Source organism: Pyrinomonas methylaliphatogenes (assembly GCF_000820845.2).
Taxonomy (GTDB): domain Bacteria; phylum Acidobacteriota; class Blastocatellia; order Pyrinomonadales; family Pyrinomonadaceae; genus Pyrinomonas; species Pyrinomonas methylaliphatogenes.
Genome location: NZ_CBXV010000004.1, coordinates 111,986 through 169,656 on the forward strand (window position 1 = coordinate 111,986; position 57,671 = coordinate 169,656).

The window sequence follows — 57,671 nt, forward strand, 5'->3', positions numbered from 1 at the left end:
TTGACCGCGGATGACGGTCCCATCTTTGAGTCGAATGGTATCGGCAAAGGTCATCGAAGCGGCGACGAGCGCGATGACGATCGCCGGAATGAACATCTGCCTTCGATCCATGATCCTCACCTCTTTACAGAATCGCACTTTGCTGCTCGGTCGAGAGCGCGCGGAGCGAATGGAGAGCCTCTTTGGCTTGATGGCGCAAGGAGGCTTTCAGGTTGCTCGCGCTCTCAATGAAGGGCGCGGTTGGCGATCCCCAATCGCCGCCAAAGCTCATCCTCGTCGGGGTAACGGATCGTATCTGCGCCGCATAATGATCTGGCGGTCTCTACGATCAGGATGAGATCGTGAAAGACGTCGGCGCAGGGCGAGCAGACCTGCAGATGCGCCCTGATTTCGAGCATTTCGACATCTTCAAGCGTGCCCGCGTGATATTCGCTGAGCAACTCCAAGCTTCTCTCACAATCCATCGTTGCCCTCCCGAGAGTTGGATGCCGTTTGTTGTCGAATCAGATTGCGCAGCTTCAGTCGCGCCTTGTGCAACTGCGATTTCGAGGTGCCTTCGCTGAATCCAAGCATGCGCGCGATCTCATCATGATCATAACCTTCGATGTCATGGAGCACGAAGACCGCGCGATAGCCGGGCGGCAGTTGCGCGATCGCTTTCTCGAGCGCGATGCGATCGATGATCGGCATGCGACTGGGATCTTCTGTCCCCTGAACGATCTGAAGCGGCGTTTCCCCTTCCTCAGTCGTCTGTTCGCTGCGCGTGCTTTTGCGTCGCAGATGCATCAACACTTGATTGACCGTCATGCGGTGGAGCCACGTCGAGAAAGCGGAATCGCCGCGAAAACTGCCGATCTTGTTGTAAAGGTTTAGGAAGACTTCCTGCGTCAGATCCTCCGCTTCGGTCGGATTGCCGAGCATGCGCAGGCAAAGGGCATAGACGCGCTTGAAGTGACGACGGTAGATCTCCTCGAAAGCGCTCGTATCGCCAGCCGCCGCTTTTTGCGCCAGCTCGAAATCGGTCGGTCTCTTTTGCGCTTCTGCCGCGTTCACGCTCACAGTTCGCTGTCTTTCTCGCCGATCTTGCCGTAAGGTGGGCGAATCACGCCAGCAATACTATAATGCTTCGACTCCGTCTACAAGGACGCGGCTATTTGGCGAAGATCTGCTTTCGATCGGCGAACGCTTTGAATTCGAGCGCGTTGCCGCTCGGATCGAGAAAGAACATCGTCGCTTGTTCGCCCGGTTGACCGCGGAAACGTATGTGGGGCTCGATGATGAACTCGATCCCGGCCCGCCGCACGCGCTCGGCCAGCTCCTGCCACTGTTCCATCGTCAGGATCACTCCGAAATGGGGAACGGGAACGTCGTGCCCATCGACCGGATTGAAGCCGCGGATGCCGGTATGTCCTGGGACGAGATGAGCGACGATCTGGTGCCCATAGAGGTTGAAGTCGATCCATGTATCGCTGCTGCGCCCTTCGTCACACCCTAAAACGCCGCCGTAGAACTGGCGCGCGGCCTCGAGATCGTGGACGGGAAAAGCGAGGTGAAAAGGGTTCTCCATCAGCCTCCTCCTGTGCTGAAGCTCTTCGCTATTTTAACGCGCGTTTGCGCGGATCCGCGAACGCGAAATCAAGATCGCAACTCAGCGGTCCATTCGAAGATGATCGAATCTATGCGGGACGAGGCGCATCGAGCGTTTCGCGCACCTTGCGCACGAGCGCGTCCGGCGCGAAAGGCTTTTCGAGAAATGGTTTATCTTCGCTGAGCAAATCTCGGCGCAGGTTCTCATCATCCATGTAACCTGAAGTGAAAAGGATGCGCATGCGCGGGCGAAGAGCTTTCGCCTGCAGGCTCAGTTCATGGCCGCTCATCTGCGGCATGACGATGTCGGTGAGCATCAGGTCGATCGTCCCGCGATGCTCGCGGCAGATGCGCAGCGCTTGGCGCGGATTAGATGCTTCGAGGACGACGTAGCCGAACTCTTCCAACGTCGCGCGCGCCATGCGTCGCACGCTCTCCTCGTCTTCGACGAGAAGGATCGTCTCATTACCGTAACCTTGCGGGGCGGGCGTGGAGGATTGCCGTTTCCGGTGCGAGGCGGCTTCGGCGATCACTTGCGGCAGATAGATTCTGAAGATCGCCCCTTCGCCCGGACGGCTATGGACCGTGACGTATCCCCCGCTCTGTTTAACGATGCCGTAGACGGTCGATAATCCTAGGCCGGTCCCTTTGCCGGGCTCTTTGGTCGTGAAGAACGGTTCGAAGATGTGACGCTGGACCTCTTCATCCATCCCGCAGCCGGTATCGGCAACTTCCAGCAGGACGTATTTGCCCGGGGCGATGAAAGGATGATGGCGCAACAGACTCTCTTCCGTCTCGATATTGGCGGTGCGGATCGTGAGGAGGCCGCCGTTGGGCATCGCATCGCGCGCGTTCACCGCGAGGTTGACGATCACCTGTTCGATCTGGCTGGGATCGACTTTGGTTGGCCAAAGATCTGGGTATAGCTCGAGGCGGAGTTCGATGTTTTCGGTGAGCAAGCGTTGCAACATCTTGCCCATGTCTTCGACGACTTCGTTGAGATTGAGCGGCTTCGGTTGGATGATCTGTTTGCGGCTAAAGGCGAGAAGCTGGCGCGTCAAGTTGGCCGCGCGTTCAGCCGATTTTTTGATTTCGGCGATTTGACGGCGCAGCGATTCATCTTCGCGCACGCGCCGCAGAGCGAGATCGGCATAGCCGATGATCGCCGTGAGCAGATTGTTGAAGTCATGTGCGACTCCGCCCGCGAGCCTGCCGACCGCTTCCATCTTCTGTGCTTGTCGCAACTGATCTTCGAGCTGTTTGCGCGGCGTGATGTCACGGTTGACGCCGACGATCGAGAGCGGATTGCCCTGCCCGTCGCGCTGAAGGACGAAGATCGAGTCGGCTGTGCCGGTCGTGCCGTCCTTGCGTTTGAAGGCGATCTCGCCTTCCCATCGCCCTTCAGTAAGGACGGTCTCGCGGATTTCGGCGTCGATCTGTTCGCTGATCTCTGCGGAATAAAGGAGCGAGGAATCTTGGCCCAGCACCTCGGCCTTCGCATAGCCGAAGATGCGTTCTGCGGCTGGGTTCCAATCGGTGATGCGCCCTTGCAGGTCGGTCACGATGACGCCATCGTAAATCGTGTCGAAAACCAGGGCTTGGCGTCGGAGTGCCTCTTCGGCGCGACGTTTCTCGGTGACGTCATTGGCCAACACGAGCTTGGAGCGCCTGCCGTTCAGTTCCAGGATGTGAGAGATGATCTCGACTTCGATGATCGTCCCGTCCTTTTTGCGGTGACGCCAGACGCCGGAGCGGTGATACCGCTGATCGGAATCGGCGATATGCTTGACGCGATTCATTAAGGTCGAGAGGTCTTCGCGCGGTCGTATGTCTTGAATCGTCATCGAAAGGAACTCTTCGCGCGAATAACCATAATGCCGAATCGCAGCCTCATTGACGTCGAGAAAAGCGAGCGTCTCGAGATCATAAACCCACATCGGGAGCGGATTGCTCTCGAATAACAGACGGTAGCGCGCTTCCGATTCGCGCAGAGCCCTTTGGACGCGCTTCTGTTCGGTCAAGTCTTTGGCGATGCCGAAGACGCCGACGATCTGACCATCGACGATGATCGGCATATTGGTGACGTTCAGTTCGATGCGTCGGCCATCTTTGTGGTAGATGGCCGTTTCGTAATTTTGCGGCTCGCCTTCGGCGGCTTGCCGAAAGCGCTGGACAGTTTGTGGGAGCTCTTCTGGAACGATGAGCGTGGTGAAGGAGCTACCGATCAGCTCCTCTCTCGTATAGCCGGATAGTTTATGACAGGCCGGATTGACTTCGACGAAGCGCCCTTCGAGATCGAACGAATAGACCGCATCGGGATTGTATTCGAAGAGCGATTTGTAACGCTCCCTGCTCGCTTGAAGCGCTTTCTCGGCGCGATTCTTCTCGACGAGGAGCCGCACCTTGGCGAGCAAGAAACGCGGATCATATGGCGCTTCGACGTAATCATCGGCTCCGACCTGCAGGGCTTCGACCATGCTCGGCACATCTTTGCGGATGGCGCTCAGCAGGATGATCGGCGTCGGCGCTAGGTGCGAAGTCGCGCGAATGCGGCGGCAAAGCTCGATCCCGTCCATCACGGGCATGGCGACGTCGCTGACGATGAGATCTGGAGGATCGAATTGAGCCAAATGAAACGCTTCCTCTCCGTTCAGCGCGCCGATGACCCGATATCCCTCTCGCTTGAGGAGGAAAGCGGTGACTTCAAGCTGATCGGGAAGATCATTAACGAGGAGGATGGTGGGCGAACCTTTATCATCTGACATGGAAACTCACCTTGATCTACGAGAGTCCAACCGCTGCGATTATCACACGGAAAAGGGCAGCGGACGTTTGAGGGGGCGCTGCCGCTTGGAGAAAAGTTACGTTACTTGAACGAAGAAGTCAACAGCCATTAATTGCGCAGTTTACGCGCCCGTTGGGCTTTACAAGCGGTGAACGCGCGCTAAATGCGCCGCGTGCTCCTAAGCCCTCTTGCCGCGAGAGGTTGAGCGTTTCGCGGCCTACTGCGCGCGCTAAATGCGCCGCGTGCTCCTAAGCCCTCTGATTTAAGAGCGTTTTCGCTCCCGAAGGGATCTTCTCCAGTCGGCGTGCAAATCGTTCATCCATTCCATTAAAATCGATCGGAGTAGATTAGGCGGAATGAGGATCGTGGGCGCAATTGCCGACTCGTTTATGATAAAAGAAACGAGATTTCGAATCGGGCATCCCGCGACAAGGTTATGCTGATCTCCGGCATTCTCGAAACCTGTCTTTATGCGGCGGATCTCGTTGCGGCGGAGCGGTTTTACGCACACGTCCTCGGGCTCGACGTCGTCGGGCGCGAAGATGGGCGTCATGTTTTCTTCCGTTGCGGCAACGGCATGCTTTTGATCTTCAATCCTAATCGAACCAGCATGGAGTTGAGCTTCATCGGCGGAGCGAAGATCCCTTCTCACGGCGCGCGTGGACCCGGGCACGTCGCTTTCGCCATCATGGAACGAGATCTCGACGCTTGGCGAGAGAAGTTAGCGCAAGCCGGTATCGAGATCGAATCCGAAGTGGCGTGGCCGCAGGGCGGAAGATCGCTCTACTTGCGCGATCCGGCGGGCAACAGCGTCGAGTTGGCTACGCCGCAAATCTGGGGCAGTGCGTTTCGGGCGAGCTAGCGCGTTTATGGTTATGATGAGGATGGAAGTCGAAGCGGATCGCGTCAGAAGGGTGGAATCAACGTTGCAGTTCGAGGTCGGCCCGGAGTCCGCAAGGCAGCGATTAGACGACTTCCTCGCCGCGCATATCGGTTGGTTGAGCCGTTTGCGCATCGCGAAACTGATCGCCGAAGGGAAGTGTTTCGTGAACGACGAGCCGGGAAATGCGGGCCGTCGTCTGCGCGTCGGCGATCGCGTTTGGGTCGAGCCAGGCGAATTCGTTCCTAACGCGATGACGCCGGAGCCGATCCCGTTGGAGATCGTTTATGAGGATAGCGATCTGCTCGTCGTCAACAAACCATCGGGGATGCTCGTGCATCCGACGCGCAACGTGAAGAGGGGAACGCTCGCCAACGCGCTCACCTACTATCTGAACCGCGATCTGTTCGCGACGGCGGGGCAAAGCGAGGCATCGCGCTCAGCGGGCGACGAATCGCCCGCGCTCATCAGGCCGGGGATCGTCCACCGACTCGATCGCGCCACATCAGGTTTGATGGTCGTCGCTAAAAACCAGCGCGCGCTGAGTGTGCTATCGCGCCAGTTTCAACGCCGGCTCGTCGAGAAGAGCTATCTGGCGATCGTCCATGGTCGCGTCGCGGAAGATGAACTGGCGATTCGCGCCCCGATCGGGCGCGATCCGGAGGCCAGACCGAAATGGCGGGTGATGGAGGGCGGCAAGGAATCGGAAACGCGCTTGCGCGTTCTCGAGCGAAGAGAGAGGCGCACATTGGTCGAGCTTCAACCGTTGACCGGTCGGACAAATCAATTGCGCATCCATTGCGCGCACATCGGCCATCCGATTGTCGGCGATGATTGGCACGGCGCGGAAGATCATTCGACTCGCCTCTGCCTACATGCCGCTCGACTCTCTTTTCGCCATCCTAGTTCTGGAGAGATGATGCGGTTCTCTACGGCTTTGCCCGCAGAGATGGCCCGATCATTGGATGACTGAGGTGTGGGCATGGGATTGGAGAAGATCATCGAAGAGCGGATCAAAGAGGCTATAGAGAGCGGAGCCTTCGATAACCTCTCGGGCAAGGGAAAGCCCCTCGATCTCGCGCCGTATTTTCAAACGCCGGAAGATCTACGTCTCGGCTATTCGATACTCAAGAGCGCTGGCTTTCTGCCGGAAGAAGCGCAGATATTGAAAGAGGTAGAGGCGTTGCGCGAGCAACTGGCGACTGCCGATGCGCAACGTCGGACAAGGATCGAAAAGGCTATCGGCGAGAAGCTGGCGCATTACCACATGTTGATGGAAAGGCGGAGAAGGGGGAAATCCTAGGAGCGCGCAAAAGATGTTCGGGAGACTTTCGAATCCGATCCTCATGCTGATTCTAAGGCTGCGATCGAAAAGATGGCTGCGGCCCATCGGTCCGCGTCGGGCGGTGGCGATCTTTGTGCTCCTTCTCGCGTCGAGCGCGGGCGGACGCGGCGGGGATGATCTGCGCGGTCAAATATCCGCGTTGATTCGCGCGAGCGGCGCGGAGAAGGTGGCCGTCGCTTTTCACGATCTGGAGACCGAGCGCGAGCTTCTGATCGATGCTGACGAGAGCTTCCACGCGGCGAGCACCATGAAGGTTCCCGTGATGATGGAAGTCTTCCGGCAAGCGCAGGCCGGGCGGTTAGCGCTCGATGAGCGGCTGAAGGTCAAAAACGAATTCCAGAGCATCGCCGACGGTAGCCCGTATTCGCTTTCTCCGCAAGATGATTCCGAACGGACGCTCTACCGCAGAGTTGGAAGCGAGGCGACGGTGCGCGAGTTGGTCCGCTTGATGATCACCGAGAGCAGTAATTTGGCGACGAACCTTCTGATCGAAAGGGTCACGCCAAAGAGCGTGATGGAATTGGTTCATAATTTAGGCGCCGACGGGATGCGCGTGTTGCGTGGTGTCGAGGATGGCAAGGCTTATGCTCGCGGGCTGAACAACACGACGACGGCTCGCGCGCTGATGATCTTGCTCAAAGCCATCGCCGAAGAGCGCGCCATCTCGCCGCAGGCATCGGCGGAGATGCGCGAGATCCTGCTCGCTCAGAAGTTCAACGAGGGGATACCGGCGGGATTGCCGCCGGGCGTGAGAGTGGCGCACAAAACCGGATCCATCACGCGCATCTATCACGATGCCGGAATCATCTATGTGCCGGGCCGCAAACCCTATGTGTTGGTCGTCCTGACGCGGGGGATCGCCGATGAAGGGCGCGCGCATCAACTCGTCGCCGATATCTCTCGCGCGATCTACCAAGATGTCGTTCGCGGGATCAACTCGCTTCCAACGGAGGCGAGATCGCTTCGCCCCTACGTCGCTTGTAGATCTAATGAGGTCCGGTATCTGCGACCTTCAAAATAGCGGCGCGTTTCGCCGACGGGGCGTTCGGAGGGAATTCGACCCAATCTGCAGCAGACATCCGAGATTCGAGTCGGTCCCTCGCGATGAGGTTCGAAGAGAATTCGACCCAATCCGCAGCCCCATTCCCGCCGGATCGTAGTCGGTTTTAGCTCCAACGTTAAAGTTCGACTTCCGCCCATACGGGCCAGTGATCGGAGATTTTGCCAATTGAGCGAGCCACACCCCAGCGCACGACGCGCAACCCGCGCACGAATATCCAATCGGTGTGCAATCGTATGGGGCCGGAGCGCCACGTCGCCGTCCCGGTCGGCTGTGGCGAAAAATAACCGCGGCTCTCTAGAAAATCGCGCGTCTCTTCGCACGCGCGGCGCGATAGCGTGTTGAAATCGCCCATGATGATGATCGGGCGAGATCCGGCCCTCTCTTCGGCTTCGGCCAAGATCTTCTCGTGCTGGACCAGTCGATTCTCGATCGCGGCGTGTGGGTCTATGTGCACGCAGAAGATGAACGCTGGCGTTCCTTCCATGAGGATTTGGGCGGCTAGCGCGACGCGCGGGCGCCACGCGCATTCGAACCAGGGGAGTTCGATGCGTTCGACCTCGAGCAGAGGGAGGCGACTGAGAAGGGCGACGCCCGTGTCGCCATCATCGTCCACCGCGATCGACTCTTCAAAATCCAGATACCACTGTTTCGGGCGAGGCGCGGTCTCGCGTGGCAATCCTTGCGCCGCATGAACGTAGCACATGCCGAGCATCTGGGCCAGTTCATAAGCGATATGATGCCCACCGGCGCGCTTCGTCCCTCGATCGGCCTCCTGCAAGGCGATGACTTCAGGGCACGGGAGATGGCGTCCGGCGGAGAAGGCTTGTGCCGCCAAGCAGATGTTGCGCGCGACGAGCGAGCTTCTACGACGCGGACGCCGCAGACCCAATCGGCGAAGTAGACCGCCAGAGATGAGCCGCTGTCCGACGGCATATCGGATGTTGAATGTCGCGACGATGAGCCTTTGCGGTGACTGGGCGCACTCTCTCTGCCTGAAGTCGCCCCGTTCGACATCCGTTTCGATCATCAAGCTCATTTCGATCTGAAGCGATCGGCGCCCGTTCTCTCACTCGCGCCGGTAATCTCCGGATTTCCCGCCGGTTTTCAATTCCAGTCTGATATCCGTGATGCGCATCGTGCGGTCGAGAGCTTTGCACATGTCATAGACGGTGAGCGCCGCAACGCTCGCTGCCACTAGCGCTTCCATTTCGACGCCAGTCTGCGCGCGCGCGCGCGCTTCAGCTTCGAGCCTTATCCCATCAGCATCGAATGCGACTCGGATGTCTATGTGTGTGAGCGGGATCGGATGGCACATCGGGATCAAGTCCGCCGTTCGCTTGGCGGCCATAATGCCGGCGATCCGCGCCACTTCGACGATGCCGCCTTTGGGCCCGTGCCCTTGACGGATCGCTTCAACGGTCTCGCGGGCCATCACCACGCGCGCCGAGGCGATGGCCCGGCGCAGGGTTTCAGGCTTCGCGCTCGTGTCGATCATGCGCGCGCGTCCTTCCTCATCGATGTGCGATAATCCGGACACGTCTTGAGTAAACCGCAAAAAGAGTTTAAGTGCAAATCCGCGAGGCGGGCGTTTACGGTGTAGGGAAAAGTCGAGGTGTTTGGTAAATTCTATATCGAGCCAAAGCGTTGAGCGGCTCTGCGCTGGAAGGCGAACTTTCGCGAGCGATTGTCTATGCCGACGACCCTTGCTGATATCGCTGCCGCGTTGGGCGTGTCGAAGATGACGGTTTCGCGCGCCATCAGGAATCATCCATCGGTCAATCCGGAGACGCGCGAGCGCGTGCTGGAGATGGCGCGGCGCATGAACTACCGGCCCAACCAGCACGCGCGCGCTTTGGCGACTAACCGTTCGTACTTGATCGGTTTCATCGCGCCCGACCTGATGCATTCTTACTTTGCCGAGATCGCCAAGGCGGTCGAGGCGGTCGTCCGCCCCGCTGGTTACGAGATCCTGATTTGCAATACCGAAGAGGATGCCGAAAAGGAGATCGCTGAGGTCGAAGCTTTGCGCCATCGCACGGATGGTCTCATCATCGCTTCGGCGCTTCCGCCGCAGCGCGTCAAAGAATATCGCCGGTGGATACGCGAAGGAACGAAGATCGTTCTGATCGATCGCCGTTTCCAAAACTTGAAGTGCACGGCAGTGATCACCGATGATGTGCGCGTCGGTTCGATGGCGACCGAACACTTGATCGCGCTCGGACATCGGCGCATCGGTCATCTGCGTGGGCCAGCCGTTTCGACCGCCGAGGAGCGTTTTCTGGGCTATCGGCAAGCGTTGGCGAAACATCGGATCCGCTTCGACGAGAAGCTCGTGCGCGCGTGCGGCTTCTTCGAGGATCAGGGATACGAGGCGATGCGCGCCTGGATCGAGGAAGGCGATCTGCCGTCAGCCATCTTCGCGACTAATGATCCAGTCGCGATCGGCGCGATGCGCGCATTGGAAGAGGCCGGCATCAGGGTGCCGGACGATATCTCGCTCGTCGGCGCGGGCGATATACGCTACGCCGATCTGCTGCGCGTGCCGCTGACGACTGTCTCATGGGCGCGGACTGAGATGGGCAGACAGGCGGCCCAGTTGCTCATCGAGATGTTTGAGGATGGGGTCGGCCTCAAACAACGTGAAGTGCGAGTCGAGCCGCGTCTGATCGTGCGCCAGTCTTGCGCTCCGTTCGACCCAAAGAGAAGCCGCGTCGCGCTGAGATCAGCGGATTGAGCGCTCTCGACAGATGCTCGCGACCCGTTCCTTGATTTGGCGGAGCGCTTCGTCGATCGTCAGGTACCCGATCGTCGCGCGTTGGACGGTTTGCCACAAGACCTCTTCGATCTCCGGGTAGTGGGCGAACTTCGGTGGGATCAACGTCCGATGCGCGATCACTTCTTGCAATAGTTGCAAGCGCGCGCGGTCGATCGCATCCGCTTCGCGTTGCATCTGGTCCATTATGGAGTGGCGAACTGGAACGCAGCCTTGTCGCGCCTCGATGATCTGTCGCTCGGCTGAGGTCAGATAGAGCAGTAGCTCGAGCGCTTCCGGTTTGCGCGCCCCGCGCTTGGTCAGAGCGAACGTGTGGCTGCCGCCGTAGGCCAAAGATTTGCCCGCCGGGCCAATCGGGTAGATGCTCAGCGCGAAGCGATCGTGAACGCATGAGATTGCCGGGTCGCGATGGAATCGGTAGTAACCGGGCCATTCGCCGACCATCGCGGCGCGTCCTGAACGGAAACAGTCATGGACCTCATCGTAATGCCACATCGGTAGCTCGGGTGGCACGAGCCCTTCGAGATAGAAGGTGCGCAATAAGCTGAGCGCCCAACGCCCAGCATCGTTTTCGATATCGGGCGCGAGATCTTCCGGGAAGAGTCTTCCCCCGGCCATCTCGACCAATTCGAAAAAAGTGCCGAAAAGTCCGGATTCGCGGCCCGGAAAGGCGAACCCGTAACGATCCGGCGGACGATTGACGGCGCGCGCCAGCTCGAGCAGTTCGTCCCAAGTGGCTGGCGGCGAGGTGATGAGATCGGTGCGGTAGTGGAGCAGGCGAACATCGAAATTGCGTGGCAACCCGTAAAGCGATCCGTCGATGCGCGCTAGCTCGATCAACGGTGATGCGAAATCGTCGAGCGTCGCTCCATCGATGAGATCGTCCAACGGAGCGAGAAAATCGAGTTGCGACGGCGCGTACTTCGTGTGCGTCGAGATCAGATCGTAGGGCACTTCGGCGAGCGAGGCCAGATGACGGTTGAGCGTTGGATGATCGCCGCGAAATGCGATCTCGACTTTGATCCCGGTCGTCGCCGTAAATTCTGGCAAGGATTCATAAAGTCGGTCGTAAGCTGGCCCGCTGATCAGCGCAACCCGTAACTCGTCGCCCATCAATTCTCCCCTCGTAGATTCGGATCAAGAAGGCGGTTCATCGCGTTTCACCTGACGAGCTTCGCATCGGCCCAGTCGGCAGGGACGCGACCGCCATCGCCGCCGACGCGCCGCACGCGAAGCGAAAGGCGCCGCACGCCGCTTATGTTGACTTTGACCGGCAGCGGGCGATCGCCCTTCTTTACGACGCCTTGCCAGAGCTCTTTGCCATCTCCGCTGACCGTGAATTCGACGCTTCGGGGATCGTTCGATCGATAACTATCGTCTATCCCGACGAGCGCCGAGAAGGTCGTGTATGGCCCAGCGATTCCGAATTCGATTTCGGAATCGGTCGGCATGCCGATCCCGGTCGCATGGCTCTGACCGTCGAGCGATAATCTGGTCCCGAGGAAAGTTCGGTCGCGTTCCGGCTGTTGCCAGCCCGACGTGAGGCGCAAAGGCGTGAGCGCGGAGAGAGGCAGCTCTTGCGGGAGAAGTTGTCGCAGCGAGAACTCCACGCGCGCTCCCTTTTCGCTCAGCGTGCCATCGTACCAGACGGCGCGTATCTCCGCTGTGTAAGCGGCATCTGGATCGAGGTTGCGTAGGGTGAAAACGTTCGTCGGAGTGAAACCGAGCGGGCGCCCATTGAGCGCCACCACGTAGCCAGCGACGCCCTGATAAGGCGGGTTCCAGCGCAGATCGACGCCGTCGAGACTGACGCGCTCGATCCACGGATTCGACGGCTCGCGGACCGGATAGCGATAAAACTCCGCCGGTTCGAAAGCGACTTCCCACCGCACTTCGGTCGTCCGCGGCGCGGCGAACTCGATGGTCGCCCAGCCTTGATGGTTGTCGATCTTCACCGGCAGTTCGCCCGCCTCGGTACGTGCGATTGCCTTCTTGATGGCGAAATTCTTCCCGCGCGGAAAGACGAAGCGCAGTTCGTAAGGGTCATCTTTGATAACTCTGCTTCGCCCTGAATAGGAATGGGTCGCCGGATCGTAGCGCTGGTCCAGTAGATCGACCCAGCCTTGGGTGATATGTCGACTGGTCGAAATCAGTTGGATGCGATCTTCATCGGGCAGAAGCGTAAGCACGCGGCAGCTCGCCGGGTTGAGTTCGATCGTCATCCCGTGTTCCCACGCTCCCAGATATTCGCGGTTCCAGAAGTCGAAGATGTGGACCGGGCGATTAGCCGGAAGCCCCAGCTCCTGCCAATTCAAATAGACGAGCGATGGACGATCCTCGTCGTAATTGAAGATGCCGACGACATCGTACTGCCGATCGAGATGTTTGATCTTCAGATCGAAGATCCGTTTATCTCGCTCAGCCGGGAAGAGGTCGAGCGGTCTGATGTCGACGGCGGGATAGATGCGGCGCAAAAGTTCGACCCGCTCTTCCGGCAGATCCATCAACCGGTCGCTCGTCAAGAGGGCTTGACCCGTCAATCCTTGCAGCGTCGCCCAGGCGCGCGCTTGCTCTAAGGGAAGCGGCGGGCGCACGACGAAGACATCGGGGTCCGTGTACCAAGCGATGTTGTGCAGAAAGTAGTATTGCATCGTGGCGCGAAGCGCGTACTTGAAGCCGTTCCATGCGGCGACGATGTCCGTGCCGGTGCGCGAGCCGTTCATGATCCCGATGCCTTCGAGCGGGATGCCCCAACAGCCAAGCAGATAGCTATCCGGGCCGATCGCCGAACGGATGCTCGCCAGCGTCTTACGATAGAGCGCAACCGGATCCTCGGTCTGATCCTTCATGAAGGCGCGCTTCGTCCGATACTCGCGAACGACGATCGGTTGGCCATCTATCTTGAAATACTCATATCCCCAACGTTTGAGCGTGCGGAAGAGATCCTTCAGATACTCGCGAGCTTCTGGAGTCGAGGGATCGACAAGATAACGTCCCTCCCATGTGCTCGAGGCCGACGATCCATCCTCTTTGAGCAGGAAGACGCGCGGATGGCTCTTGACGACTTGCTCGTTGCTCTGTCCGTGCGGCGCGAGCCAGATGCCCGGCTTCAGTCCGAGTTCTTTGATATAAGCGGCGAGCCCATCCAGCCCGCTCGGGAAGCGCGCCGCATTGACTTTGGTCCAGTCGCGGTTGTCGCTTTGACCGCGCCCGGCGCCTTGCCATCCGTCGTCGATCTGCACGTATTGCGCGCCATAATCCTTGAGGTTACGCGCGATCCACTCCGCGTTACGTCTGACTTCGGTTTCGTTGATCTCTTGGTAGTAGTAATACCACGAACACCAGCCCGCTGGCGGGAGAGGGAAGTGCGATTTATCTATCGGCGCGAAGTATCTTACGCGAAGTCTATCTTTGTAGTAACCTTTGATAACCGTCCCGTCTTTCAACCGCAGTTCGTCTGCCGCGGGATCGAAGACTCCATCGGCCAGCGGCGTGTCGACATCGCCGAGCGTCATCACGAAGAGGTCCTTGTTCGTCCCGTCTTTGATCCTCGCCTGAATGGGGTGGGGCCACGCCCGTGCCGGAGAGGTCTGCGCGACGAGCGGCGCGCAGATCATCGCGTGCGCGACCAAACAGCAGGCGAGCAGTTTAACTTTTTGCGAAACGATGCGCATGGTTTACCTCCTCATCGCTTGGACTTCGAGCTTGCCGATGAAACCGCCTCCCGCGCGAAGCGCGATCGTCAAATCATCACGGCGCGTTAGGATGGCGCGTTCTATGACTACAGCTGCCGCTTCGTCCGGCTGATCGCGGACGAGCAGAGCTGCGTATCTCGCCGCATCGAGGAATGAGAGCGGAAGGCGCACGGTCCGCGCCGCCGGACCGTTCATGATCGCCAGAAACCACGTCTCGCCGCGCCGCCGCGCGAACGCCGCGATCTCGCCTATTCTAGAGAGCGGCAGCGCGATCGTCTCATCCCACACGCTGGGGAGGCTCCGAATCATCTCGACCGCCGGATGGTCGAGGATCTTCTGCGGATGGGCCGCGAAAGTGAGAAGCGGAGAGGTGAAGACTGCGGCGCTGGCGATCTGATGCGCCCAACTCGTCTCGGCGCGCCGCGCGCCGAAATGCATGGGAGTGTAATCGGCTGGTCCAGCTAGGAAACGCGTGAACGGCAACGTCGTATCGTGTTGAGCGCGCGTCGCCATCCGACTGTACTCCATGCCGCGAACGGCTTCGCGCGTCAATTCGTTGGGCCACGTGCGCATTTCGCCCGTCGGTTTATTGGCGCCGTGAAAGTTGATCATGATCTGAAATTCGGCGGCTTCGCGAAGTAGAGCCTGATAGAGATCTATTATCTCTTTGGCTTCGTGGTCGAAAAAGTCTATCTTCGCGCCGACCGCCCCCACGTCGCGACATAGCTCGAAGAATTGGCGCCGCGCTTCCGGCGTCCGCAGTTCGCGGCTGTGTTTCCACAACCAGATCCCAACGCCTTGCCCTCTTGAGTAAGCGGCGAGTTCGCGCACCTGTTGGACGGGCCATCGTTGCCAGAAGCCTTCGACGATGTTGTATTCGAACCCAAGTTGTCCGGCGAGCCTGGAGAACTCTTTCATCCCTTCGAGCGTATTGTCGCCGCCGTCGAGATAGCGCCAGACGGCGCGGCCCGGCTTGATCCACGGCGTGTTGAAACCGGCGGGGAAGAGCTTGGGATCAGGCGGAGGCGAGACGTTATGGATGATATCGCAATTGACCAAAGTGTTGAGATCGGCGCCGATCATCACAACGCGCCATGGCGAGATGATCGTCCCACCGATCGCCGCCGGGACGGATAGACGTTTCGCTTCTTCCGTGCCGTACCTCAAATTGAACGGGTAACTGACGGGATGCAGGTGAGCCAAGCGCAAGGCGAATCCGCCCTCGCCATCCGCTTGCAGGCCCATCCCGCTATAGTTGATCAAGGCGGCTTCGGTGATGCTGGCGTAACCTGCGCCGTTCGGCAGTTCGATCGTCAAGGGCGGAGCGGCCCACTCTCCACGGCTGACGGCGGAGAGCGCCTTCTTCGTGTAGATCCCTTCATAATGTCCTTCGAAGCCGTGGTACCAGACGGCGCTTCCCGCGGGAAGTTTGAAGCCCGTCGTTTCATCCACGACCTTGGGGCGATCATCGCCGGGCACGATGTAACGAAAGGCGATCCCATCATCGAAGGCGCGCGCTTCCAAGCGATAGGCGATCCCGCTGGCGCGATCTTTGAGGAAGATGATCGCGCCGCGACAATCGTTGATGGCCTCCGCGTGGACTCCGCGCCACGGGTATCTCTCCTTGAGGCGGTAAACTTCGACTCGCTCGACCTCGACCTCCGCGCAGAGATCACGACCATCGACGCTGATCCCAAGCGGCGAACGCTCGATGACAGCGCGCCTTTTGAAGGTCACCAGATAGTGCAAGCGCGGGCTCCTGCGCCAAAAAAGAGTGAACTTGATATCACCCTGCGGACTCGTGATCTCGATCGGATCCGAAGGCGCAGCGAAAGTCGCTTTCGATCCGACGCCCAGCGCCGGGACGGCCAACGCGGCGGAAAGGAACGTGCGACGAGAACATAGAGCACACATCGTGAAGCATCCCCTTCATGGATTCGGGTAAAGCAATCGTTCTAGATCGCTCGGCGCGGCGCGCGGCACTTTCGCCACCATCGCCCTATACTTTTCGTCTTTGTATTTGACGGCGGCGCGGCGCAGCAGCGGAAAGAGCTCTTGAGGCGTCCATGCGGTGATCTGCTGATACGGCCACTTCCTCTCTCCGATGGCGAAGGGGAAGAGATATTCGAGGGCGCGGCGAATGCTGCGCCCATCGGCGGTTTGGTAGTTCCAAAGATCCACGCCGACGTTCTCCGCGAGCGCGGCCAATAGCATCAGCCCTTCGAGATTCCCGACGCTGTAACTCCAAGAGCGCGTCCGCGCCAGCTCGAGCGGTTGGCGACCGTCGGGTTCGATCTGTCGGGCGATCCTCTTCTGTCGCGCCGTTAGCAGGATCTCCGTCGCTAATTCGCGTTTTCCGAGGAAGAGCGCGAACGAGGCAACTTGTGCGTCGTAATAGGTCCCGTGATTGTTCTCGGCGGCTGCTTCGTCGCGCCCGTTCTTGCTTTCGCGCATCCATCGGAGAAAGCGCGCGAACCAATCTTCGAGGCCGCGTTGATCGTCAGTGGTCCAAGATTTCGACCCGGCCAGTAGCCCGATCGCATCGACCACGCGGATCAAACCGCGCGTTTCGATCAAGCCTATGCCACGCCCGGTGGTTACGCCGGGGATGGCCTGTGCATATTGCAAGTGCGGGTTCATGCGCGTACGCGCATCGAGAAACCACGCGCGAAGCAGTTGCGTCGCTTTTGCCGCGTAAACTTCATCGCCGCGAAGATAGTAGGCGAGCGCGAGCGTGTAAACGGCAGCGACCATCTGGTCCAGTTCGCGATGGTCCGAAATGCGGTCGATCTCCGGATTGCGTTCGCCGTCGCGGCGCACGTAGGGGAGCCCGTTAGGGGTGCGAGGATTGGGCCAGAAATATGGCGCTTGGCTCATGTAGTCGTGTTTGTCGCCGCTCGGCGGAACGGTCATTTTGTGCGTGACGGAGAACGGACCGGCGCGAAGCGCTCGTCGCGCCTCGGCTTCGAGCGCGGCGAGCGCTGGGGCGAAAGTCCGATCGCCAGAAGCGATGCGCCGCTTAACGGTCACGAGCCACTGCGCGTCGGTCGCATAGACCTGCGGGCGAGCGATTTGAAGGGCCTGCGCGCTTGCGCCCAGGAGAAGGATCGAGACCGAACAGCTCTTCATCAACGCATAGACCTTTCGCATAGCGAAAAGACCATCCTCCCTTTCGCTAGAACATCTTTATCGCCCTTAGCCGATCGAGATCCGCTCGGCGGGCCCTCACGCGAAATTTGGGCGGCACGCCCTTGAACGCGGCGCTCGTAAAGCTCGGGATTTCGCGCCGCATCGGTAACCTTCTTTCGCTCACTCTCCATCTCCCTTCGCGTCGTTCGACATCTTCATCAGACGTTTCCTCGCGGCCTTTTGCGCACGAAGATCTCATCTTGCCGCGGTTCCGATTCGCATTCGATGGCGAGCGTCGTGATGGGATCGTCTGGCGGGTGCGGCGGTAGCCCGGTGAAACGGACGCGATAGGCATCCTGTTGGAAGTCAACCTTTTGCCCGGTGGCGAACAGGTGGGCCGCTTTGACCTTCGTCATCAGGCCGGCAATCGCCACTTCGCTGCCGGGCCAGAAATGGACGTGCATGTAGAGCGTATTGCCGCGGCGCGTGAAGTTGGCATAGCGCGAGCGGCGCGGCTGGCAACGATCGGTCCCGTAGATGGTCTGCCCGTTGCGCTCCATCCACTGGCCCACCTTTTCGAGGATGCGCACCGATTCTTCCGGGACCGAACCGTCGGCTTTAGGCCCGATGTTGAGCAGATAGTTGCCGCCATCGCGCGCGCAGGTGATCAGATTGCGCAGGATCGTCTTCGGGCTCTTCCAGTTATCGTCCGCCGCGTGATAGCCCCAACTGTCGTTCATCGTCATGCAGGTTTCCCAAGCGCGTCCGGCCTCCGCCGCTTCGATGCGTTGTTCGGGAGTTGAAAAATCGCCGGGGAGCTTGTTGCGGTTGTTGACTATGATGTCGGGTTGTAGCTCGAAGACCATGCGGTTCATCTTCTCCGATTCCCAACCCTTAGCATCCAGCGGCCACGCCACGTCGTACCAGAGGATGTCGATCTTGCCGTAATTGGTCATCAGTTCGCGTATCTGCGTGTGGATGTATTCGACGAACCTCTTACGGGCCGCTTCGTCTTCGGCGCAACGCGCGCCGTCCGGATGGTGCCAGTCCATCAACGAGTAGTAGAAACCGACGCGCAGACCTTCGGCGCGCGCCGCTTCGACGAACTCGCGGACGAGATCGCGACCGGCAGCCTGTTTCGGCGCACAGTAGTTGGTTGTCTGCGTCTCGAAGAGACAGAAGCCTTCGTGATGTTTGGTCGTCAAGACCATGTACTTCTGCCCTGCGCGGCGCGCAAGGCGCGCCCACTCGCGCGGCGCACCGGGGCGCGGATTGAAACGTTTGGCGAGTTGCTCGTATTCGGAGACGGGAATGCCTTCCATCTCCATGACCCATTCGTGTCGCCCGAGGACGCTGTACAGCCCCCAGTGGATGAACATCCCGAACTTCGCTTCGTGCCACCAGCGCATGCGACGTTCGCGGTCGCGGGCATAGGGATCTTCTTGCGCTGAAGCGGGCGAGGTCTGCGCCAGATCGAGCGGCGCGGTCGCGGCGGTGATCGCGCCCGCGCCGAGCAGCTTGATGCATTCGCGCCGCGATAATCTGTTCCCCTTCATGAGTCCTCCTTTCCGGATCAGAAACTGAAACGAATCGAGCCCTGCATGACGCGCGGCGGGCGGGCCGAAGTGGCCGCCCCGAAATTGGCGTTGATCTGATTGCCGTTCGCGTCGAAGATCAACTGCGTATCCACCGCATTGAAGTTCGCGTGGTTGAAGACGTTGTAAGCCTCCCAGCGCAATTGCAGATTGCGTTTTTCGCCGAGACGGATGTTCTTGAAAAGCGACATGTCCCAGTTGTTGACGCCCGGAAGGCGCGCCACGTTCCGCGGCATGTTGCCGAAATCGCCGCGCGCGGGACGCGCGAAAGCCGAAGCATCGACGAACACGGGCGTCCCATCAGCCGCGCGCTTCGGCTCCGATAGGTTCGGATTATGAAGCATGTTGGGGCGCGCGCCGACGCTTCCTCCGGTGATGTCGAAACTCGGTTGAGTGCTCATGCTCGGCGTGAAAGGTTTGCCGGTGACGAGCGAGGTGATCCCCGATAATTGCCAGCCGTCAAAAAGCGCTCTGACGAGACGGGTATCCCAAACGCGGCTGAGATTGGGAATGTCCCAAATGTAGTTGAAGGAGAAAATGTGCGTTTGATCGAAGTCGGCTGGTCCATAGTTCCACGCGCGGTAAGGTCGCCCGAGCGAGACGTCCGACGTGTCGTCGTTGGCGAAATCCATCGCCTTCGACCACGTGTAGGCCAGCCCGAATTGGAGTCCGCGCGCATACCGGCGGCTGACTTCGACCTGCATCGCGTGATAGTTGGAGCTGCCGGAATAGGTGTCGATCTGAATCGAGCCGTAGCCGCGATAAGGGCGCAAGAAGTTATCCGGATAGACGCTGCCGGTCACCGGATTCCTGTTCTCCGGATGGAGATCGAGGAATCGCGCGCCATCCGGCACCTGATTTATGTTGCGCCTTTCTCCGAGATGTCGTCCCAACGTCGATACATAAGAGACGCTGAGCACGGTCCCAAAGCCGACATTTTGCTGGATGCCGATCATGAAGTTGTATGAGCTCGGCGTCTTCGCGTACCGTTCAAGCCCCAGCACGCTGTCGGGGAAGAGGACCGCTGAGCCGAGCAGATCACCGAGTTGATCGATATAGCCATAGAAGATCTGTTGGTTGATCTGCAGCGGCGGTTGCGGAGTGAGATTGCCGACCGATCCGCCGCCGACGCGCGGGCTGTGATAGATGCCGCCCATCGCGCGAAACACGGTCCGGCCTGTACCAAAAAGATCCCACGCGAAACCGGCGCGCGGCTCCCACTGCACGCCGTCGAGCTCTTTGAAACCTTTCGGATAGTTGGGGTCGCCTTCGACGACCATGCCGTTATATGGATCGCCAGTGCCGGGAACGATCGCTCCCGCGAAGGCGAGCGGGAGCAGTTGCTTGGTGACCGGATTGATCGCGCGCCGATTGGCGCTCGGACAGGTGCCGTTCGGCGGGATCGGCGTCGTACAGGCGAAACCGTAAAGCAGCGGGGCTTTGGCCGGATCCCATCGCTCCAACACGAAGCCCGCCGCCCGTTTGTCCGCTTGGTACCACTGCGTATGAAAGCCCATGCGCAGACCGTAATTGAGCGTCAGACGGCGATTGACTTTCCACGTATCCTGCCCATACCACTGGACCAGCGTCAAGCGAGCGTTGGTCCGGTTGCGCGAGTTGGTCTCGCTGTAGCTGCGGAAGATGCCGAGCAGCGCATTGGCATAGGCATAGCCCGTGTTCAGCGGATTGTTCGAATCGTTCTGAAAGCTGAAAGAACCGGACCAGTCGCCGCCATAGCCCTCATCGTTCCTTAAATGCTCGATGTAGAGCCCGGCTTTGTAGCTGTGTGTTCCCTGAATGAAGCTGAAGTTGTCGGTGAAGGAGCCGACCAGATCGGCGCCGCGCGAGTTCAAGCGCGCCACCCAATTGATGTTGGCGGCGTTCGGTACGCCGCCCCAGCTCGTGACGCGCGGGATGATCCCGAGCGGATTCTGGTCCGGATAGAGCTGCGGCGCGGTGTAGCCGAGGGTCGAACGAAGGATGCGATTGAGCTCGCCGTCGCTCGGGATGAACTCCTCCATGCTGTGGCGCAAACCGACGAACGCTTCATTGACCATGCGTTGATTGAGGACGCGCGTCCAGTTGATCGTCATGCCGTTATCTGAGTAACGATAATGGGTCTTCAGTACGCCCCAGCGATTGGTCGCGCCGCTGGGCCAACCGGGCGTCGAGTAGCCTTCCGTGTCGGAAAGCCACGTCTGTCCCTTCCAGTAGATCGTATCCTTGTCCGTTCTGAAATCGACGCGCGCGACGTTCGATAGCTTCGGCACGTGCAGACTCTCCTGCATGACATAGTTCGTCCCCGTCTGCGCGAAAGAGCTCTGCGCGTTGGGGAGCGGGAAGAAGTTAAGCAACGCTTGCCCGCTCTTGTTGATCCTGTCGGGCGGGATGATGTTGCCAGGGAACGGCTGCCCGGTGAGCGGATCGCGGATGACGATCAGTTGACCTGATTGGGTGAAGGTCTGCGAAAAATCGCCGCGCCGTTCGCGCTCGGTCGGGACGGTGACGCGCACGGGACTGACGGGCGTGATCGTGTAAGGGCGCTCGATCGAGTAGAAGAAGAAGAGGCGCTTGCGATCGCGATTGGGAAAGAGCTTCGGTATCTGAACAGGTCCTCCAAGATTCGCGCCCCACGTGTTATGACGATAGAGCGGGCGCGGCAGCCCGTTCTTGTTGTTGAAGAAGTTGTTGGCATTCAACGCCTCGTTACGAATGTAGTAGTAGGCGCTGCCGTGATAATCGCGCCCGCCGCTTTTGGTGACGACGTTGATCTGCGCGCCACCTTGATTGCCGTATTCGGCGGCATAGTTGTTGAGCAGGACTTTGACTTCGGCAATGGCGTCCATGTTGATCGTGTGGCTCAGGCGATTCGAGCCGCTCACGTCATTGCCCATCAGGCCATCAACGGTGGCCAGCGCGGAACGAGCGCGCATCCCGCCGATGTTGGGGATCACCTGACCGAAGCTCTCGCCCGTCGCGTCGGAATCATCCTCATAAGTTACGCCCGGCATCGTGCGCAGAAGCGAAGTCACGTTGCGCCCTTTCACTGAGATGAGTTCGATCTGATCCGCCGTCAACCGCGATGATAGATCGCTCGATTCGGTCTCAACCACCGCCCCTTGGCTCGTCACCGTGACCGTTTCGCTCACTTGCCCCGGTTGCAATTGCAGCTCGCCGAGAGCTAGGTTCTCGTTCGCGCTCAAGACGACGTCGCTGCGCACGAGCGTCTGGAATCCGCTCCGTTCGATCTTGAGCGAGTAGGTTCCGGGTTGGACGGCGGCGAAACTGAAGCGGCCCGCCTCGTTCGTCGAAAGAGTGCGCACGTCGCGCGTCCGTTGGTTGGTGAGCGTGACGGTCGCGCCCGGGATGACTCCGCCGGATGGATCGGTCACGGTACCTGAGATCGTGCCGGTGACGATCTGCGCGCGCGCTTGGCTGCCAGCTATGACGAGCAGGGCGAATAGCGTCAAACGGGTGCTCCTGGACATGTTCGGTCATCTCCTTTCGCTCGAAATGTTCTGGCGGAGTATGTTCTCTCCTCCAACTTAAATGGCCGGACGGACCTCGCGGTGAACTGACGGCGGCGCATTATACTCGAATGTGTTACCGGTATCAAGAGCTATTTTACCGGTAACATCATCGGAAGGCGGCGCCGCCCCGCGCCCGGATGGTTGCATCTTGCGCGCCGCTCGGGTTAAGCTTCGAGACGGGCGGCGGCCCTTTGTTACCGATAACAACGCCGCGCCCCGAAGCGGATGCGAAGAAGAGCGCTCAAGATACATCCCGCCGATAACGTCGCCGTCGCGCTGGTCGATCTGGCCGCGGGCGAGCGCCTGAGCTTCGAGCGCGAGGAGATCGCGCTCGTCTCGCGCGTGCCCGCTAAACACAAGTTCGCCCTCGAAGATCTGGCGCCCGAAGACCCTGTGCGCATGTACGGCGTCATCGTCGGGCGGGCCATCCTGCCGATCAAACGCGGCGAACTGCTGACGACGCGCAACGTTCGCCACGCCGCTTCGCCCTTTCAACGTCGAGCGGGACAGTACGTGTGGGTGCCGCCGGACGTCGCGCGATGGCGCGAACGAACCTTCATGGGCTACCATCGCGCGGATGGCCGGGTGGGCACGCGCAATTATTGGCTGGTCATCCCGCTCGTCTTCTGCGAGAACCGCAACGTCGAAGTCATCAAACAGGCTTTCGCGAAGGAGTTGGGATTTGCTGGGCCTGAGGTCTATCAACGGGTCGTGGCCGATCTGGTTAAGCTCTATCGCGAAGGTCGCACGGAGGAGCTGAAGGGCTATCGTCCGCCTGCGGAGCGGGATTCGGACCGACGCCATTCTCGTCTCTTTGCCGAAGTCGATGGCGTGAAGTTCCTGACGCACGAGGGCGGTTGTGGCGGCACGCGCGAGGATGCGCGCGCCTTGTGCGGATTGCTCGCCGGATACATCACGCATCCGAACGTCGCTGGCGCGACCGTCTTGAGTTTAGGTTGTCAGCATGCGCAGGTGGCGATGTTGCGCGAGGAGATCGCGCGGCGCGATCCGCGGTTTGCCAAACCGCTCCTCGTCTTCGAGCAGCAGCGGAGCCGTTCGGAGCGGGAGATGTTGATCGAAGCGATCAAGGCGACGTTCTTGGGGCTCGTCGAAGCGAACGAGCAACGGCGGCAGCCCGCTTCGCTCTCCGCTTTGACGGTCGGCCTGAAATGCGGCGGTTCCGATGGTTTTTCGGGCATCTCGGCCAATCCCGCGATCGGGCATGTCGCCGATTTGGTCGTGGCGCTCGGCGGGCGGGCGATCCTTTCGGAGTTTCCGGAGCTATGTGGCGTCGAGCAGGAGTTGATCGATCGGTGTGTGAGCGATGAGGTAGCCGAGCGGTTCGTCCATCTGATGCGCGCTTACGAGGAGCGGGCGCGTGCGGTCGGATCGGGCTTCGACATGAACCCATCGCCCGGCAACATCCGGGACGGGCTGATCACCGATGCGATGAAATCCGCCGGCGCAGCGCGCAAGGGCGGGACTTCGCCCATCATGGACGTGCTCGATTATCCCGAGCGCGTGACTGAGCCTGGACTCAACCTGCTATGCACGCCCGGCAATGATGTCGAGGCGGTGACGGCGCAAGTCGGAGCCGGAGCCAACGTCGTGCTCTTTACGACCGGGTTGGGGACGCCGACCGGCAATCCCATCGCGCCGGTCATCAAGCTTGCGACGAACAGCGAACTGGCTGAACGGATGAGCGACATCATAGATTTCGATTGCGGCGGGATCGTTCGCGGCGAGAAGACGATCGAGCAGACGGGCGAAGAGATATTGGAGTTTGTGATCCGCGTCGCCAGCGGAGAGGTTTGGACCAAGGCCGAATTGCTCGGTCAGGATGATTTCATCCCGTGGAAACGCGGTGTATCGCTTTGAAGATTCAGCCTATGGAAAACTTCCGATTGGACGGCAAGGTGGCGGTCGTCACCGGCGGCGCTTCGGGCATCGGGCGCGCGATCGCCGTGACGTTCGCGACGCACGGCGCTTATGTGCATCTGCTCGATCTCGATGCGAAACGGATGGACGAAGTGGTGCGCGAGATCGGCGAAGCTGGCGGGCGCAGTGTAGCCCGCCGATGCGACGTCTCGCGGCAAGAAGAGGTCGTGCGCGTCTTCGGCGAGATCACGCGCGAGCACAAGATAGACATCCTCGTCAATAACGCCGGGATCGCGCATGTCGGGAAGCTTGAGGAGACGACGGAAGAGGATTTCGAGCGCATCTTCAGCGTCAACGTCAAAGGCGTTTACAACTGCATGTACGCTTGCATCGAGCATTTGAAAGAGACGGGCGGCGGCGTGATCTTGAATCTCGCCTCGATCGCCGCATCGGCCGGGTTAGCCGATCGTTTCGCCTATTCGATGAGCAAGGGCGCGGTGTTGGCGATGACCCGTTCGGTGGCGAGGGATTATCTGGCTTACAACATACGTTGCAACAGCATCTCGCCGGCGCGCGTTTACACGCCGTTCGTCGAAGGTTTCGTGCGAGAGAAGTACCCCGGGCGCGAGCGGGAGGTGTTAGAGGCTCTTTCGCGCTCGCAGCCGATCGGGCGAATGGCGCGCCCTGAAGAGGTCGCCGCGCTGGCCCTGTTCCTGTGTTCGGATGCGGCTTCGTTCATCACGGGGGCTGACTATCTGATCGATGGCGGTTTTATGACTCTGCGCGGCTAGTGCGGGCGAAGGGGGCGTTCGCGCAAGTTGCGACAGTGAGGACGACTGGACCGGTCGAGGGGGATCTCTTCGTGTAAAAGGAGGTTCGATGAAGCTTTTTCGCTTTGGGGCGGTGGAACGAGAAAAGCCGGGCGTCGTGTGGCATGGGCGCCATCTGGATGTGAGCGCGTTTGGCGAAGATTACGACGAACATTTCTTTGCGACCGACGGATTGCATCGTTTGGCGCGATGGTTGGAGAAGGAGGCTGAGCGATGTCCGGCGGTTGACGAGGCGGTGCGGTTCGGACCCTGCATCGCGCGTCCATCGAAGATAGTTTGCGTCGGGCTGAACTATCGCGGCCATGCGGCGGAGACGAACGCGCCAATTCCGCGCGAACCCGTGCTCTTCTTCAAAGCGACTTCGGCTTTATGCGGGGCCAACGATGATCTGATTCTGCCGCGGGGATCGGAGAAGACCGATTGGGAAGTGGAATTGGCCGTGGTGATCGGAAGGCGCGCGAAGTACGTCGAGCGAGACGAGGCGATCGCGTACGTTGCCGGATATGCGCTGCATAATGACTACAGCGAGCGCGAGTATCAGTTGGAACGCGGCGGGCAGTGGGTGAAAGGCAAAAGCTGCGACACGTTCGCTCCGCTCGGCCCGTATCTCGTGACGCGGGACGAGGTTCCGGATCCACACGATCTGCGTCTGTGGTTGAAGGTGAACGGCGAGTTGATGCAAGAGGCGAACACCTCCGACCTGATCTTCGACATCCCGACCCTGATCAGTTACACGAGCCAGTTTATGACGCTCTTGCCGGGCGATGTGATTTCGACGGGGACGCCGGCTGGAGTCGGTTTGGGGCGCAAGCCACCGCGCTATTTGCGCCATGGCGATGTGGTCGAAGCAGGGATCGATGGTTTGGGCACATCCTTTCAGCGCGTCATCGCTTATGAGCGATATGCCGAGACGCGCGAATGATGGGGAGCGTGAGCGAGCAGATGAGGCGAAGGCTCTGGAGTTTTATCGGTTGTCTCGTCCTCGCCCTGGTGGCGTTCGGTTGCGGGAGGTCAGGGCGCGCGACGAAGAGCTATCGGGTCGCGGTGATCCCGAAGGGGACATCGCATGAGTTCTGGAAGAGCATTCATGCCGGCGCGCTCAAGGCGGCGCGCGAGCTTTCGGGCGAGGGCGTGCAGGTGACGGTCGATTGGAAGGGGCCGTTGCGCGAGGATGATCGCGAGCAGCAGATTCAGGTCGTCGAAAATTTCATCAGTCAAGGTGTGGATGGGATCGTTCTCGCGCCGCTTGATGATCGCGCGCTGGTCCGCCCGGTCGAAGAGGCGCGGCGCGCCGGGATTCCGACGGTGATCATCGATTCGGCTCTGGCTTCCGAGGCGATCGTCAGCTTCGTGGCGACGGATAATTTCAAGGGCGGCGAATTGGCCGCCGAGCGGCTCGGTTCATTACTGCAGGGGAAGGGCAAGGTTCTGCTTCTACGTTATCAGGAAGGGTCAGCGAGCACGCACGAGCGTGAGGAAGGTTTCATCAAAAGGTTGAAGGAGAGATATCCGGCCATCGAACTGATCTCATCGGACCAGTATGCTGGACCGACGCGCGACACGGCCAAAAGGGCGGCGGAGAATCTGCTCAACCGATATGGCGAACAGATCCAGGGCATCTTCTGCCCGAACGAATCTTCGACGGCGGGGATGCTTCTGGCGTTGCAGGACATAGGCAAAGCTGGCCACGTTTTCTTCGTCGGGTTCGATGCGACCGAATCGCTCATCGAGGCCCTCCGCAACAAGCAGCTTCATGGCCTCGTCGTGCAGAATCCGTTCAACATGGGCTATCTAGGCGTGCGGACGATGGTGCGATATCTGCGCGGCGAGCCGGTCGAAAAGCGCATCGATACCGGCGTCATGCTCATCACGCTGGAGAACCTCTCGACGGCGGAGGCGCAAGCGTTGCTTCATCCGCCGCTCGATGAGTATCTGAGATGAAGCGCGTTCGCTTCTTCCGTCTATGCTGAGGCTGTTCGGAATCGAAAAGCGGTTCGGTTCGACCGTCGCGCTCCGCGGCGTCACGCTCGAGCTGGGGCGTGGCGAGGTTCATGCGCTCATCGGGGAGAACGGCGCGGGCAAGACGACCTTGATGAATGTGCTTGCAGGGGCGGTGCGCCCGGACGCCGGCGCGATGGAGCTCGAAGGGCAACCTTATCTCCCGCAGACGCCGCGCGAAGCGCGCCAACGCGGGATCGCGCTCATCCATCAGGAGCTATCCTTGTGCCCGCATCTGACGGTTGCCGAAAACATCCTGTTGGGCAACGAACCGCAGCGCTTCGGTTGGTTAGATCGCGAGGCGGCCCGGCGAAAGGCGTTCGAAGTGTTGCGCGATTTCGGCCATCCGGAGATAGATCCGGCGCGGCGCGTGGCGGACCTCTCGCTCGCGGCGCGTCAAGTGGTCGAAATATGCCGCGCCATTGCCGCGCGGGCGAAGATCATCCTGATGGACGAGCCGACGAGCAGTCTGCAGCGCGATGATGTCGAGCGCCTCTTTGCTCTGATTCGCCATCTGCGCGCGCGCGATCAGGTGAGCTTTATCTACATCAGCCATTTCCTCGAAGAGGTGCGCGCCATCGCCACACGCTACACGGTCTTGCGCGACGGTGCGAGCGTCGCTTCAGGCGAGATCTCTACTGTCACGGACGAGTATCTCATCGCCAAGATGGTCGGGCGGGCGATCGAGGATCTTTATCCGCGGCGCAAGCGCGCGCCGGGCGCCCCCTTGCTCGCAGTGCGCGAACTGTGCGCGCCGCCGCTGCTCAAACGCGCTTCGTTCGAGGTGCGGGCTGGCGAGATTTTCGGGATCGCAGGGCTCATCGGTTCCGGAAGGACCAAGCTCGTGCGAACTCTCTTCGGTCTCGAACCGGCGCGCTCGGGCGCGTTGATCTTTCAAACGCAACGGCTCGTCGTCCGCGGCGCGACTCCAGCGCTCCGTTTGCGCCAAAGCTTCGGATACTTGAGCGAGGATCGCAAGGGCGAAGGATTGGCGCTTCCGCTCTCGATCGCGGATAACATCACGTTGACGCGCTTTGAAAGCTGCGCGCGACTCGGCTGGCTCGATCGAACGCGACAGCAGGCGCAGGCCAGATCTTGGATGGACAAGCTCGGCATTCGCGCGCGTTCGCCCGCACAGGCGGTCGGCACGCTCTCGGGCGGCAATCAGCAGAAGGTCGCGCTCGCGCGTCTGCTTCATCAAGGGGCCCGCGTGCTGCTTCTGGATGAGCCCACGCGCGGCATAGACATCGGCAGTAAGCTCAAGGTCTACGAGACGATCGCAGAGTGCGCCGCGCGCGGATGTGCCGTTTTGTTGATCAGTTCATATCTGCCGGAGCTATTCGGCATGTGTGACCGATTGGCCGTCATGTGCCGTGGCGTGCTTTCGGCAGCGCGGCCCATTGAGGAGTGGACGCCGGAAGAGGTCATGCGCATTGCGATCAGCGGCAAGCGAAACGAAGATGCGGGAGCAAAAGGCGTAGATTGATATGGTGGCTTGAAAGATGGAAGAACGGGATGAAATCTCCGTCGTCGCGTCGGAAGAAGCGTTGACGCGCGTCTCAGGTCCATCTTGGGTGAGATTGTGGCTCGGCAGAGTGGGCCCGTTTCTTGGCCTGATCTTCGTCCTCCTCGTCTTCACCTTGCTTTCCGCCGACCCGGCCCAGTATCTCAGCCCGCGCAATCTGCGCATCGTCGCGGCCCAAACCGTCATCATCGCGGTCGGAGCTATCGGCATGACGCTCATCATCGTCAGCGGCGGCATAGACCTTTCGGTCGGCTCGGCGATCGCGCTTACCGGGGTCGTCACCGCGCTCGGGCTGCGCGCCGGTTGGGCGCCCTCAGTCGCCGTGTTAGCGGGCGTTCTCGCTGGTGGTCTGATCGGAGTGATCAACGGGTTGGTCATCACGCGCTTGCGCGTGATCCCATTCATCGCCACGCTCGGCATGCTCGGCGCGGCGCGCGGCATAGCCAAGTGGTTGGCCGCGCAGCAAACGGTCAACGTGCCGGAGACTTGGGTCAATGAGCTGGCCGTCACCTTCCCAGCGCGCCGGTGGATGTTCTTCGCTCCGGGGGTTTGGTTGGCATTGGCGCTCGCCGCGATCGTTGCGGCCATCTTGCGCAATTCGGTCTGGGGCCGAAGAGTCTTCGCGCTCGGGTCGAACGAGGCCGCGGCGCGGGCGTGCGGGATCGATGTCGAAAATTTGAAGACGAGCGTTTACGGTTTGGCCGGACTGTTCTTCGGTCTCGCCGGCGTCATGCAGATGTCGCGCCTCAGGCAGGGCGATCCGACTGTCGCCGTCGGCACGGAGCTTGATGTGATCGCCGCCGTGGTCATCGGCGGCGCGAGCCTCAGCGGCGGCGAGGGGAGCATCCTCGGTTCGATGGTCGGCGCATTGATCATGGCTCTCTTACGCAACGGCTGTCAGCAGATGGGGTGGCCCAATTACGTGCAGGAGATCATCATCGGCGCGATCATCGTCTTGGCGGCGGTGGTGGACCGCTTGCGCCATGTGCGGCGACTGGCTGAAACTTGAAGCGGGAAAGAGGAACATGAGGCTCGATGCGCATCAGCATTTTTGGCATTATGATCCGGCGCGCGACACCTGGATCACGGATGAGATGGCCGTCTTGAAGCGCGACTTTTTGCCGGACGAATTGCGCGTTGAGTTGGAAGCGAATCGCGTCGATGGTTCGATCGCCGTGCAGGCTGCGCAATCGGAAGAGGAGACGCGATTCTTGCTGGATCTGGCGTCGCGTCATCCATTCATCAAGGGGGTAATCGGATGGGTCGATCTCTGCGCCGAAGATATCAGCGAACGGCTCGCGCGCTTCTCGCGCGAAGAGAAGCTGTGCGGTTTCCGCCACATCGTTCAAGCGGAGCCGGATGATCGTTTCATGTTGCGCGATGATTTTTCACGCGGCATCGCGGCGCTCAAGGAGTTCGGTTTCACTTACGACATCCTCATCTACGAACGGCAACTGCCAGCGGCGATCGAATTGGTCGAAAGGCATCCGGAGCAGCGCTTTATCCTGGACCACATCGCTAAACCGCGGATTCGCGAGCGGATCATCTCGCCATGGGCCGAGCGGATCAGAGCGATCGCGCGCCACCCGAACGTTTACTGCAAAGTCTCCGGTTTAGTGACCGAGGCGGATTGGCGAGGATGGCGGCGTGATGACTTCCGTCCCTATCTCGATGTCGTCTTCGAAGCTTTCGGTCCGGAGCGCGTGATGTTCGGCTCCGATTGGCCCGTCTGTCTGTTGGCGGCTAGCTATCGTCAGGTCGTGGAGTTGATCGAAACTTACATGGAGAGTTTGACCGTCGAAGAAAAGGCGGGGATCTTCGGCAAGAACGCTGCGCGCGTCTATGGTGTGAAGCCTGACTAAATCGAGTCGGACCTCTCACGCGCCAGTGTCTTCGGGCGAAGATCGAGTGGACGGAGTCGATCGAAGGTTTCCGCGGATCATCGCGAGGGCGCGATCCGACGAGGGCGGTTTCGAGGTTCAATATGGATCTAGCTCTGCATGAAAAGGTGGTCATCGTCACCGGAGGGGCGAAAGGGATCGGCGCGAGCATCGCGCGTGCGTTGCGAGACGAGGGGGCCATCCCCGTCGTCATCGACCGTGATGAGGAGGCGGCGCAAAGCCTGAGCCGCGAACTGGATTGCCACGCGGTCGTGCTGGATTTAACCTCTGCTGAGAACTGTCGTCGCGCCGTCGCCGCGGCGGTCGAACGTTACGGGCGGGTCGATGCCCTCGTCAATAACGCCGGAGTGAACGATAAGGTCGGATTGGAGCACGGTGGCCCAGCCGAATACGAAGCATCGCTCAGGCGCAATCTGCTCCACTATTACAATATGGCGCACTACGCTGTGCCGTATTTGAAAGGGCGGCGCGGTGTGATCATAAATATCGGATCGAAGACGGCGGTGACCGGACAGGGCGGAACTTCCGGTTACGCTTCGGCCAAGGGGGCGATTCTGGCGTTGACGCGCGAATGGGCGGTGGAACTATTGCCTTACGGGATGCGCGTCAACGCCGTCATCCCGGCAGAAGTGATGACGCCGCTTTATCGTCAATGGCTCGAGACGTTCGATGATCCGGAGAAGAAGCTGCGGCAGATCGTCGCGAAGATCCCGCTGGGGAAGAGGATGACGACGGCTGAAGAGATCGCTTCCGTCGTGGTTTTCCTTCTGTCTGACAGGGCCGGTCACATCACTGGGCAACATATCTTTGTCGATGGCGGCTATGTTCATCTAGATCGGGCGTTGACTTAGCGGTAAAATCGGGAGCTCGAACTGGCATCTCTCGGGCGAGATCATGAAGGTCGCTCTGTTCGTCCCCTGTTATGTTGATCAGTTCTATCCGCGCGTCGCGCGCGCGACGCTCGAGCTGTTGGAAAAACAGGGGCTGGAGGTGGAATTCCCTCTGGCGCAGACCTGTTGCGGGCAGCCGCTGGCGAATGCGGGCGGCGAAGATTACGCGCTCGCGGTCTATCGCCATTTCGTCGAGACATTCGCCGGGTACGAATATATCGTCTCCCCTTCGGGGAGTTGCGTCTATCACGTGCGCCATCATTTCGCGCGTGCGGAGCAGACGCCTGAAGTGCAACATGTGCGCGCCAGGACCTACGAGCTATGCCAGTTCTTATCGGAGGTCATCGGCGTCGAGGGGTTCGATTTCGCCTTCCCTCGCCGAGTCGGCTTGCACATCGGATGTCACGCGCAACGTGGTCTGCGACTGGCCCAGTCTTCCGAGTTGAGCGATGAATGGGGCGGCGTCGCTTCCTCTCTTCTCAAGAGGATCAAGGGATTGGAGTTAGTCGAGCTGGATCGGCGCGATGAATGCTGCGGTTTCGGCGGCACGTTCTGCGTGACGGAAGAGGCGGTTTCAGTGCGCATGGGATTGGATCGCGTGCTGGACCACCAGCGGCATGGGGTGGAAGTCCTCACCGGAAGCGATATGTCGTGCCTCATGCATCTCGAAGGGATCATCCGGCGTCACCGGATCCCGATCGAAGTGATGCACATCGCCGAGATATTGAACGGAGGCAATCATGATCGATCACCCTAGCGCGGCCAGAGAGTTCAACGCGGATCCCGGGCGCGTCGCGTGGCACGATCAAACTCTTTGGGTCGTAAGACAAAAGCGCGACCGCGCCGCGCGCGAGATCGCCGAGTGGGAAGAGCTCCGCGCGCTCGCCTCTGAAATCAAAGCGCACACGCTCAGCCATTTGGATGAGTACCTGATGGAGTTCGAATATAACGCGACGCGCCGCCGCATCGCCGTCCACTGGGCTAAAGACGCGGCGGAACATAACCAGATCGTCCACCGGATCTTAAGTCAACGCGGCGCGCGGCTCGTGGTCAAAAGCAAATCAATGTTGACCGAAGAGTGCCACTTGAACTCTTTCCTCGAACGGCGCGGCATCACGGTAATCGATACGGATCTTGGCGAGCGCATCGTTCAATTGGCCGGCGAAGCGCCGAGTCACATCGTCCTACCGGCGGTTCACAAGAGGAAAGAGGAGATCGGCGCGCTCTTTGAAAAGCACCTGGGGACGGCTAAAGGGGCGAGCGATCCGCAATATTTGACCGAGATGGCGCGCCTCTCTTTGCGCGAGAAGTTCCTTGCGGCGGATGCGGCGATCACGGGAGTCAATTTCGCTATCGCGGAGACGGGCGGCGTCGTCGTTTGCACGAACGAAGGTAACGCCGATCTCGGGGTGAATCTCGCGCCCGTACATATCGCTTGCATGGGGATCGAGAAGATCATCCCGAAACTCGAACACCTCGGCGTCTTCTTGCGTCTCCTTGCGCGCAGCGCGACGGGCCAGCCGATCACGACCTACAGCTCACACTTCCACGGCCCGCGCGAGGGCGCTGAGATGCACGTCGTCATCGTCGATAACGGGCGCTCCGAACAGTTGGGGCGCGAGGAGTTTCGCCGCTCCTTACACTGCATACGTTGCGGCGCGTGCATCAATACCTGTCCCGTTTATCGGCGTAGCGGCGGACATAGCTACGGCTTCATCGTGCCCGGCCCAATCGGTTCCGTTCTCGCCCCCGGGACCGATCCCGGAAGATACAAGAGTTTGCCGTTCGCTTCGACCCTGTGCGGTTCGTGTTCGGATGTCTGTCCGGTCAAGATAGATCTGCACGAGCAACTCTACCGATGGCGACAGGTGATCGTGCGCGATCGGAAGGCTTCCCTTAAGAAGAGATTGGCGCTGAAGGTCTTCGGCGCGATCTTGGCCGACCCTGTGAAGTTCGCTCTTGCGGGAACCATCGCGCGGCGACTCCTCGCCCATGCCCCGAATTTCTTGGTCAAGAACCGTTTCAACGCCTGGGCGCTGGGGCGCGAGCTGCCGCCGGTGCCGCGAGAGAGTTTCAGGGAGTGGTATCGACAAAAGTACGAGCGCAAGGAGTCTTAACGCGCCCTTTCGAGCGGCTTCGGATCTTGAGGATGAGCAGTCGAGATTTGATCCTTCAACGCATCAAACGGAACAGACCCTCTGACGCGCGGCTGCCGACGGTGCCAGATTTTTCTTGGCCGCCCGGTATCGACCTTGTCGAGAAGTTCAAGATCGCGCTCGAAAGAGTGGGCGGCAGAGCGATCGCGCTTTCCCCGCAGGCCGATCTCAAAGAGCAGATCTCGATCCTTTACCCTGGTTGTCAGCGGATCGCTTCGCGCAACGCGCTTCTTTCGCGGATCGAGATAAGCGATCGAAGTTCGACAGATGAGCTGCGACGGATCGAGTTAGCGGTCTTGAGGGGCCGTTTCGGCGTCGCTGAAAACGGAGCCGTTTGGGTTCCCGAAGAGGAGATGATCCATCGCGCGGTGCCGTTCATCGCCGAGCATCTCATCCTTCTGCTGTCGAGGGGCGCGATCGTCGAGAACATGCACCAAGCTTACAAGCTCGTTCCGCCCTCCGGCTATGGCGTCTTCATCGCCGGCCCATCGAAGACAGCCGATATCGAGCAATCTTTGGTCATCGGAGCCCATGGCCCGCGGAGTTTGACCGTGTTGCTCGAGTGACGGATCGCTGCTCCTCTCTCCAGAAAGGCCTTGGCTAGGACGAGCATAGAGCGAACTTGTTCGCCTGCCCGACGCGCACTGCCTTTGATTCGGACGAGCGTAGGGCGAATCGCTCTGTTTTTTGGGAATGATGCTTGAGTGGCGGGAAGGCGAGATGCTTAGCCTAAAAGATGATGCGAAGGGAAAGCCCTTCGCATCCGAACTGGTGCCCGCTAGAAGATTCGAACTTCTGACCCCTCGCGTGTGAAACGAGTGCTCTACCACTGAGCTAAGCGGGCTTCGGAGAAAAAATCTAGCAAAAGATGTTTCCGAGCGTCAAGCATGAGGGATCTTTCATTCGATCGGCGGATCATCGGGCGAGGCCGGTTGTTCGCTGTTTTCGCGCGGTACGCTGACGTTCGAATCGATGTAGAAATAGCGCGTGCCCGTCACGCCTGGCTGTTGCGGATCGGCGTTGACGCTGAAGAAGGCTGGCTGTGTCCCTGATTTCGGCGTCACCTTCAGTCTGAAGATGTAGCCGCTGATGACCGGCTGATCGCCCGCGAAGCGTTGATCGAGATATTTGGCTTGGATCAGCTGATCGAACGTGCCGTATTCGCCACGGTGCGACATGGCATAGTCGATCTGGCTATCGCGGATGGTGCGCAACGTCCCGATCGCCGCCGCTTCGTTGCCGCGTCGGATGCTCGAGCGATAAGCGGGTACGATGATGCTCACCAGAATGCCGATGATCGCGACGACGATCAGCAGTTCGATGAGCGAGAACCCGCGTTGGGTCCGTTCCGTTCTCGACATCTCTTCCCCCACACGTATAACACGCTCAACGGGCGGTCGGGGTTCCGAAAAGATCCGGTTGCGTGAGACCGCAGAGAACAGATTTTACTACGATCGCGATGGGAGCGCTAACCGGCGCGAGGGGCCGGAAGGCGTGCAGACGCGACGTTAGTTGTGTAGAATGGGCGCAAATGGTGCGGCATGAAACGTTTGGCGGATAGGGAAGAGGAGCGCGCGGCCCTGGCTTTCGCGCGGATCGAACGATTACAATCGGCGATCGAAACGGTCATTCACGGCAAATCCGAAGCCGTGCGTTTGGTGATCGTCGCGCTCATCGCCGGCGGGCATATCCTTATCGAAGATGTCCCGGGCGTGGGCAAGACGACGCTCGCGCAGGCGCTCGCTCGCTCGTTGGATCTCACTTTTCAGCGCATTCAGTTTACGTCTGACCTATTGCCTTCGGATCTTATCGGATTATCCGTGTATAACGAGCGGACCGGCGAGTTCGAGTTCAAAGCTGGTCCGATCTTCGCCAACGTCATCTTAGCCGATGAGATCAACCGCACCACGCCGAAGACGCAATCGGCACTGCTTGAGGCGATGGCCGAAGGGCACGTCACGGTCGAAGGGGAGACATATCCGCTGCCCCAACCGTTCGTCGTCATCGCCACGCAGAACCCGATCGAGCATCATGGGACTTATCCGTTGCCCGAGTCGCAACTCGATCGTTTCATGTTGCGCGTGCGGATCGGTTATCCCGAGGCGCAGGCGGAACGACGGATATTGCACGAGCGCGCGAAGCGCGATCCGCTCGATGAGCTTCGCCCCGTGATGAACGGCGAAGAGGTGTGGGAGTTGAGGCGTATCGCCACGCAAGTGCGCGTCGATGATGCGCTCATCGATTATCTGCTGCGCATCGTTGATGCGACGCGGCGCTCGGAGATGCTCGATCTCGGGGTCAGTCCGCGTGGCACGCTCGCGCTCTTCCGCGCGGCGCAGGCGTTGGCCTTGACCGAGAATCGCGCCTATTGCGTCCCGGATGACATCAAGCGGCTCGTGATGCCAGTTTTCGCACACCGTTTGGTCGTCAACTCTCGCTTCTCCTCCTCCTTGCGGCGGAGCGAAGAGGCCGAAGCCGTCCTGCGCGAAATCATCAAAACGATCGCCGTTCCAGTCTAAACCGATCTGGCATGCGATGGGGAGAGGTATATTCGGCTTGGCGACGGATGTTGCCGCGGACGCGGCGGGCTTGGTTGCACGCCATCATCAGCTTGCTGCTCGTCTTGGGCGGCATCTCGATGGCATCCGTTACGGCTTTGGCGCGCCATTACGATAGATTGGAGTTGGCGCGTGTGGCCGCCATCGCTTCGCTCATCTTCGTTGCGCTCATCGTCATCTTCGTCCTCCCGCCCCTTTTTCGTTCAGCGCGCGTCGAGATCGCGACGCTCGATCTCCCGTTCAGCATCAGCGCGGGAGGGTGGTTGTTCATCGCGATCCTCATCGTAGTCGCATTCGCCGCAGGCAACACGGGCAACAACTTGCTCTTCCTCATCTTCTCCGTGTTCGTCTCGGCACTTTTCATCGCTTGGGCCGCCGGTCGGATCGCTCTGCGCGATCTTCAAGTGCAAGCGCGTTTCCCCGATCACATCTTCGCTGGCGAATCCGCGCCGGTCCTCGTCGCGGTGAACAACGCTAAGCAGATATGGCCTTCGATCTCAATCCTCGTCGAGGCGCGCATCATCGTGTCTTCGGAGCGCGCGAAAGTTGAGAAGCGCACGCTCGCGCATTTCACCTATATCCCGGCCCGCGCGCGCGTCGAGCAGCGCGTCGAACAGAACTTCGCCAAGCGCGGTCGTCTGATCGTTACTGGATTCGATCTTTCGACGCGCTTCCCGTTCGGATTCTTCCGCCTGCGCCGCCGTTTGCGCACGCGCGAGGTCGAAATAATCGTCTATCCGAAGCCTGAACCGCTCGGCGATGAGCTCCATCTGTTGCCGATCGCCGTCGGACAGACGCAAGCCATGCGCCGCGGCGCCGGTCACGATCTATACAGCTTGCGCGATTATCAACCACACGATAATCTGCGCCACATAGATTGGAAAGCCACGGCGCGCGCGCGACGCTTGATCGTCCGCGAATTCACGGCTGAAGAGGAGCGGCGCGTGCACATCGTTTTCGACATCGCGTCTTGCGCCGAAGAGTGTCATCCGCTGCGCTTCGAGCGGGCGGTGGGCTTGGCCGCATCTCTCATCGCGCACTTCATCGAAGAGCGAATGGAGGTCCGTTTGACGCTCGGCGAAGAAAGCGGCGGGTACGGAAGCGGACCAGATCACTTATACGCTTGTTTGCGCCGTCTTGCCGTGGTCGAGTTGCCGACGGGGGGGCGGCGCAGCCTTGAAGCGATCGCTTTTGATGAAGAGTATGCCATTCTGCTGACCTTTGCCCCGCACGGCACGATCCCCGCGCGCATTTGGCGACAGTCGCACGTGATCCATGTCTGAGCGCGTTCATAACAACCTCGCAAGGAAACCCGCAACTTCAGTCGCGGGTTATTTACGAGGGAGCGTGCTCGCTGGGCCAACCGATGGACTAAGATCCCATCTGTTGCGAGAGGTATTCGAGGATCCGCTCGGCAGCCGACTCGCCGCTGCGTATGCAATCAGGGATCCCTACGCCCTCGTAGGCATTCCCGGCTAGTTGCAACGATGGATAGGCGCTCAAGCGTCGGCGCACGCGTTCGATCAGGTCGAGATGGCCCAGTTGGTATTGCGGCATCGAATGCGGCAGGCGCGCGACGTGCGCGAAGATCGGGGCGCTCTCGATGGCGAGCAGCTCTTCGAGATCATGGCGTGTTAGTTCGAGAAGCTCGTCATCATCGAGCGCGAGCTTTTCGGATTGCAATGCGCCGCCGACGAAAGCGCGTAAAAGTGCGACCCCTTCGGGCGCGCGCCCGGCGAACTTCACGCTGCTGAAGGTGCAAGCGATGATAGCGCGGCGTTCGATGGCGGGGACGACGAAGCCGAATCCGTCGAGCGGATGGCGAATGGCGGCCCGCCTGTAAGCGAGATTGATCGTCGCGGCTGAAGCGTAAGTGATGGAGCGAAGATCAGCCGCTAGCTCCCCGTCCAACTCGCCGAGCACGCGCGCGGCTTGAGGGGCTGGCAGCGCGAGGCAGATCGCATCGGCGAAAATCGTCCCGCGCGTCGTCATGATCTGCCATTGCTGCTTCGGCGCATCGAAGCGAAGTCCACATGCTTCAGTCCGAAGGCGGATCGCGTTTTGTGGGAGCCGTTCGACGAGCCGTTCGACGATCGTTTGCATGCCGTCTTGGAAAGAGATGAAGAGATCGTAGCGCGCCCCGCTCGCCGCGCCATTGGCCTGGCCTCTCTTCCTCATCGCCAAAATGAGGCTTCTGTGCTCGCGCTCCATCTCAAGGAGAAACGGCATCGTCGCTTTTAAACTCAATCGTTCGGGATCGGCGGTGTAGATGCCGCCGATTAGCGGTTGAGCGATCCGCTCGAGCGCTTCGCGCCCGAACCGGCGACGGACGAAGCTCGCCAAACTTTCGTCCTCTTTGGCGCGAGGGCGGGGAAGCAGCAGATCGAGCGCCATGCGCGCCTTGCCGGGCCAGCTGATGATGTCTGAGGCGAAGAACGGCCACAGACGAATCGGGGCCAACAGGTGGAAACCTTGTGGGATGGGACGCAGTCGCCCTTCGCGCACGATGAAGCTCCGTCTGTGTTGAGGGTTCGTCCTAATCAAGCGATCTTCGAGACCGAGGCGCTGCGCGAGCGCGACGGCCCAGGGTTTTGCTGAGATGAAAGCATCTGGACCAGTTTCGATCAGCAGATCGTCGCTGCGCAACGTGTTGATCACCCCGCCAGCGCGTTCGCGCGCCTCGATCAGCGTAAGCTCCGGCTTTACAGCGCGCGCCGCGGACAGTTCTAGTAGTCTGTTGGCTGCGGCGAGACCGCTGATGCCGCCGCCGATGATCGCGATGCGAGGTCGTTTGACGCTCATCACTTTCATTCGTGCAGCCTTCGCTTCGAAGGATTGAATGGCAGACAGCATGTCGCCGGACAGAAGTCTTGATGTGGACCGCGAGCGCCGAGCGCGCGCCGTTGACTATTCGGGTCGAGCCGCTCCGCGATCAGTTCTCGAATCATGCTGATGAAGGCTGGATGCGTCCCCACGGTGCGCGCGCGGACCATGTTCAAGCCGAGATCTTCAGCGATGGCGCGCGCTTCTGTATCCAGATCGTAGAGGATCTCCATGTGGTCGGAGATGAAGCCGATCGGCGATATGATCACGTCCTTAAGGCCGGCGTTTTTCGCTTCGCGCAGATAGTCGCCGATATCCGGTTCGAGCCATTGTTGCGCTGGCGATCCGCTGCGACTTTGATAAACCAAGCGCCAACTTCCGTGCCCTAGCTTTTCGGCGACGAGACGGCAGGTTTCGAGCAGTTGCGCTTCATAATCGCAACATTCGGCCATCGCCAACGGTATGCTATGCGCCGTGAAGATCAGATGCACGTCGGAGTGACGCTCTTCGGGGAAATGAGCGAACGCTTCACGTATGCGTTCGACGTTGGCTTCGATAAAACCGGGATGGTTGTAAAAGACTCTGATCTTATCGACGCGCGGCGCTTCTGGACCGGCTTCTAATTGCGCTTGTTGGATGTTCTCACGATATTGCCGGCAACCTGAATACGAGCTGTAAGCTGAGGTGACGAAGGCGAGCGCGCGGCGCACGCCATCGCGCGCCATCTGACGCATGGTATCCGGCAACAGCGGATGCCAGTTGCGATTGCCCCAATAGATCGGCAAGTCGATCCCGTGCGCGTCCAGCTCTCGCCTCAGAGCGGCGATCAATTCGCGATTCTGTTGATTGATCGGGCTTACGCCCCCGAACATTTCATAGTGGTGCGCGACCTCGCGTTTGCGTTCTTCGGGGACATTGCGTCCGCGGAGTACGTTGTCGAGGAACGGCATGACTTCATCCATGCCTTCTGGACCGCCGAATGAGACGAGCAGAATTGCATCGTAGGGGTGATTCATGATTCCTCCTCGAAGCTGAGAGTGGCGTTATGAAGACATCTTCATGTCATCGAGCGAGTTTCTCGCCGCTGCGACATCTCGTGCACCATCTCGACGAGCGCGACGACGTTCTCCACCGGAGTTTGCGGCAAGATGCCATGTCCGAGATTGAAGATGTGGCCCGGACGATTGTCGGCGCGATCGAGGATCGATCGTGCGCGGTCGCGGATGATGGGAAGATCGGCGAAGAGGGTCACGGGATCGAGATTCCCCATGATGGCTCTTTCGCCTATGCGCTGCCACGCATGGTCCAACTGGATACGCCAATCGACGCCGATCACATCGCCGCCCGTTTCGCGCATCAACTCCAGCAACCCCGCAGTCCCTGTTCCGAAGTATATGACCGGCGCTCTGGGCGAGATGCTCTCAATCAAGCTCTTCGTGTGCGGAAGGACGAATTTGCGATAGTCGTCCGGAGAGAGCGTGCCGACCCATGAATCGAAGATTTGGATCGCTTGCGCCCCGGCTTCGATCTGCGCGCTGAGAAACCTCGCCAGCGAGCGCGCAAGGCGCGACAGCAGTTCATTCCACAGGCCTTCGTCCGAATACATGAACGTTTTGGTACGCATGAAGTTGCGCGATCCCCCGCCTTCGATCAGGTAGGAAGCGAGCGTGAAAGGAGCGCCAGCGAATCCGATGAGCGGCAAATCCTGTGGCAACGCGCGCCTCGTCAGGCGGATCGCTTGAAGGACATAGTCGAGCGGCGCGGCGTCTTCCATCTCGCGCAGTCCCTCGACATCTTGCGCCGAACGCACGGGATTGTGAATGATCGGACCATCGCCCTTCGCATATTCGAGACGGAAGCCCATCGGTTCGACGATCAACAGCAGGTCGGCGAAGATGATCGCGGCATCCACGCCGAGGCGCTCCGCCGCATTGACGGTCACCTCGGCGGCGAGTTCGGGCGATTTGCATAGCTCCAGAAAGGGGACGCGCTCGCGCAATAGTCTGTATTCAGGCATGTAACGCCCAGCTTGGCGCATGAGCCAGATGGGCGTATACGGGGTCGGCTCGCGTCGGCACGCGCGCATGAACGGACTGTTTTGCAGCAGGTCTATTTGCGCGAAAGAGGCTGTTTCTTCCAACTCGCGCGCTCTCTCGGAGATTCGCTTCGCTTTAGGCTCTTCGCTCACGAAGCGATTATAGCGAAAGTCTTCACGTCGCTCACGCCCGAGGCTGCTCCCTCTCGCAACGTTAGCGTCGAAGCGGCTCTCGATTCGGCGAACCGATCTGATCTTTACGCCTGCGGCGAAAATCGTCGCGCGAAGTCAGTGGGCTCTTCGCACACCGCTGCGGCTATGCGGCGATCGTCATCGGGCGTGTTATTGTCGTCGAATTCTGCCGTTTGGGTGAGATGGTGCCGGAGATCGAACGCGCGAATTGGCTCTCCTCCAAGCGAAACGCGGTTATGATTGGGGATGGCGTTTCGATCGGCGCAGCCTCTGAAGGATCTGTTGGAGTCGCCCTGAGATCCACCTCAGGGCGGTGCGAAAAAAGCCGTGTTTGGGCGGAGCTTCGCCTTCCTGCGTTTGCGCTTCGGCTTCCAGCGCGGTGAAAAACTGCGTCGCCATCATCTTCGCCGCGCCTTGGATCATTCGCTGCCCGACGCTGGCGAGCGTGCCGCCGACTTGTACGTCGCCCGCATAGCGGATCAGAGTCGTGCCATCGGTCTGTTCTTCGAGATCGAGATCACCCGCGCCTTTCAAAAAGCCGGGCTGTCCTCGCCCTTCGACCGCGATGCGGTAGTGTTCGGGCGGGCGAACGTCTTCGAGTCGGACGATACCGGTGAAGACGCCTTTGATTGAACCGACGCCGGTCTTCATCGTGGTTGAGTAAGAGTTCTCCCCAGTCTTTTCGAGACGCTCACAACCCGGCAGGCATCTTTGCAGGACCGCCGGATCGGTCAGCGCGCGAAAGACGCGCTCGCGCCGCGCGCGCAGTGTGTGTGTGCCTTCAATCTTCATACAGGATCAAGGGGAGAGAGTTCGTGCCGTTGATTCTTCCTGAATTTCCCAGCATCTAACCCCAGTAACACGACTAATTGGCCCGCCGCGAGTAGTTGATTCTTTAAGCCTGAATTTCCCAGCATCTAACCTCTATTAGCGCGAAGCGCCGCTTCGATGGCCCGCCGCGTACAGACTCGCGCAAGATGGCGGCGATACTCAGCCGAAGCGTAAAGATCGCTGTTGGCGTCAACGCCATCGCAGGCGTGTGCGGCGGCGTCTTTGATCGTCTGCTCGTCGAGCATCTTGCCTCTTAAAGCGTCTTCGACGGCGCTCGCGCGGTAGGCTTTGGGGCCGACGCCCGTGATGCCGACGCCGATCATCTGACAAGAACCATCGGCGTTGCGCGTAAGATTCACCGCGACGCCGACGATGGCGAACCCGGATGCCGGTTGAGCCGCTTTCAGGTAAGCTTGGCTGGTTCCTGTCGGTAGGGGGACGCGAATCTCGCGCAGGATTTCGTTCGGTTCGAGCGCTGTGGTGAACATGTCGATGAAGAAATCGTCAGCGTGGATCGTGCGTTCGCCATTGGTGCTTGTGGCGACCAATTCAGCGCCGAGCGCGATGATCGCGGCGGGCCAATCGGCTGCCGGATCGGCGTGCGCGAGGCTGCCGCCGATTGTTCCCTTATTGCGCACTTGAACGTCGCCGATCGAAGCGGCGCATTCGGGGAGCAACGGGCAGATCTCGCGCAGGCGCGCAGAGGATTCGATTTCGTAATGAGTCGTCATCGCGCCGATGCGTATTTGGCCGTCCTCTTCGCGAATGTACGAGAGGCTTTTGATCCGTCCCAGGCTGATGAGCATCGCGGGCTGCGCCAAGCGAAGCTTCATCGCCGGAATCAGGCTATGACCGCCGGCGAGGATCTTCGCGTCGTCCAGATGTTGAGACAGGAGCGACAGCGCTTCATCGAGCGTCGACGGGGCGAAATAGTCGAACCGAGCTGGGATCATAAGCGCCTCCTTCGAATTGGTCCGGTTTGACTTCGTCCGGCTTCAACTTGATCCGCCAAACGTGCATCCTTAACTTCTGTTCACGATGCGCCAGATCGTTTCCGGTTTGATCGGCATATCCAAGTGATGGACGCCGAAGGGCGCGAGCGCATCGATGATGGCGCCGACGATCGCCGGCGTCGCGCCGATGGTCCCGGCTTCGCCGACGCCTTTGATGCCCAAGGGGTTGACATCGGTCGGCGTCTCCGTGCGATCGAGTTCAAAGCGCGGAATCATATGCGCGCGCGGCACGGCGTAATCCATCAGGCTTCCGGTGACCAGTTGCCCTTGCTCGTCGTAAACGACCTCTTCGTAAAGCGCCTGCCCGATCGATTGCGCGATGCCGCCTTGAATCTGACCTTCAACGAGCATGGGATTGATCACTTTGCCGCAATCATCGACGGCGACATAGCGCAGGAACTTCACGTCGCCGGTCTCCCGGTCGATCTCCACAACGACGATGTGCGTGCCGAAGGGGAAGGTGAAGTTCTTCGGCTCGAAGAAGTATGTCGCTGAAAGTCCCGGTTCCATGTCGGGCGGGAGATCTTTCGCCAGATGCGCGGCGAGCGCAACGTCTTTCAGCGACACGCTCTTCTTCCCGTTGGGCTTGGGTTCAGGGGGCCCGGCGGCGGTAACTTCTCCCGCCGCAGCGGCGCGTTTCGCTTCTCGAATTGAGAAGCGACCTTCGCTAAATGCGACCAAAGAGGCATCCGTGCCGAGCAGATGGGCGGCGATGCGATTGATCTTCTCTTTCAACTTTTCGATCGCTTTCAAGACGGCCGTTCCGCCGACGGCCGTCGCGCGGCTGCCGAACGTGCCGATGCCGTACTGCACGATCGATGTGTCGCCATGGATGACGGTGACGTCGTTGATGTCAACTCCCAATTCATCCGCCGCGATCTGCGCGAAACTGGTCTCTTGGCCCTGACCGTGAGGCGAAGCGCCCGTTAAAATCGTCACTTTGCCCGTCGGTTCGATCCTCACGGTCGCGCTCTCCCAACCGCCGGCGGGCATCGCTTGCGAAGGGCCGAGCGCGCAGATCTCGACGTAGGATGACACGCCGATGCCGATGAGCCTGCCTTGGTCGCGCGCGCGGCGCTGCTCTTCGCGCAGCTTCGCGTAATCCGAAATCTCCAAAGCCTTGTTGAGCGCCGCTTCGTAATTGCCGCTATCGTAGAAAAGCCCGGTTGCGGTCTTAAACGGGAACTCTTCGGGCTTCGGGAAGTTCTTGCGGCGCACTTCGACCGGATCTAGTCCCAGTTCGGCGGCGACCAGATCCATCGCGCGTTCGACGACGTATGTCGCCTCGGGCCGACCCGCGCCGCGATATGCGTCGGTCGCCATCTTGTTCGTGAAGACGGCTGTGACGTTGATCTGAATGGCGGGGATTTTGTAGCTGCCCGATAGCATCAAGCCCGTCAGCGTCGGGATCGCAGGCGTCAGAAGCTGAAGATAGGCGCCGAGATCGGCGATGACGTTATAACGCAGCCCGGTGACGGTGCCATCGTTCTTGCAGCCGATTTCGATCTCGCCAACTTGGCCGCGCCCGTGAATCGTCGCTTGAAGATTCTCGCGCCGCGTCTCGATCCATTTAACGGGTTTGCCGAGTTGCATCGAGATCCAACCGAGCAACGCCTCTTCGCCGTAAACGTTCAACTTCGACCCGAAACCGCCGCCGACTTCAGGGGCAATCACGCGCAGCTTGTTCTCGGGAATGCCGAGCATCAAGGCGAGCTGCGTTCTGAGAAGGTGCGGGATTTGCGTCGAAGACCAGATGGTCAATTCCCCTTCTCCCGGAAGGTACCGGGCCAGCACGCCGCGCGGCTCCATCGCTACGGGGGCCAGGCGTTGATTGACGATGCGTTGCCTGATGACGCGATCGGCAGAAGCTAACGCTGCGTCTATGTCGCCTTCGCCCGCGGTGAGACGATAGGCGATGTTGTCGCCGAACTGCTCGTGGATCACGGGGCTCCCGGACTTCGCCGCCTCTTCCGCATCGACCACCGCCGGAAGCTCTTCGTAATCGACCGTGATGAGATCGACGGCATCGCGCGCTAGGTAAGGATCGGTGGCGACGACGGCGGCGATGGGATGGCCGACGAAATAGACTTTGTCGCGCGCGAGTGGACGATGATCGGGCACTTTCAGCCCTTCGAGCGCGCTCGCGCATGGCACGGGGCCGATGCGATCGCCGATATCGCGACCCGTGAAGACGGCGACGACGCCTGGGGCTTTCGTCGCTTCGTCTGAGTCGATCTTGGTGATGCGCGCATGCGCGTAGATCGAACGCAAGAAGACGACATGAAGCGTATCGGGCAAGCGTATGTCATCAACGTAGTGGGCCAGTCCCTTGATCAGTCGCGGGTCTTCCGTGCGCTTGACTCTCTGTCCGATGTACTTGGCCATGGTGCCCTCCAAACAGTTGAGGCGATGAGGGATCGGGAGCGGTTCGAGCGTGGCTTCGCCCTCCAATCTCATCCGGTGACTGAAAAGCGATCACAATCGCCGAACCGTAACCATTTTCGCCACGGTTTCCGATCGACCCTCATCTTCACTGAAGCGCAACTTAGCTTGAAGATGAATCCATTTGCGATCGTTACTGACTAACCTCGTTTCTGACTCCGCCGAACTGTGTCGGAATCTCGGTCAGGGGCGAAAAATGCTTCGCTGTGGGTTAACTGCCGCTCCCCAATTTCCGCGCCGCATATTGCACAGCTTCGACGATATGTTGATAACCCGTGCAGCGACACAGGTTCCCTTCCAAACCGTGCCGAACCTCATCTTCGGTCGGATTGGGATTGCGTTCGAGCAATTGCACCGCCGCGATGATCATGCCGGGCGTGCAGTATCCGCACTGCAAGCCGTGACATTCCCAGAACCCTTCCTGCACCGGATGCAGTTTGCCGTTGCTCGCCAAACCCTCGATAGTCGTCACTTCGGCGCCATCGGCTTGTACGGCGAACATGGTGCAGGATTTGACCGCCTGCCCGTCGATCAGAACGGTGCAAGCGCCGCAGATTGAAGTGTCGCAGCCGATGTGTGTGCCCGTCAGTCCGAGCACATCGCGCAGGTAGTGAACGAGTAACAGGCGTGGTTCGACTTCGTGGCTATGTTCCACGCCGTTGACTTTCATGCGGACGGTGGTCTTCATGGCGTGGCCTCGCTTTCTTCGCAAAACTGACGGCGAACCAGTTAGGAAAGACGCAATGGAGCCTTCGTCTGTGGGACTTTTATGCCAAACGGTGAAGAAAGTCAATAGCTGTGCAGTTGAGATCTGCGGATCGAGCGTTCCCGCCACTCGCCCGACTAAGAAGAAGGTCAATAGCTGTGCGGTTGAGATCCGAGTGGGATTAAAATCTCGCGGATGAAAAGGATCAGGTCAATCGTGCGGTTGAGAATTGACATCGTCTCGAAACAGAGGGGGCGATGTTGTCGGCTGTGGCGGGATGGCGCTTAAATTGTTGCCACAAGATCGAGGCGCGCGGCGTTTTCTTCAGATGAGAGCGAGAAAGAATGGATGGGCAGGCGCAAGTTTTGGCGAATTCGGTTTCAAAAGAGACGGCGTCGGAAGCGCTTGCAAGTTTCGATGAGGCCTTCGAGTTGCATCATCGAATCGTCTATCGGGTCGCCTATGCGCGGTTGCGCGACGCCGCGTTGGCCGAGGATGTCACGCAAGAGGTGTTTTTAAAGTTGTATCGGAACTTGGGGAAGGTGCCGCGCGATGAAGGCTTGCGCGCATGGCTGCTTCGCGTGACGATCAACGAAGCGCGCGATCTTTCGCGGCGAAGGCGGCGCGCCTCGGCGCGCGAGGAGGCCTTTGCCCAAAGGGCGAGCGAAAGGTATGCGTTCGATTGCGAAAAGCGTTTGGAGGTTGACGAAGTGCGGCGGGCGCTTGAGCGCGTGCGCGAGCCGGCGCGCAGTTGTCTTCTGCTTCAGCAGCAAGGCTTGTCATATCGCGAGATCGCCCAAATCCTCTCGCTCAATGAGCGAAGCATAGGCAGCCTGATCGCGCGCGGACGACGCGAGTTCCTGCGTTTGTACGGAAAGCTCAGAGGGCGGAGATGAAGGAGTGTCTCAAAGAAGAGGTCCTGCAAAGTTACTTTGACGGCGAGTTGGGCCTGATCGAAGCTCGCTTGGTCGCCGCGCATCTAGACTCATGTTGCGCCTGTGCCGAATTGGCGCGCGCCGTTGAGCGAGAGCGCAGATGCTCCGAGGCGCTCCTGCAAGCGAACGTCTCGGTTCCGACGGAACATCTGCGCGCGCGCATCTATGAGCGGATCGCCGCTTCGGAGACTCTCGCGGCGGCGCGGCCTCGCTTGAGCGAAGCGATACGCGCTTGGTTTGCGGAGCTTCGTTGGGTGAGAAGTTATCGGTTGGCTATCGGTTTGGCGTCGCTCGCGATCGTCGGCGGATCGATCCTGTTCGTCGCGCTTCGCGATATCAAGCGGTTTGAGGAGAATGCGCGCTACGGCCCTCAACCGGAGGTTAAATCGCCCCTGTCCGCTTCGCCGAAGCGCTCGGAGAGCAGCGTCGGGAATGCGGTCTTGACGCCCGCGCGGACTGCAAAGAGAGCGATGGTCGGACGCGAACGGCGCGGGGCGATGAGAAGGATCGAGAAGACTTCGCGCGAAGGCGAAGTCTCGCTCGCCGAGCGTGATTATCTGCGCAAGATCGCGGAGCTTGCGCCCAGTATAAACGCGCGCGCCGATCTAGCGCCGAGCATGAAAGTCGAATTCGAGAAGAACATGCTCGTCGTAGATCAAGCCATCATCGCGGCGCGCGAGGCCATACGGCGCAATCCGCAAGATGCGGATGCGCGCGCGCTTCTGCGCTCGGCTTATGAGAGCAAGGTCGAGTTGCTAAGCGCGCTGGCGGAACAAGGCGGCATCCCGAAACGTTGAACGAGGAGGCTATGATTCGCAATCCGCTCATCGGTCTTCTTCTCGCGATCCTGCTGCTGGGCGTGAGGTGCTATGCGCAAAGGAAGGGCGAGGCCGAAATGGAAGTGGCCGGACCGGTCAGCGTCTCGCTGTGCGTTGAGCAGGGAAGTATCACCGTGCGCGGTTGGGAGCGAAAGGCGGTGCGCGTCGAATCGAGCGATGGAGCGCCGGTCAGATTATCACGCGAAAATGGCGGTGGCGGCACTTTGAAACTCGAGGTGTTGCCTCCGGAGGCGGAGACGAAATGTCACCGGTGGCGCGATATTAATCTAGACGTACCGCACGATGCGACGCTCGATCTAAGGGCGAGGAACGGCGATGTGAAGATAGATGGCGTCGCCAGCGTGCGCGCTCGTTCGTTCAGCGGCGACATCGTCGCCGAACATGTCGCGGAGGCGCTCGATGTCGCGACGCTGAACGGAAATATCAGCTTAAGCGATATCGTCGGAAGCGCGCACGTCAGGACCATGAGCGGAAGCGTCGAAATCAGGCGCGCGCGCGGACACGGGGTGGCGGATGGATTGTTCGTCAAATCGACCAGCGGCGATGTGACGTTAATCGATGCCGAGTATTCACAGATTATCACCGAAGCGTTGAGCGGAAGCATCCTATTTTCTGGACCAATCATGAAGAATGGCCGTTATGATTTGAGGACCTTGAGCGGAGATATCTCGCTTGCGCTGCCAGCGGAGGCTTCGTTTCGCCTCAATGCTCGCTTCCTGTTGAAGGGCGAGTTCAGCACCGATTTCGATCTTCGGCAAAAAGAGGGCGTCGGGCAGCAACGCTTGAGCGCGATGCATGGCACGGGGGAAGCCTTTCTCAATCTCGTATCGCTCAATGGCAGGATAGCTTTGCGGAAACGTTGATCGAACTTCGATAGCCCCGAAACTTTCGCGAACGCATCGAAGGATCGCGGCGTTCATCGTCTTCGCCTCAACCTTCAAAAAGATGTCACAAAGCGAGAGGCCGAGACGTTTTCCACAATAGAGTTACAGATTCTGGCCTAAGGAGGGGTGGGATGTCGAAGGCTTTGTTCGTGTCGCTCCTCGGACCGATCTTGCTCATGGCCCATTGGGGGGGCGCGAAACAGGAGTTGCGCGAAGAGTTGAGTCGAACATGCCCGCTCGTCGCCGATGGGCGCTTCAGATTGAAGAATATAGTCGGTCCGGTGAGTATCACAGCTTGGGATAGAGCTGAGGTGAGCATCCGCGCGATCAAGCGCGCAAGGACGCAGGCTGCTTTAAACGGGGTGAAGATCGAGATTGAAGCGACACCCGGCGCCGTGAACGTCGAGACGAAATACGATGACGAGCGCTATCGGAAGGATGACGGCGCGAGCGTCGAATACGAGATCCGCGTGCCGCGCAGGGCAAAGCTCGAATCTGTCGAAACGGTTGTCGGCTCTTTGGCGATCAAAGGGATCGCCGGATCGGTGAAGGCATCTTCTGTCACGGGCGGCATCGAAGCCGATTTCGATAGCTTGAATGAAGGGCAGGGGATCACGCTCAGCACGGTCACGGGGCCGATCAGGGTCGTGCTCCCTTCCGATGCGGACGTGGAGGTGCGCGCCGATACGGTGAACGGGAGCGTGCGTAACGATTTCGGTCTGGCCGTGCGCCGGAGCGGTTTCATCGGCCAACGTATGGCTGGAACGCTCGGGCGGGGCGGGGCGCGATTGTCGCTCAATTCTGTGACTGGTTCGATCTCGGTCGTCCGCGCTGTCGATGGGCGGCGAAAGGGCGAGGCGAAAGATTTGTCGGCGGATGCGCGGACGGATTGGGGGCTCGATAAGAAGGCCATCTCCGGACAGATCCAGCTTCAAATGGAAGAAGCGATCCGCTCGATGCGCAGCGCGATCGAAAGCGCGCAGTTAGAGGCCGAACGGGCGATCGAGGGCGCGTTCGAATCGCTCGCCATCGGCGATGAGGTTAAGGGGGAGACTCTCCAAACCGAACGCGAAGTGAGAAGTTTCAGCATCAGCGGCATGCCTGAAGTCAGCGCCGAAACCTTCGATGGTTCCCTGGAGGTGCGCGGTTGGGACCGGCACGAAGTCCTCATCAATGCGACCAAGCGCGCGCGGAATGAGGCTGAGTTGCGCGCACTAAAGGTCTCGATCGAAGCGAACGGCAGCAGCGTTTCTGCGCGCGGTGAGCGCGGCGGAAGTTCAAACGGGAGCGTTTCCCTCGAGATATTTATGCCACGTCGCGCGAAACTGCGTCTGTCGACCGGCGACGGCAGCGTGCGCGTCGCCGATATTGAGGGCGATATCGAAGCGCGAACTGGGGATGGGACCGTCGAAGTGCGCAACGGTCAAGGCGCGCTCCGTATAAGCACGGGCGATGGTCGCGTGCTCGTTCGCAACTTCTCCGGCGCCGTGACCGCGCGCACGGGCGACGGCTCGATGAGCTTCGAAGGGCGCTTCGAAAAATTGGAAGCGCGCACGGGCGATGGTTCGATCACGCTCGCGCTCCCGCAGGATCAAGGGGCGATCATTGAGGCCGAGGCCGAAAAGGTCTTTGCGCGGGATCTCGACGCGACCGAAGAGCATAGCCGGGGGAACACGCATCGTTGGCGTATCGGGAAGGGTGGGCCGGTGTTCAGACTGCGCACCGACGACGGTCACGTCTTTTTGCGCCGCGCCGGTGAAAGCGTCGTTTATGAGCGAAGGTGAATGGCGAACAAAAAGATACGCCTCTTCGTAATATTAGGGCGAAGTTAGCTCGGTGAGTGGTTATGAAGAGGAGGAAGGGGCAAAAGGCTATTGAGGAGCGTTTGGTCGTTCTAGAAGGCTTGATGCGCGATCTCTCGCGCGAGTTGAACGGTCTTCGTAAAGCGACCGAACGTGAATTGGTCAACGGCGGCAGCTTCTATGATCTGGTTCGCAGTTTCGAACGGAACCTGATCAAGCGCGCGCTCAGTAAAACCAACGGCCATCAAGCGCGCGCCGCACAGCTTCTCGGCATAAAAGCCACCACGCTCAATGCCAAGATCAAGCGCCTCAATATCTCGCTCGATGAATTCGGTTGATGGCGGAGCGAGTCGGCTTCGGTCAAGCGGAGGCCAAAGAAGCGCGCACACTGGCGGGCGCTTGCGGGCGCAAGGTGGAACAGTCCATTCTGCGGAGCCGAGGTGTCAATCAAAAAAAGTTCGCGCGAGCGACTTTTCATTTGCCATAATGAGCCGGTTCGTGTAGTATGCAGCATGTAACTCTTCTCTCGCGCATCAAACGGTGATGCGCCCCGCAAGCTAAAACGGATTGAGCGGCGGCGTTCGGATGATTCGAGAGTGGATGGTGAAAAACGAGGAAGCCGCTCGATTTGAGCACGCCAAAAGAAAACCTTCGTCAGCGACCGTTACGGCGAAGACAATTTTCCAGTGAAGGCTTCCGATAGATGCCTTCGCCTCAGCGGAGGCAGCATGAAAGGTGCAAAACGAAATGTCAATGAGACTTTATGTCGGCAATCTCGCTTTTCAAACGACGAGCGAAGATTTACGTGAGCTCTTCTCGCAAGCGGGAACGGTCGAGACGGCTAACATCATCGAGGACTATGACACCGGTCGCTCGCGCGGCTTCGGGTTCGTCGAAATGTCTTCGCGAGAGGAAGGCGAGATAGCCATCGAAATGTTCGATGGGCGCGAATTGAGCGGCCGCAATCTGAAGGTGAACGAAGCTCGTCCGCGCGTTGAACGTAGCGGCGGTGGCGACCGCTCGAGATCGAGCGGCAGTAAACAGCGTTTCAATCGCGGTCCGCGCTGGTAATCTCGGTCGAGGTTGCTCGATTGACGCGAGATGCGTTTCAAGCGAAGTTCGATCTCGAGCGAGCTTCGCTCTAATGGCGATGTTGAGCCTCGGGCGATAACTCAAAACGCTCGCCCGAGGCTTTCGTTTACTCTAAGGAGAATCGCAGATGGCAATACGTGAGATAACGGATCGGCCCGATTTCGCTGCGCGGGTCGAGATGGTCGAAAAGGAGCGGCAACGACTCAACTGGGTGACCATCCTAACCATGATCATCTTCCATCTCGGCGCGATCACAGCCTTCTTTTATTGGGATCGAGCGGCTTTCGCCGTGGCCCTTCTCCTGTTATGGATTTCGGGGAGCTGGGGGATCGGCATCGGTTACCATCGCCTGTTGACCCATCGCGGGTTCAAGACATCGAAAGCGTTCGAATACTTTTTGACGATTTGCGGGACTCTCGCCCTAGAGGGCGGGCCGATAAATTGGGTCGCCACACATCGTATACATCATGCTCGCGCGGATAAGGGCGGCGATCCGCACAGCCCGCGCGATGGTCGTTGGTGGTCGCATATCGGCTGGATTCTGGTCGGCACTGCACAGCAGCACGATGAGACGACGTTGCGTCGTTTTGCGCCAGATTTGATGAAGGATCGAGCGCACCGCGTGATCAATCGCTTCTATTTCGTACCGTTGATCGTCTTGGGAGTGGGCCTCTTCTTTCTCGGCGGCGTGCCGATGGTTTTATGGGGAATCTTCTTCCGCGTCACCGTTGGTCTACATGCGACGTGGCTCGTCAACTCGGCGACTCACATGTGGGGAACGCAACGTTTCGCTACTGGCGACGATTCGCGCAATAATTGGTGGGTCGCCTTGCTCACTTTTGGCGAAGGCTGGCACAACAATCATCATGCCCATCCGACTTCGGCGCGGCACGGGCTGGGCAGGTTCGAGATAGACGTCAACTGGCTGACGATCCGCCTGTTTCAAACCGTGGGCTTGGTGCGCGATGTGAAGCTCCCCGCGAGGCGGTGATGGACGACTCTATCGATCAGCTCGCCCGTGGCGATTCGATCTCACTTTAGATCCCGGGTCTTCACGCTCATTGCGCGCTTAGGTTCTTCGTCAATGGTTTTCAACTGAACGAGCGTCGCACCCCAACCGCCAGCTTCGGGGGGCGCATCGGTCCAGCCGATGACGAAAGGTGTGCGCGCGAGGATGGAGCGCACCTGTGCGCGCAACGCGCCGCGGCCCTTGCCATGGATGATGCGCACCGTGCGAAGTCTTTTAGCGTGGGCTTCGCGCAAGTACTCTTCAACGGCGATCTTCACCTCGCGCGGTTGAACGGTATGAAGATCGAAGACATCTTCGACCTCCAGCCGGACGGGTTCGGGGAAGGGATCGGCATTCGATTCTTCTCGAAGCGGCGAAAGGTGCTGGGTGGCTGCGTCGCTCGCCGTAGGCTCAGAAGCGGCGTCCGAGTTTTGAGCCGGTTCTATCCGCACGCGATCTCCGGCATCTTCGGGGCGATCGACCGATGGCGCGAGTTGCGCGCGCAGCCAGCGACGGATAAGCGATATGGGTTTGAACATTGAGCCGAGTTCTGATATTTGATTGCGTCTGCACAAATCAACTCGAGAAAGGACTATAAAACTCTATGGCCAGAAGGTACAAGATAACGGTTGTCGGCGCAGGCAACGTTGGCGCAACCTGCGCGCACTGGTTGGCGAGCAAGGAGCTCGGAGATATCGTTTTGGTGGATATCGTCGAAGGCGTGCCGCAGGGGAAAGCGCTCGATCTGGCTCAAGCGGCACCCATCGAAGGCTTCGATGTGAAGCTGGTCGGGACGAACGGGTATGATGAGACGCGCGATTCTGACATCGTCATCATCACGGCTGGATTGCCACGCAAACCCGGCATGAGCCGCGACGATCTGCTGAAGACGAACGCCGAGATCGTCTCTCAAGTGGTGGACGAAGCGGTGAAGCGTTCGCCGAATGCCATCTTGATCGTCATCTCCAATCCGCTCGATGCGATGTGTCAGGTGGCGTTGCGCCGTTCCGGTTTCCCGAAGCAGAGGGTGATCGGCATGGCTGGCGTGCTCGATTCGGCGCGCATGCGGGCCTTTATCGCCGAAGCGCTTGATGTTTCGGTCGAGAACGTCACGGCTTTCGTCCTCGGCGGTCACGGCGATACGATGGTTCCGCTGCCGCGCTATTCGACGGTCGCCGGCATCCCCATCACGGAACTTCTGCCCAAAGAGAAGATCGATCAGATAGTGAAGCGAACGGCCAATGGCGGCGCGGAGATAGTCTCACTGCTGAAGACCGGTTCGGCTTACTACGCGCCGTCGGCGGCGGCGGTCGAGATGGTCGAATCGATTCTGAAGGACAAGAAGAAGATCCTGCCTTGCTCGGTCTATCTCGAAGGCGAGTACGGGATCAGCGGCCTGTTCGTCGGCGTTCCCGTGAAACTCGGCGCGCGCGGCATCGAACAGATCATCGAGATCAACCTGACGGCAGAAGAGCGGATCGCTCTGCAAAAGAGCGCCGCAGCAGTACAGGAACTCGTCAAAGTGCTCGGGTTGTGATCTCCGGGACTCTCAGATCTTCGGCGGGTTTCGGGAGATAGTCTGCTCCTCCCCAGCTCGAGCGGAGGCGGCGGACGTGTAGCGCTGGCGCGTTGTGATCCGAATTCAGTTGTGGACCAGAAGCCAGGCTCTTGCCGAAGTCTTCGCGCCATCAGGAGTTCAAGGTTGGCTTCTGGTCCATTCTCTTAACGATCAATCCTCTGACTATCTGATGGCCTGCTAAGATCCAAGCCCCTCGTCGTGAGCAGAGCGAAGGATCCTCTCTGCGCCCGCATAGACGTTGAAACGCGCACCGCGCAAGAAACCGATGAGCGTCATGCCAAATTCGCGCGCGAGTTCGATCGCTAAGCTGCTCGGCGCACCGACGGCGGCGAGCACGGGGACCCCAGCCATCGCCGCTTTCTGAACGAGTTCGAAACTGGCGCGCCCGCTCACCAAAACGATCGTATCCGAAGCCGGCAGCCGGTTGTTCAGAAGAAGCGATCCGATCAGCTTGTCCATCGCATTGTGACGCCCGACGTCTTCGCGCAGCAGTTGCAAACGTCCATCGGCATCGAACAGCGCCGAAGCATGCAACCCGCCCGTGCGCGAGAAGATGCGTTGCGCGCGCCGCTGTTCCTCGGGCAGTACGGCGAGAAGTTCCGGCGCAAGCCGCATGTTGCCGATCGGTTTTCGTTGGCATACGGCGCGAACCGATTCCAACGAGGCTTTGCCGCAGATGCCGCAGCTTGAATTCATGTACACATGACGGCTCAGTCGTTCCGGATCGAACGCGACGTGAGGGCTCAGCTCGACGTTGACGATGTTTTGTCGTTGAGGCTCCCCGGGATCGGTGCAGTAGCTTATGCGTTCGATGGCAGGCGCCTCATTGATAATGCCTTCGGTGAAAAGGAAACCGGCGGCGAGTTCGAAATCATTGCCCGGCGTGCGCATGGTCACGGCGATGCGATGGCGGACGGGAGCGCCATCGCGCCAGGCGAAGAGACGTATCTCCAATGGCTCTTCAATCGCCACTTCATCCTGCCGGTAACGCGCTCGCTCGCCATCGACTTCGAGGATGCGGAGGCGCGCGCTCATGCGGGCAGCTTCATATCGGGCGCGGTAATCCCACCTTGCATCTGGACGATTCATTTGGCATCCGCCTTTAACGTCTCGCATTCGAGGTGCGAAGACGATTCGAAGTTAACACCGGCACCTATGGGTGTCAAAGCCCATTCGGTCGCGCCATGTGTTATGATTGGGATCGAGGCGTTCCTTTGAACCCGTGGCGCTGACCGGCTCGCGGAAGTGGCGATCGACTTGCAGCGGAGTCGAAGATGGATGATGAAGGGCGAAGCAGCTCCTTAATGACTCTGTGGCGCGCGATGTGGACTTTCGGGCGCGAAGCGTTGCGCGCGCCATCGCCCATCGATCCGGCGCGCCAGTTGAAGCGCGGCTGGCAGCCGGAATTCTGGGCCAGCCGCGTGCCTTTGCGGCAGACGCATAACCTCGGCGAGATCTTTCGCACGCTGTGGGAGAATCGCGACAATCTCGACTACGCTTGGCGCATTCTCACACATGGCGTTTGCGATGGTTGCGCGCTCGGCACGACGGGCATGCGCGACTGGACCATGAAGAACATTCATCTGTGCAACGTGCGCCTGCGCCTGCTTCGGCTGAACACCATGCCGCCGCTCGACGCGCGCTCGCTCGAAGATATAGAGAAGCTCTGTCCGCTGCGCTCGCGCGATCTGCGTGGACTCGGGAGATTGCCGTATCCGTTCATCCGAAGGCGCGGCGAACGTGGGTTCCGGCGCATCGGTTGGGATGAGGCTTTGGAATCGATCGCCGGGCGGATACGCCGGACGGATCCGAACCGAACCTATTTCTACATGACGAGCCGCGGCGAGCCGAACGAGAACTACTATGCTTTTCAGAAGGCCGTGCGCGCCATCGGGACCAACAACATAGACAACGCAGCGCGCATCTGCCATTCGCCGAGTACGTTTGCGCTCAAGGCGGCATTGGGAGTAGCCGCCACGACCTGCTCTTATCGCGATCTGATCGGCACGGATCTGGTCATCTTCCTCGGATCAAACGTCGCCAACAACCAGCCCGTGATGATGAAGTACCTCTTCTACGCGAAGAAGGCCGGAACAAAAGTCGTCGTCGTCAATCCATATCGCGAACCGGCGATGGATGTCTACTATGTGCCTTCCGATCCGGAGAGCGCGCTTTTCGGGACGAGGATGACGGATCGCTTCTTCCAGATCAAGCCGGGCGGCGATATCGCTTTCCTGACGGGCGTCGCCAAGCACATGCTCGACCATGATCGGATCAATCGGCTCGATCAGAGGCGGAGCGAGAGCGCGAATGGCGATTGGATCGATTTACGATTCATCGAAGAGCACACAGTCGGTTTCGAGGATTTCGTGCGCCACGTCGAAGCCGCGTCATGGGAAGCGTTGGAGCGGGAAAGCGGAGCATCGCGCGAAGAGATGCGCGCTCTAGCGGAGCTTATTGGGCGGGCCAGAACGGGCGTCTTCGTCTGGGGCATGGGGATCACACAGCACGCTTGCGGCGAAGATAACGTCCACGCGATCATCAACCTCGCTTTGCTCAAAGGCTTCGTCGGGCGCAGAGGGTGCGGTCTGATGCCGATTCGCGGCCACTCGGGAGTGCAGGGCGGAGCTGAGATGGGGGCTTATGCGACCGCCTTCCCGGGCGGGCTGCCGATCAACGCCGAGAGCGCGCGGAAGTTCAGCGAACTGTGGGGATTCCCCGTGCCGGACCAGCCCGGCTTGACGGTGCCCGAAATGCTCGACGCCGCGCTCGACGGCAAGATCGACGTGCTCTTCTCCGTCGGCGGCAGCTTCAACGAGGTGATGCCCGATCCGAAGTTGGTCGAGCGCGCATTGGAGCGGATACCTTTGCGCGTGCACTTCGATATCGCGCTCTCTTCGCAGATGCTTCTCGATCCGGCGGAGGAGGTGATCTTGCTACCTGCCGCGACGCGTTATGAGATGCCGGGTGGCGTCACTGAAACGAGCACGGAGCGGCGCGTCATCTTCAGTCCGGAGATTCCTGGACCGAGGGTGGGTGAGGCGCGCCCGGAATGGGAGGTCTACATGGAGCTGGCGCGTCGCGTGCGCCCGGAGTGGGCCGATCGGTTGACCTTTGCGGATACGACGGCGATTCGCGAAGAGATCGCGCGCGCTATCCCCCTCTACGCTGAGATCCGCAACCTGCGGCGCGAGGGCGATAGTTTCCAGTATGGCGGACCGCTTCTTTGTGCGGGCTGGAAATTCCCTACGCCCGACGGCAAAGCCCATTTCAAAGCGCTCACCGTCGCCGAGCGACAGCTTGCGGCGGACCAGTTCCTAGTGGTCACGCGCCGCGGCAAACAGTTCAACAGCATCGTCCACGAAGATACT

At 59.9% G+C, this 57,671-nt stretch carries 50 protein-coding genes and 1 tRNA gene (2 of these 51 running past the window's edge); 27 read left to right on the top strand and 24 right to left on the bottom strand.

The features are described from left to right. The 5 genes from PYK22_RS05060 to PYK22_RS05080 form a co-directional block, all read right to left on the bottom strand. A protein-coding gene (locus tag PYK22_RS05060) for a hypothetical protein (protein WP_157770684.1) crosses the window boundary here: on the bottom strand, positions 1-111 show its 5' end (the start). It extends 627 nt beyond the left edge of the window; the window shows 111 of its 738 coding nt (coding positions 1-111); the start codon lies at positions 109-111; the stop codon falls past the left edge of the window. A gap of 113 nt (positions 112-224) precedes the next feature. Next, on the bottom strand, positions 225-464 hold the full coding sequence (locus PYK22_RS05065) for an anti-sigma factor family protein (RefSeq protein ID WP_041975077.1): 240 nt from the start codon (positions 462-464) through the stop codon (positions 225-227). Continuing rightward, positions 454-1,059 (bottom strand): RNA polymerase sigma factor, encoded by a 606-nt coding sequence (locus tag PYK22_RS05070; protein WP_041975078.1) that lies wholly within the window; start codon positions 1,057-1,059, stop codon positions 454-456. The genes PYK22_RS05065 and PYK22_RS05070 overlap by 11 nt, the downstream gene beginning before the upstream one ends. A 91-nt stretch (positions 1,060-1,150) precedes the next feature. Next, positions 1,151-1,567, bottom strand: coding sequence for a VOC family protein (locus tag PYK22_RS05075; RefSeq protein WP_041975079.1), 417 nt, complete (start codon positions 1,565-1,567; stop codon positions 1,151-1,153). A gap of 109 nt (positions 1,568-1,676) precedes the next feature. After that, positions 1,677-4,352 (bottom strand): PAS domain S-box protein, encoded by a 2,676-nt coding sequence (locus PYK22_RS05080; protein ID WP_060635353.1) that lies wholly within the window; start codon positions 4,350-4,352, stop codon positions 1,677-1,679. Positions 4,353-4,808: 456 nt separating this feature from the next. Here PYK22_RS05080 and PYK22_RS05085 point away from each other — a divergent pair, with 456 nt between their 5' ends. From PYK22_RS05085 to PYK22_RS05100, 4 genes are read left to right on the top strand one after another with little or no spacing between them, the layout of a single operon-like run. Next, positions 4,809-5,234 carry a VOC family protein gene (locus PYK22_RS05085; protein WP_041975080.1) on the top strand — a complete coding sequence of 142 codons (426 nt, stop codon included), beginning with the start codon at positions 4,809-4,811 and terminating at the stop codon, positions 5,232-5,234. A 7-nt stretch (positions 5,235-5,241) separates the two neighbouring features. Further along, positions 5,242-6,225 carry an RluA family pseudouridine synthase gene (locus PYK22_RS05090; RefSeq protein WP_083437621.1) on the top strand — a complete coding sequence of 328 codons (984 nt, stop codon included), beginning with the start codon at positions 5,242-5,244 and terminating at the stop codon, positions 6,223-6,225. A gap of 9 nt (positions 6,226-6,234) precedes the next feature. Next, complete coding sequence (locus PYK22_RS05095; protein WP_041975081.1) at positions 6,235-6,555, top strand: DnaJ family domain-containing protein; 321 nt, start codon at positions 6,235-6,237, stop codon at positions 6,553-6,555. Between the two features lie 13 nt (positions 6,556-6,568). Further along, entirely contained in the window at positions 6,569-7,618 is a 1,050-nt protein-coding gene (locus PYK22_RS05100; RefSeq protein ID WP_083437622.1) for a serine hydrolase, read from the top strand. A 157-nt stretch (positions 7,619-7,775) separates the two neighbouring features. Here PYK22_RS05100 and PYK22_RS05105 read toward each other — a convergent pair whose 3' ends face one another. Both PYK22_RS05105 and moaC read right to left on the bottom strand, forming a co-directional pair. Continuing rightward, complete coding sequence (locus PYK22_RS05105; RefSeq protein WP_041975082.1) at positions 7,776-8,696, bottom strand: endonuclease/exonuclease/phosphatase family protein; 921 nt, start codon at positions 8,694-8,696, stop codon at positions 7,776-7,778. Positions 8,697-8,726: 30 nt separating this feature from the next. After that, on the bottom strand, positions 8,727-9,197 hold the full coding sequence (moaC, locus tag PYK22_RS05110; protein WP_041975083.1) for a cyclic pyranopterin monophosphate synthase MoaC: 471 nt from the start codon (positions 9,195-9,197) through the stop codon (positions 8,727-8,729). A 153-nt stretch (positions 9,198-9,350) separates the two neighbouring features. On the opposite strand from moaC, the gene PYK22_RS05115 reads away from it, so the two are divergent. After that, positions 9,351-10,394 (top strand): LacI family DNA-binding transcriptional regulator, encoded by a 1,044-nt coding sequence (locus PYK22_RS05115; RefSeq protein WP_041975084.1) that lies wholly within the window; start codon positions 9,351-9,353, stop codon positions 10,392-10,394. Here the strand turns inward: PYK22_RS05115 and PYK22_RS05120 are convergent. The 6 genes from PYK22_RS05120 to PYK22_RS05145 form a co-directional block, all read right to left on the bottom strand. Next, positions 10,383-11,546: an ABC transporter substrate-binding protein gene (locus PYK22_RS05120; RefSeq protein ID WP_041975085.1), complete on the bottom strand. Its 1,164-nt coding sequence runs from the start codon at positions 11,544-11,546 to the stop codon at positions 10,383-10,385. The two genes, PYK22_RS05115 and PYK22_RS05120, sit on opposite strands and share 12 nt — an antisense overlap. 47 nt (positions 11,547-11,593) lie before the next feature. Beyond that, positions 11,594-14,107, bottom strand: coding sequence for an NPCBM/NEW2 domain-containing protein (locus tag PYK22_RS05125; protein ID WP_041975086.1), 2,514 nt, complete (start codon positions 14,105-14,107; stop codon positions 11,594-11,596). A gap of 3 nt (positions 14,108-14,110) precedes the next feature. After that, positions 14,111-16,042, bottom strand: coding sequence for a glycoside hydrolase family 97 protein (locus PYK22_RS05130; RefSeq protein ID WP_041975087.1), 1,932 nt, complete (start codon positions 16,040-16,042; stop codon positions 14,111-14,113). Positions 16,043-16,057: 15 nt separating this feature from the next. After that, a complete protein-coding gene (locus tag PYK22_RS05135; RefSeq protein ID WP_162199796.1) occupies positions 16,058-17,257 on the bottom strand; it encodes an alginate lyase family protein in 1,200 nt (399 codons plus the stop codon). Positions 17,258-17,475: 218 nt separating this feature from the next. Continuing rightward, positions 17,476-18,813, bottom strand: a complete 1,338-nt coding sequence (locus PYK22_RS05140) for an alpha-L-fucosidase (protein WP_041975090.1) — start codon at positions 18,811-18,813, stop codon at positions 17,476-17,478. A 17-nt stretch (positions 18,814-18,830) separates the two neighbouring features. Then, a complete protein-coding gene (locus PYK22_RS05145) occupies positions 18,831-22,340 on the bottom strand; it encodes a TonB-dependent receptor (protein ID WP_041975092.1) in 3,510 nt (1,169 codons plus the stop codon). Positions 22,341-22,607: 267 nt separating this feature from the next. On the opposite strand from PYK22_RS05145, the gene PYK22_RS05150 reads away from it, so the two are divergent. The 11 genes from PYK22_RS05150 to PYK22_RS05200 all read left to right on the top strand — a co-directional run bounded on the left by PYK22_RS05150 (position 22,608) and on the right by PYK22_RS05200 (position 34,126). Next, positions 22,608-24,260 carry a UxaA family hydrolase gene (locus PYK22_RS05150; protein WP_041975093.1) on the top strand — a complete coding sequence of 551 codons (1,653 nt, stop codon included), beginning with the start codon at positions 22,608-22,610 and terminating at the stop codon, positions 24,258-24,260. An 11-nt stretch (positions 24,261-24,271) separates the two neighbouring features. Next, positions 24,272-25,051, top strand: coding sequence for an SDR family NAD(P)-dependent oxidoreductase (locus tag PYK22_RS05155; RefSeq protein WP_041975094.1), 780 nt, complete (start codon positions 24,272-24,274; stop codon positions 25,049-25,051). A gap of 88 nt (positions 25,052-25,139) precedes the next feature. Beyond that, positions 25,140-26,012 (top strand): fumarylacetoacetate hydrolase family protein, encoded by an 873-nt coding sequence (locus PYK22_RS05160; protein WP_041975095.1) that lies wholly within the window; start codon positions 25,140-25,142, stop codon positions 26,010-26,012. A gap of 20 nt (positions 26,013-26,032) precedes the next feature. Next, on the top strand, positions 26,033-27,031 hold the full coding sequence (locus tag PYK22_RS05165) for an ABC transporter substrate-binding protein (protein WP_041975512.1): 999 nt from the start codon (positions 26,033-26,035) through the stop codon (positions 27,029-27,031). Positions 27,032-27,053: 22 nt separating this feature from the next. Next, the gene (locus tag PYK22_RS05170) at positions 27,054-28,574 is read left to right on the top strand and encodes a sugar ABC transporter ATP-binding protein (RefSeq protein ID WP_041975096.1); all 1,521 of its coding nucleotides are present in this window, start codon (positions 27,054-27,056) and stop codon (positions 28,572-28,574) included. 16 nt (positions 28,575-28,590) lie between these two features. Continuing rightward, positions 28,591-29,622: an ABC transporter permease gene (locus PYK22_RS05175; protein ID WP_083437623.1), complete on the top strand. Its 1,032-nt coding sequence runs from the start codon at positions 28,591-28,593 to the stop codon at positions 29,620-29,622. 16 nt (positions 29,623-29,638) lie between these two features. Then, a complete protein-coding gene (locus tag PYK22_RS05180) occupies positions 29,639-30,475 on the top strand; it encodes an amidohydrolase family protein (protein WP_041975097.1) in 837 nt (278 codons plus the stop codon). 122 nt (positions 30,476-30,597) lie between these two features. Next, the gene (locus tag PYK22_RS05185) at positions 30,598-31,365 is read left to right on the top strand and encodes an L-fucose dehydrogenase (RefSeq protein WP_041975098.1); all 768 of its coding nucleotides are present in this window, start codon (positions 30,598-30,600) and stop codon (positions 31,363-31,365) included. 43 nt (positions 31,366-31,408) lie between these two features. Further along, entirely contained in the window at positions 31,409-32,161 is a 753-nt protein-coding gene (locus PYK22_RS05190; RefSeq protein WP_041975099.1) for a (Fe-S)-binding protein, read from the top strand. Next, positions 32,145-33,521 (top strand): lactate utilization protein B, encoded by a 1,377-nt coding sequence (locus PYK22_RS05195; protein ID WP_041975100.1) that lies wholly within the window; start codon positions 32,145-32,147, stop codon positions 33,519-33,521. Before PYK22_RS05190 ends, PYK22_RS05195 begins: the two co-directional genes overlap by 17 nt. A gap of 32 nt (positions 33,522-33,553) precedes the next feature. Next, positions 33,554-34,126 carry a LutC/YkgG family protein gene (locus tag PYK22_RS05200; protein ID WP_041975101.1) on the top strand — a complete coding sequence of 191 codons (573 nt, stop codon included), beginning with the start codon at positions 33,554-33,556 and terminating at the stop codon, positions 34,124-34,126. 203 nt (positions 34,127-34,329) lie between these two features. On the opposite strand, the gene PYK22_RS05205 is transcribed toward PYK22_RS05200, so the two are convergent. After that, positions 34,330-34,404: transfer RNA gene (locus tag PYK22_RS05205), tRNA-Val, on the bottom strand. Positions 34,405-34,459: 55 nt separating this feature from the next. Then, complete coding sequence (locus PYK22_RS16405) at positions 34,460-34,921, bottom strand: type IV pilin protein (protein ID WP_157770685.1); 462 nt, start codon at positions 34,919-34,921, stop codon at positions 34,460-34,462. Between the two features lie 180 nt (positions 34,922-35,101). Here PYK22_RS16405 and PYK22_RS05215 point away from each other — a divergent pair, with 180 nt between their 5' ends. Further along, on the top strand, positions 35,102-36,079 hold the full coding sequence (locus PYK22_RS05215) for an AAA family ATPase (RefSeq protein ID WP_041975102.1): 978 nt from the start codon (positions 35,102-35,104) through the stop codon (positions 36,077-36,079). Positions 36,080-36,126: 47 nt separating this feature from the next. Further along, entirely contained in the window at positions 36,127-37,401 is a 1,275-nt protein-coding gene (locus PYK22_RS05220; RefSeq protein ID WP_041975103.1) for a DUF58 domain-containing protein, read from the top strand. Between the two features lie 88 nt (positions 37,402-37,489). Here PYK22_RS05220 and hemG read toward each other — a convergent pair whose 3' ends face one another. The 7 genes from hemG to PYK22_RS05255 all read right to left on the bottom strand — a co-directional run bounded on the left by hemG (position 37,490) and on the right by PYK22_RS05255 (position 46,142). Continuing rightward, on the bottom strand, positions 37,490-38,920 hold the full coding sequence (gene hemG / locus PYK22_RS05225) for a protoporphyrinogen oxidase (protein WP_041975518.1): 1,431 nt from the start codon (positions 38,918-38,920) through the stop codon (positions 37,490-37,492). Between the two features lie 5 nt (positions 38,921-38,925). After that, positions 38,926-39,957 carry a ferrochelatase gene (locus PYK22_RS05230; protein WP_041975104.1) on the bottom strand — a complete coding sequence of 344 codons (1,032 nt, stop codon included), beginning with the start codon at positions 39,955-39,957 and terminating at the stop codon, positions 38,926-38,928. 41 nt (positions 39,958-39,998) lie between these two features. After that, positions 39,999-41,081, bottom strand: a complete 1,083-nt coding sequence (gene hemE, locus PYK22_RS05235) for a uroporphyrinogen decarboxylase (protein ID WP_099606171.1) — start codon at positions 41,079-41,081, stop codon at positions 39,999-40,001. 321 nt (positions 41,082-41,402) lie between these two features. Then, positions 41,403-41,960: an SRPBCC family protein gene (locus PYK22_RS05240; protein WP_060635357.1), complete on the bottom strand. Its 558-nt coding sequence runs from the start codon at positions 41,958-41,960 to the stop codon at positions 41,403-41,405. A gap of 125 nt (positions 41,961-42,085) precedes the next feature. After that, positions 42,086-42,952, bottom strand: a complete 867-nt coding sequence (locus tag PYK22_RS05245) for an FAD binding domain-containing protein (protein ID WP_041975105.1) — start codon at positions 42,950-42,952, stop codon at positions 42,086-42,088. A gap of 69 nt (positions 42,953-43,021) precedes the next feature. Next, positions 43,022-45,397, bottom strand: a complete 2,376-nt coding sequence (gene cutA / locus PYK22_RS05250) for a glyceraldehyde dehydrogenase subunit alpha (RefSeq protein WP_041975525.1) — start codon at positions 45,395-45,397, stop codon at positions 43,022-43,024. Between the two features lie 268 nt (positions 45,398-45,665). Next, positions 45,666-46,142 (bottom strand): (2Fe-2S)-binding protein, encoded by a 477-nt coding sequence (locus tag PYK22_RS05255; RefSeq protein ID WP_041975106.1) that lies wholly within the window; start codon positions 46,140-46,142, stop codon positions 45,666-45,668. A gap of 362 nt (positions 46,143-46,504) precedes the next feature. Here PYK22_RS05255 and PYK22_RS05260 point away from each other — a divergent pair, with 362 nt between their 5' ends. From PYK22_RS05260 to PYK22_RS05295, 7 genes are all read left to right on the top strand, one after another. Then, positions 46,505-47,056 carry a sigma-70 family RNA polymerase sigma factor gene (locus PYK22_RS05260; RefSeq protein ID WP_060635358.1) on the top strand — a complete coding sequence of 184 codons (552 nt, stop codon included), beginning with the start codon at positions 46,505-46,507 and terminating at the stop codon, positions 47,054-47,056. Beyond that, a complete protein-coding gene (locus PYK22_RS05265; RefSeq protein ID WP_041975107.1) occupies positions 47,053-47,892 on the top strand; it encodes an anti-sigma factor family protein in 840 nt (279 codons plus the stop codon). The genes PYK22_RS05260 and PYK22_RS05265 overlap by 4 nt, the downstream gene beginning before the upstream one ends. A gap of 11 nt (positions 47,893-47,903) precedes the next feature. Then, positions 47,904-48,797: a DUF4097 family beta strand repeat-containing protein gene (locus tag PYK22_RS05270; protein WP_041975108.1), complete on the top strand. Its 894-nt coding sequence runs from the start codon at positions 47,904-47,906 to the stop codon at positions 48,795-48,797. A gap of 152 nt (positions 48,798-48,949) precedes the next feature. Further along, on the top strand, positions 48,950-50,602 hold the full coding sequence (locus tag PYK22_RS16410; protein ID WP_060635359.1) for a DUF4097 family beta strand repeat-containing protein: 1,653 nt from the start codon (positions 48,950-48,952) through the stop codon (positions 50,600-50,602). A 62-nt stretch (positions 50,603-50,664) separates the two neighbouring features. Then, positions 50,665-50,958 carry a helix-turn-helix domain-containing protein gene (locus PYK22_RS05285; protein ID WP_041975109.1) on the top strand — a complete coding sequence of 98 codons (294 nt, stop codon included), beginning with the start codon at positions 50,665-50,667 and terminating at the stop codon, positions 50,956-50,958. Positions 50,959-51,367: 409 nt separating this feature from the next. Then, complete coding sequence (locus PYK22_RS05290) at positions 51,368-51,691, top strand: RNA recognition motif domain-containing protein (protein ID WP_041975111.1); 324 nt, start codon at positions 51,368-51,370, stop codon at positions 51,689-51,691. Between the two features lie 148 nt (positions 51,692-51,839). Beyond that, positions 51,840-52,703, top strand: coding sequence for an acyl-CoA desaturase (locus PYK22_RS05295; protein WP_211197618.1), 864 nt, complete (start codon positions 51,840-51,842; stop codon positions 52,701-52,703). Between the two features lie 41 nt (positions 52,704-52,744). Here PYK22_RS05295 and PYK22_RS17170 read toward each other — a convergent pair whose 3' ends face one another. After that, positions 52,745-53,260: a Smr/MutS family protein gene (locus tag PYK22_RS17170; RefSeq protein ID WP_083437625.1), complete on the bottom strand. Its 516-nt coding sequence runs from the start codon at positions 53,258-53,260 to the stop codon at positions 52,745-52,747. A 65-nt stretch (positions 53,261-53,325) separates the two neighbouring features. Here PYK22_RS17170 and mdh point away from each other — a divergent pair, with 65 nt between their 5' ends. After that, complete coding sequence (mdh, locus tag PYK22_RS05305; RefSeq protein WP_041975113.1) at positions 53,326-54,258, top strand: malate dehydrogenase; 933 nt, start codon at positions 53,326-53,328, stop codon at positions 54,256-54,258. A gap of 219 nt (positions 54,259-54,477) precedes the next feature. Here the strand turns inward: mdh and fdhD are convergent, their stop codons facing one another. Beyond that, complete coding sequence (gene fdhD, locus PYK22_RS05310; RefSeq protein WP_041975540.1) at positions 54,478-55,335, bottom strand: formate dehydrogenase accessory sulfurtransferase FdhD; 858 nt, start codon at positions 55,333-55,335, stop codon at positions 54,478-54,480. A 287-nt stretch (positions 55,336-55,622) separates the two neighbouring features. On the opposite strand from fdhD, the gene PYK22_RS05315 reads away from it, so the two are divergent. Further along, positions 55,623-57,671: the 5' portion of an FdhF/YdeP family oxidoreductase gene (locus tag PYK22_RS05315; RefSeq protein ID WP_041975542.1), read on the top strand. The gene runs 315 nt beyond the window's last position; the window shows 2,049 of its 2,364 coding nt (coding positions 1-2,049); it begins with the start codon at positions 55,623-55,625; the stop codon falls past the right edge of the window.

Bases quoted from the DNA above. Each gene is read 5' to 3' on its own strand.
- PYK22_RS05200 (WP_041975101.1), top strand. From the start codon at position 33,554: ATGAGCAGTCGAGATTTGATCCTTCAACGCATCAAACGGAACAGACCC.
- PYK22_RS05285 (WP_041975109.1), top strand. From the start codon at position 50,665: ATGAAGAGGAGGAAGGGGCAAAAGGCTATTGAGGAGCGTTTGGTCGTT.
- PYK22_RS05085 (WP_041975080.1), top strand. From the start codon at position 4,809: ATGCTGATCTCCGGCATTCTCGAAACCTGTCTTTATGCGGCGGATCTC.
- PYK22_RS05190 (WP_041975099.1), top strand. From the start codon at position 31,409: ATGAAGGTCGCTCTGTTCGTCCCCTGTTATGTTGATCAGTTCTATCCG.
- cutA (WP_041975525.1), bottom strand. From the start codon at position 45,397: ATGGCCAAGTACATCGGACAGAGAGTCAAGCGCACGGAAGACCCGCGA.
- PYK22_RS05215 (WP_041975102.1), top strand. From the start codon at position 35,102: ATGAAACGTTTGGCGGATAGGGAAGAGGAGCGCGCGGCCCTGGCTTTC.
- PYK22_RS05170 (WP_041975096.1), top strand. From the start codon at position 27,054: ATGCTGAGGCTGTTCGGAATCGAAAAGCGGTTCGGTTCGACCGTCGCG.
- PYK22_RS05145 (WP_041975092.1), bottom strand. From the start codon at position 22,340: ATGTCCAGGAGCACCCGTTTGACGCTATTCGCCCTGCTCGTCATAGCT.
- PYK22_RS05135 (WP_162199796.1), bottom strand. From the start codon at position 17,257: ATGAAGAGCTGTTCGGTCTCGATCCTTCTCCTGGGCGCAAGCGCGCAG.
- PYK22_RS05125 (WP_041975086.1), bottom strand. From the start codon at position 14,107: ATGCGCATCGTTTCGCAAAAAGTTAAACTGCTCGCCTGCTGTTTGGTC.
- PYK22_RS05080 (WP_060635353.1), bottom strand. From the start codon at position 4,352: ATGTCAGATGATAAAGGTTCGCCCACCATCCTCCTCGTTAATGATCTT.
- PYK22_RS05075 (WP_041975079.1), bottom strand. From the start codon at position 1,567: ATGGAGAACCCTTTTCACCTCGCTTTTCCCGTCCACGATCTCGAGGCC.
- mdh (WP_041975113.1), top strand. From the start codon at position 53,326: ATGGCCAGAAGGTACAAGATAACGGTTGTCGGCGCAGGCAACGTTGGC.
- PYK22_RS05105 (WP_041975082.1), bottom strand. From the start codon at position 8,696: ATGAGCTTGATGATCGAAACGGATGTCGAACGGGGCGACTTCAGGCAG.
- PYK22_RS17170 (WP_083437625.1), bottom strand. From the start codon at position 53,260: ATGTTCAAACCCATATCGCTTATCCGTCGCTGGCTGCGCGCGCAACTC.
- hemG (WP_041975518.1), bottom strand. From the start codon at position 38,920: ATGAGCGTCAAACGACCTCGCATCGCGATCATCGGCGGCGGCATCAGC.
- fdhD (WP_041975540.1), bottom strand. From the start codon at position 55,335: ATGAGCGCGCGCCTCCGCATCCTCGAAGTCGATGGCGAGCGAGCGCGT.
- PYK22_RS05095 (WP_041975081.1), top strand. From the start codon at position 6,235: ATGGGATTGGAGAAGATCATCGAAGAGCGGATCAAAGAGGCTATAGAG.
- PYK22_RS05150 (WP_041975093.1), top strand. From the start codon at position 22,608: ATGCGAAGAAGAGCGCTCAAGATACATCCCGCCGATAACGTCGCCGTC.
- PYK22_RS16410 (WP_060635359.1), top strand. From the start codon at position 48,950: ATGTCGAAGGCTTTGTTCGTGTCGCTCCTCGGACCGATCTTGCTCATG.
- PYK22_RS05100 (WP_083437622.1), top strand. From the start codon at position 6,569: ATGTTCGGGAGACTTTCGAATCCGATCCTCATGCTGATTCTAAGGCTG.
- PYK22_RS05290 (WP_041975111.1), top strand. From the start codon at position 51,368: ATGTCAATGAGACTTTATGTCGGCAATCTCGCTTTTCAAACGACGAGC.
- PYK22_RS05240 (WP_060635357.1), bottom strand. From the start codon at position 41,960: ATGAAGATTGAAGGCACACACACACTGCGCGCGCGGCGCGAGCGCGTC.
- PYK22_RS05155 (WP_041975094.1), top strand. From the start codon at position 24,272: ATGGAAAACTTCCGATTGGACGGCAAGGTGGCGGTCGTCACCGGCGGC.
- PYK22_RS05065 (WP_041975077.1), bottom strand. From the start codon at position 464: ATGGATTGTGAGAGAAGCTTGGAGTTGCTCAGCGAATATCACGCGGGC.
- PYK22_RS05295 (WP_211197618.1), top strand. From the start codon at position 51,840: ATGGCAATACGTGAGATAACGGATCGGCCCGATTTCGCTGCGCGGGTC.
- PYK22_RS05245 (WP_041975105.1), bottom strand. From the start codon at position 42,952: ATGATCCCAGCTCGGTTCGACTATTTCGCCCCGTCGACGCTCGATGAA.
- PYK22_RS05255 (WP_041975106.1), bottom strand. From the start codon at position 46,142: ATGAAGACCACCGTCCGCATGAAAGTCAACGGCGTGGAACATAGCCAC.
- PYK22_RS05195 (WP_041975100.1), top strand. From the start codon at position 32,145: ATGATCGATCACCCTAGCGCGGCCAGAGAGTTCAACGCGGATCCCGGG.
- PYK22_RS05270 (WP_041975108.1), top strand. From the start codon at position 47,904: ATGATTCGCAATCCGCTCATCGGTCTTCTTCTCGCGATCCTGCTGCTG.
- PYK22_RS05140 (WP_041975090.1), bottom strand. From the start codon at position 18,813: ATGAAGGGGAACAGATTATCGCGGCGCGAATGCATCAAGCTGCTCGGC.
- PYK22_RS05130 (WP_041975087.1), bottom strand. From the start codon at position 16,042: ATGTGTGCTCTATGTTCTCGTCGCACGTTCCTTTCCGCCGCGTTGGCC.
- PYK22_RS05180 (WP_041975097.1), top strand. From the start codon at position 29,639: ATGAGGCTCGATGCGCATCAGCATTTTTGGCATTATGATCCGGCGCGC.
- PYK22_RS05120 (WP_041975085.1), bottom strand. From the start codon at position 11,546: ATGGGCGACGAGTTACGGGTTGCGCTGATCAGCGGGCCAGCTTACGAC.
- PYK22_RS05230 (WP_041975104.1), bottom strand. From the start codon at position 39,957: ATGAATCACCCCTACGATGCAATTCTGCTCGTCTCATTCGGCGGTCCA.
- PYK22_RS05160 (WP_041975095.1), top strand. From the start codon at position 25,140: ATGAAGCTTTTTCGCTTTGGGGCGGTGGAACGAGAAAAGCCGGGCGTC.
- PYK22_RS05260 (WP_060635358.1), top strand. From the start codon at position 46,505: ATGGATGGGCAGGCGCAAGTTTTGGCGAATTCGGTTTCAAAAGAGACG.
- PYK22_RS05185 (WP_041975098.1), top strand. From the start codon at position 30,598: ATGGATCTAGCTCTGCATGAAAAGGTGGTCATCGTCACCGGAGGGGCG.
- PYK22_RS05220 (WP_041975103.1), top strand. From the start codon at position 36,127: ATGTTGCCGCGGACGCGGCGGGCTTGGTTGCACGCCATCATCAGCTTG.
- PYK22_RS16405 (WP_157770685.1), bottom strand. From the start codon at position 34,921: ATGTCGAGAACGGAACGGACCCAACGCGGGTTCTCGCTCATCGAACTG.
- PYK22_RS05175 (WP_083437623.1), top strand. From the start codon at position 28,591: ATGGAAGAACGGGATGAAATCTCCGTCGTCGCGTCGGAAGAAGCGTTG.
- PYK22_RS05115 (WP_041975084.1), top strand. From the start codon at position 9,351: ATGCCGACGACCCTTGCTGATATCGCTGCCGCGTTGGGCGTGTCGAAG.
- PYK22_RS05265 (WP_041975107.1), top strand. From the start codon at position 47,053: ATGAAGGAGTGTCTCAAAGAAGAGGTCCTGCAAAGTTACTTTGACGGC.
- PYK22_RS05165 (WP_041975512.1), top strand. From the start codon at position 26,033: ATGAGGCGAAGGCTCTGGAGTTTTATCGGTTGTCTCGTCCTCGCCCTG.
- PYK22_RS05090 (WP_083437621.1), top strand. From the start codon at position 5,242: ATGGTTATGATGAGGATGGAAGTCGAAGCGGATCGCGTCAGAAGGGTG.